Source organism: Bradyrhizobium genosp. SA-3 (assembly GCF_004212635.1).
Taxonomy (GTDB): domain Bacteria; phylum Pseudomonadota; class Alphaproteobacteria; order Rhizobiales; family Xanthobacteraceae; genus Bradyrhizobium.
This window is the reverse complement of record NZ_PSRT01000069.1, coordinates 1-46,592: the sequence shown is the minus strand read 5'-3', so window position 1 is coordinate 46,592 and position 46,592 is coordinate 1. Positions and strand designations below refer to the sequence as shown.

Here is a 46,592-nt window from a genome sequence, read left to right as displayed (position 1 = left end):
AAGCGGGAGAGGCTACAGCGAGCGAGCGGATACACCGCGAGCCTCAAGCCGCCTGCCGCAACGGGGTCCAGGCGAACTCCGGATAATACGTGTCCATCATGCGGTCGACATAGGCGGTGAGGTTCGGAAATCCCTCGGCGCGCTGGCGCAAGGCCGATTCGAAGAACGGCGTCAGGATTCCCGCGAGTGCGCCGAAAGCGGTGGCATCGACGCCGCAGGGCTTGTTGCCCATGAGATACGACTGGTCGCCGAGCTGCACCGAGAGCGCGAACAGCGAGCGCACGGCGAGATCGACATCGTCGTCGGGCGCGTGGCGGCCGAGACCGGAGAGGAGATAATTCTCGGCGACGCGGAATTGCGCGTCCTCACGCAGCTTCTCGCGGTTGTGCTCGGGTGCGCCGTCGAAGAAATGCGACGGCCCCTTGGCGAAATTGACCGGATCGACCCAGCGCGCCCCGACCAGCGCCCAATAGACGTGATGCTCGATCATGCGCTCGAACGCCCACGCCTGCGCACGTTCCTGCAACGAGAGTCCGGCGTCGAAATCGAAGCCGTAGCGCCGCTCGATATGGGCGCGGATGAAGGTGGAATCGGCCACCGCCTCACCGCCGTCGTCGATGAAGGGCAGCTGCCCCTTTGGCGAAGCTGGCGGCATCGCGCGCTCCTTACGATAGGGCAGCCCCGCCATCTTGAGCTGCACCTCCGTCTTGGTGACGAAGGGGCTGATTTCCGGCAGGCCGAAGCCGGTGCCAAAGCCGTAAAGCGTGATCATGAAACCTCTCCTAACCTACCGAACGTGAACGGAACCTACCTGCCGGCTGCTGCCACCATGGTGGCAGCAGCCGTGATATCTTCTGCGAAACGGGCCCCCTGCCAGGCGCGGCTCATCATGTGGCGGACGAGCGCGTCCGCAGCCCGGACCAGCGAGCGGGCCACCACGCTTGCGAACGCAAATCGGAGATCGACGGCCATGAGATCGAGCGAAACGAGGCGGCTAAACGCCCGGGCTTGCCACATCTGGGCGCGCCACAGCGGGCCGGCGGGGCCGAAATGGGTTGGAACGATCATGGACAAATCCTCTTCAGTCGACGTGTTGTCCCGGTATAGAACTCCCCTGCTGCCAACATCCTGTCAGCAGCCGCGCGCCGCCTTTTGAAAAGACCACGAACAAGAGACCCGCCATGAGACGCGCCGACAGACTGTTTCAGATCATCCAGGTGCTGAGGCGCACGCGTAAACCGCTGACGGCGGACGCGATCGCGGCTGAGCTTGAGACATCGAAGCGCACCATCTATCGCGACATCGCAACGCTGATCGGCCAGCGCGTGCCGATCCGCGGCGAAGCCGGCATGGGCTACATCCTGGAGAAGGGTTTCGACCTGCCGCCGCTGATGCTGACGCCCGACGAGATCGAGGCGGCGGTGCTGGGCGCGCAATGGGTCGCGGGCCACGCCGACTCCGCGCTGGCGCGCGCCGCCGAGGATTTGATGGCCAAGATCGCCGACACCGTCCCCGAGCGCCTGCGTCCCTTCGTGCTGGAGCCGGCGAGCCGCGCGCGGCCAAGCTGGAACAGGGAGCCGGACCGCCTGGACATGGCGCGCACGCGCACCCAGATTCACGAAGGCAAGAAGATCATGCTCCGCTATCGCGATGAGCAGGGCCGGGCCAGCGAGCGCATGATCTGGCCGATTTCGGTCGGCTATCTCGAAGCCGTGCGCCTGCTCGCGGCCTGGTGCGAGCTGCGCAGCGACTTCCGCAGCTTCCGCACCGACCGCGTGGTTGAGGCAACCTATCTCGACGAGAAATACCCGGAGCGGCGCGACGTGCTGCGCGCAAGATGGCGGCAGAGCCTGGTCTGGGGTCCGCCAAAGGACACGTGACGCGATGGAACAGACCTCGCCCCTTGATCTGTCGAGCTGTTGCCAGAGCTGCGGTGCCTGCTGCGGCTATTCGGCGAACTGGCCGCGCTTCTCGATCGAGAGCGACGAAGAGCTTGCAGCGATCCCGGAGGCGCTGGTCAACGCGCGTCAATCCGGCATGCGCTGCGAGGGCGATCGCTGCTCGGCGTTAAAGGGAGAGATCGGGAGGGCGACGGCGTGCGGCGTCTATGCCGTGCGGCCCGAGGTGTGCCGCACCTGCATGCCGGGCGACGCCGAATGCGCGATGGCGCGGCGGAAGTTCGGGCTCCCGGTGATAGAGGGCGCTTAAGCCGGAACGGCTTCGCTGATCTCGTCGTCGAGCTCGTCCTCGAGCGGTGCCAGCACCGACAGCGGCTTGGTCGACAGCGTGATCGGCTTTCGCCCGCCCGACAGCGACGGTGAGGATTTCGCCGCGCTTTCGCGCGACAGCGCGTAGAGCGTCGAACCGACGCGGCCGCCGTTCTCGATCAGGTCGCGCTCGCTGCAGCTTGCGGCGATCGCGACCGCCAGCGAGTGCAGATGGCTGCGACGATAGCAGAACAGCGCCAGCCTGGCGCGTACGTCAGGGGAAACACTCTCAACCAGCCTCGGCAGGCCACTCGCGCTGGCGCGATACATCTCGCCAAGGAGCTCGTCGCGAACCGGGCAGAAATCGCTTTCAAAGGAATCGCGGCTTGAAAACATTGCAGTTCTCCCTCGTGTGGGGAAGATGCAGTGCAATTCTCTAACGAAAGGTTAACCACGCTGCCCGGTAGTGACCCGGGGTGCTTGCGCCCTGGCCGCGAATCGGAGGGCAGAGGAAAGAAGGTTTCCCGATGGCCCTCCTTCGAGACGCCCGCCTTTGGCGCGCCCCCAGGATGAGGTCTTGGTCCGCGGCGAGATCCCAGACATGGTGAGGCGCGCCGCCGCACGGCGCGTCTCGAACCATGCAAGGCAGAGCGGCCGGCCAAACGTGGCTAGCCTCAGTTCGCCGCCATGAAGATGGAGAGGCCGAAGCCGGTAAGGTGATGCAGCGCCTGATCGACGCCGATCAGGGTCCAGAACCAGGGATGCGCCAGGTCGACACCGAAATTGGCCGAGACAAACCCCTTGGCGCGGTCGATCGTGATGTGGATCGCGAAGTCGATGAACGCCACGAACCAGAATTTCGGCGCCACGATCAGGATCAGCGGCAGCGCAACCGCAAGGTGAACGAGGCAGTGCACCAGAAGCGGCAGGGCCCAGCCGTGCTTCTGATCCTTGCCATGCGCCATCCAGGCGGTTTGGAGGACGAAATCGGCGATGATGTGCTTGAAGGTGAGCAGCAGCATCCAGCCAATGAGCGCTTCAACCGGAACCGCCGATGACATGGGTGGAAACGACAAGCCGACGCCCTCATTGAGGTGACAAGAAAAATTGGAGCGTTCAGCGCAACTTCTTCTTGGACCGGTCAAATCGCCGGGACCTCTGATTTATGACATTTCCCGCGGCGGAATGCAGCCGGGGGAACCGGAAAATCGCCAACTGTGGCTAACTGGTGATAGGATGACCAACCGCCGCGGCGGGCGTCGAGTAAGGTTACCTTCGGCTCGAAATTTGCATTCCGGGACCTTCGCGCTATCATTGGTCGTAGAGAATATCGTTCTTTTTTCAGGCGTTTACGAATTACAGGGCGACCGCTGCGCTTCCCATGCCACGCGCCGCCGCCAGCCAAAGAATAAGGCCAGAGTGCTGCCATGAGTACTGTAGGCCCCACCGCATCACTGACCGAGCCGCCGCCGCGGCGCCCCAAGGTGATCAAGACCAACCAGCAGCAGGTCTTTCTCTACGTCGTGCTGACGCTTCTGCTGTCGCTCGCCACCGTCTGGGCCGGGCGCACGCTGGTGCACAATTCGGAAACGCTGACCTTTGCCGTCGGCGGCCCCAACAGCGACGAGGCGCTGTTCGCGGCCAAGCTCGCCGCTCTCCTGAAGAACAACGCCTCGCGCTTCCGGATCAAGATCGTCAACAACGCGGACAACGCCAAGGCGATCGCACAGTTCGATCGCAGGCAGGCCGACCTCGCCGTGCTGCGCACGGATGCCAAAGTGCCGCTGCGGGCGCGCACGCTTGCGATCCTCGAGCACGATCTCGTGCTCCTGCTCGGTCCCGGCAACAAGAAGATCAAGTCGCTCGCCGAGCTGAAGAAGAAGAAGGTCGCGGTCGTCGCCGTGAACGAATCCTCGCTCGCCTTCGTCCGCAGTATTCTCGACGTCCCCGACGGTCCCGATGCCGCGAAGATCCAGATGGCACCGCAGGGCGCAACACTCGACAAGCTGTTTGCGCCGGCGAGCGGCTTCAGCGCGGTGATCGCCATCGTCCACGCCTCCAGGGCAGTGCGGGACAAATCCTATGAACAGATCGCCAAGCGCGGCGGCTTCACGCTCAACGCGATCGACGACGCCAAGACGCTGGCGCGCAAACTCCCGGGCATTTCCGACGAGACGCTGACAGCTGGCACGTTATCGACGTACCCGCAAATTCCCGACGACGATCTCGACACGATCGGGCTCGAATGGCTCCTGGTCGCACAATCCAGGATGTCCCCGACCACCGCAGGCGAGCTCGCGCGTATCGTCTACGAGAACAAATCCGCGCTCGGGCTCGACAACGGCTTTGCCACCAGGATAGAGCCGGCCTCGGTCGAGAAAGACGCCTTCGTGATGGCGCATCGGGGTGCCGCCGATTACATCAACGACGACACCAAGTCGTTCATGGATAAGTACAGCGACGTGATGTATCTGGGCGCCGCCGCGCTCAGCGTCATCGGCTCGATCTTCGCTGCGATCTACGCCAAGATCACGAGGATCGCGCCGGAGAAGGCCAGCGAGCTCTCCACCGCCATCCTCGACATCGGCGAGCGGATCGAGCATGCCCACTCGCTGGATCAGCTCGAATGTCTCCAGGACGAGCTGGAAGGTATCTTGCGCGGGGCCGTCATTGGACTCAGAGACGGTACGATCAGTACCGACGGGCTCGATACCTTCAAGCTCGGCTACGAGTTCGTCCGCGACGAGATCAGCATGCGCCGCGACTACCTGAAACGTCATGCCAGCGAGGGTGAAAAAACCGCCCGCGATGCCGGCCCGGCCCAGCAGGACGACAGCAACGTCGTGGTGGTCAAGACCGCCCAGAGCGCCTGATCCGACGGTTTGATGCCCTCAGGTCAGGCTTGGCGGACGTCTTGGCGGTGGATCGATGGTCGGAACCCAGGAACCGTCCCCATCCACAATCGTTGGCTCCCGGATTGCAACCGGAGAACGCGCCATGCGTACACTCCTCGTCATCTTCCTGCTGGGAATGCTGGCGGCAGTTGGCTATTTCGTCTATTCCGCCATGGCGGTCGAAGGCGATCCGATCCCGACGGAAGGCTATTGGGCCCTCGCGCTGGGGGCTGGATTTTCCCTCGTCGTCGGCATTGGCCTGATGGTGCTGCTGTTTTTCAGCAGCCGCCGCGGCTACGACGAGCCACCGCATTTCAGGTAGCCTCAGCCGGGCGCTCCGCCGGCCACCTCACCCGCCCTCCCCTGTTCGACGGCGCTGCGGCCCGCGCCCGTCGTTGACGGCTTCGGCCCGGGCGGGCACTTTGGCCCTGAAGTCCCAACCGGGACCACACGAGCCAGAACCGAGCCGCCTTCCCGCATGTCCAAGCCGCTGATTTCCGCTCTGGCCCAGTTCGCGGCCGCCACGGCCGGCCGCAACATGACCAAGACGGCCTATGTGGCCGTCGGCGTCGGCGTGCTCAGCATGGTGCTGCTGACAGACAACCGGGCCAATGAGGCGCGCGGCTGGGTTAATGGCCTGCTATGGGTCTGCCTCGTCTATTTCGTGTTCGAATGGCTGATCCGGCTGCGCCACATGGCGCGCCAAGGGCGGCTTTCGCTCTATATGTCCTCCTCTGCCGGCATCGTTGACGCGATCGGGGCATTGGCCGTGCCGTTCGCGCTGGTCCTCGGCGTCGAGCCGAAGACGGCATGGCTGCTCAGCGTGCTCTGGGTACTGAAGGTGGTGCCGGGCATTCCGGGCTTGCGGCAGCTGCGGCGGGTGCTGGTGCTGGAATCGGGACCGCTGGTGAGCGTGCTCGTGATCTTCCTGATGGTGGTCTTCCTCGCTTCCGTCGCCGAATATTTCCTGGAGCGAGACGTCCAGCCGCAGACGTTTGGCAGCGTCCCTGCCGCGCTGTGGTGGGCGGTGGTGACCTTGACGACGACGGGCTACGGCGACGTCGTGCCGGTCACGCCGCTCGGACGCATGGTGGCGGCGCTGGTGATGATCTCCGGCCTCGGCGTGTTCGGGCTATGGACCGGTATTCTGGCGACCGGCTTTGCCGCGGAGACCCGTCGCGACAATTTCCTCAAGACCTGGGAATCCGTCAGCAAGGTGCCGTTCTTCGCGGCGCTGGGGCCTGCGGCCATCGCCGACGTCACCCATATGCTGCGGACAATGGAGCTGCCGGCGCGCACCTTGGTCATCCGCAAGGGGACGCAGGGCGACTGCATGTATTTCATCGCCGCCGGCGAGGTCGAGGTCGACCTGCCCGGCAAGAAGGTGCAGCTCGGTGAAGGCGCCTTTTTCGGCGAGATGGCGCTGCTCGGCAACAACAAGCGCGGTGCCAACGTCTCGACCACGAAAGTATCGCGGCTTCTGGTGCTCGACCTCGTCGATTTCCGCGTGCTGATGGCGCGGCATCCAGATCTTGCCGAGACCATCGACGCCGAAGCAAAACGGCGCGCGCTCGAGAACAAGTAAATGGAGACAAGAATGTCGGACACAGCCGACGCGACCAGCCCCGTGCTCGAAATCACCGACGCACGCGCCACCATCCGCCTCAACAGGCCAAAACATCTCAACCGGCTCCAGGCGGAGGATCTCAGCGACCTGGTCAAGTTGTTCGACCGGGTCGAGAGCGATCCGGCCATTCGCGTGCTGGTGCTGACTGGCACCGGGCGTGCCTTCTCCGCGGGCTACGATCTCAATTCGGTGGCGGAGCGCGCGGTGAGCGCGAGCGAGCAGCAGAGCGCGGGCTCAGCGTTCGAGGTGGTCGTCAACCGTCTCGAGGATTTGGGCGTGCCGACGATCTGCCGGCTCAATGGCGGCGTCTTTGGCGGCTCGACCGATCTCGCGCTGGCCTGCGATTTCCGCATCGGTGTCGATACCGCCGAGATGTTCATGCCGGCGGCACGGCTCGGGCTGCACTATTACCCGAGCGGCATCAAACGCTACGTGACCCGGCTCGGCCTCGACAATGCGAAAAAACTGTTCCTCACCGCCTCAAGGATCAGCGCGCCGGAGATGCTGCGCATCGGCTATCTCACGGCCATGGTACCGGTAGAATTCCTGGACGAGGAAGTCGACAAGCTCGCTGGCGTCCTCGCCGGCAACGCGCCGCAGGCGATGCGCGGCATGAAGCGCGCCATCAACGAGTTCGCCCGCGGCGAACTCGACGAAGCCGCCGCCGACCAGCGCCACCGCGACAGCATGCGCGGCGACGAGATCAAGGAAGGCATCAATGCGTTCGCGGAGAAGCGGGCACCAAGGTTTTGAGCTGGAGAGCGAGTGCAACACCCTCGGTGTCGTCCCGGCGAAGGCCGGGACCCATAACCCCAGGGAGTAGTTTTAGGGTGGACTGGTAACCCCGAGTCGTCGCAAAACTCAATTCGGTGGGTATGGGTCCCGGCCTTCGCCGGGACGACACCGTATATGACGCGCCCACTTTACCCGCCCGCAGCCTTGGCATGCTGCGCCGCCATCTCGGCGTCCGCTGCAGTGATGCGCTCGTACGCAGGCCGTGAGGTCATGCGCTCGGCATAACGGACGAACACGTCCTTCTTCGGCACGATGCCGAACATCATGGTCCAGCTGAACGCGACGCCCCACAACACATCCGCCGCCGTCATGCGCTCGCCGAGCAGATACGGCCCCTTCGACAGCTGCGCCTCGAGCGTGCCCAGCATGGTGTCGTAATCGGCGTAGGGCGATTGCGTGATCGGCGCCGGCTCGCGCTGCATGAACTTGTCGATCATGGCCGGCTCGAACGAGGCACCATAATAGGCGATCCAGCGCAGATAAGGACCGCGCAAGGAATCGTTCAGCGCGGGCGTCAGCCCCGCCTGTGGAAACAGGTCGGCGAGATAGATGGTGATCGCGACCTGCTCGGTCACCAGCGCCCCGCCGTGGCGGACCGCCGGCACCTTGCCGAGCGGGTTGATGGCGAGATAGGCGTCCTTGCGCTGCTCGCCCGCCTTCATGTTGAGGACATGGAGATCGTAGGGCGCGCCCAACTCCTCCAGCAGCACCCGCGTGCCGGTGGCGCGGCTCTGCGGCGAATAATACAGCGTGATGCGGTTCGGATCGGTCATGGCGGGTCTCCCATCTGCCCAGTTGGCGATGGCGCAGCTTGTAACGAACCATACCTGACATCTTGTGTCAGGTATGGTTTAAGGGATCATGCGCGCGAGCCGGATGCTGTCGATCCTCACCACCCTCCAGGCCAGAGGGCAGGTCACCGCGCCCGAGCTCGCCGAAGCCTCCGAGGTGTCGGTGCGCACGATCTATCGCGACATCGATGCGCTCGCCGCTTCCGGCGTGCCTGTCTACGCCGACCGCGGCGCCGAGGGCGGCTACCGCCTGCTCGACGGCTATCGCGTGCGGCTGAACGGACTGTCGCAGAGCGAGGCGGGCGCGCTGTTCCTGGCGGGATTGCCGGGCCCGGCCGCGGCGCTGGGGCTGGACGCCGCGATGATCGCCGCGCAGAACAAGCTGATGGCGGCGCTGCCCGCGAATCTGCGCGAGGACGCCGGGCGGATGCAGGAGCGTTTTCACCTGGACGCGCCCGCCTGGTTCGGCGAGGCCGAAGACCCAAAGCATCTGCGCACCATCGCCGGCGCGGCTTTGCGCGGGACGCTGATCAAGATCCGCTACCAGAGCTGGCGCGCGGAGAAACAGCGCCGCGTCGCCCCGCTCGGCCTCGTGCTGAAGGGCGGTAGCTGGTATCTCGCAGGGCAAGTCGACGGCAACGTGCGCACCTATCGCGTTGCGCGGGTGCTCGACTGCACGGCGCTCGACGATCGCTTCGATCGTCCCGCCGATTTCGATCTCGCCGCTTATTGGCAGGCCGCGACACTTCGTCTCGAGGCCGAGATGCATCCCAACGTCGCGGTCGTCCGGCTGTCGCCATTCGGCGTCAAGTTGCTCGACGCGTTGAGCCAGCCTTACGTCAAGGCACGCACGCAACTTGAGCAGACCGTCGACGCAGATGGCTGGCGTATCGCCAGGGTCCCGGTCGGCAGGACGTCATGGCATGCCGCGGCCGAACTGTTGCGGCTGGGCCCCGAGGCCGAAGTGCTGGAGCCCGCCGATCTCCGCGACAAGATGATCGAGCTGACGCAGGCGATGGCCGCGCGCTATCGCGTGGCGCGAAAAGCCTGAAGGCGGCACATTTTGTCGCGGCCCACGAAACAATCCTGAAACACGATTCTCAGCCAACGCGGTGAACGCATTCGCGTCTCGGTCCGACCGAGATGCAGGGACACAACAATGGCCCTGCGCCACATGGAGAATGAAGATGTTTCGTAAGCTTGCACTTGGTCTGATCGCTGCCGGCTCGCTCGGCATTGCCGCGCTCGCCCCCACCGCCGCCTCGGCCGGCGGCTTCCATCATCACCACTGGGGTCATGGCTGGGGCCCGGGTTGGGGCTTTGGCGGCGTCTATGTCAACACCGGCGTCAGCAACTGCTACCAGGAGCGCCTCGTCCAGACCCGTCACGGCCTGCGCGTCCGCGTCGTGAATGTCTGCGCCTACGGGATCTACTGATACCTTGCCTTCACGACAAAGCTCCGGTCGCAGCGCGACCGGAGCTTTGCGTTGAGTTAGCCCTCTTGCCGCTGCCGGCGAAACCAGGCCCAGGTCTCGCGCGCCGTTCTGATGTAGCCGCGGCCGCGATGGACGATCTCGCCATCGACGAGCTCGTTCAGCTTCGGCAGCGCGTAAAAGGGGATCGAGGGATAGGCGTGATGCTCGACATGATAGGGCATGTTCCACGCAAACCATTTGACGATCGCGCCGGTATAGGTCGTGCGGGTATTCTGGAAGGCGCTGCGGGTGCGGTCGCAGCCGGTATGCTCGGCGTAGAGATAGGGCCGCAGAAAGAACTGCCCGATAACGAGCGGGACGATCCAGACCCAGAGCAGCAGCGCTGAGGAGAGCCACAGCGACAGCGCAAGCAACAGCGCGTAGAGCGCAATATAGGCGCGCGCCTCGGTCACGATGATGGCGCGCTTGCTCTCGGGGATCCAGGGCACGGTGACCTTGCCGCTGACGGCGTGGCCGAGCATCAGCCGCAGACGCCCGGCGACCTGGAGCAGGCCGCTATAGGCGATCGCGAGCTGCGTGTCGGATGTCGGCTTCACGCCGACGATGAGCTCCGGGTCCTTGTCCGGATCCTGAGTGTAGCGGTGATGATCCCAGTGAAACAGGCAGTAATATTCGTAAGGCAATCCGATGATGAAGGCCGAGAGATAGCCCACAGTGAGATTGAGGCCGCGGCTTTTGAACGCGGTCTTGTGCGCGGTCTCGTGCACGGCCATGAACAGGAAGGCGACGAAATAGCCCTGCACCGCCATCAACGGCAGCGCCCAGAGCACACCATGGCGCGAGATGGTCATCCAGATCAGCGTGCCCATCAGCACGATCGCGCCATAATGGCCGAGGCTCTGCGCCGCGCCCCTGAGGTCGGAGCGGACCGACAATTGGCGCAGCATCGCCGGTGTCAGCGGTTTCAGGCGATGGCCTGGCTCTGAAACGGTTGTGTCAGTCATGACCGGGTGCCTGCCTATCTGCCGAGAAGCGCTGCGATCTCGGCCTTGATGAAAGCCTGATCGCGCGGATTGTTCACGGGGTTGCCGGCGCGATGGCCGTGCAGCGACGGGATTGGATGCAACACCGCGGATTTTGCGCGGGTCAACCGGCCGAGCTCGTCCTCGTTGTCGCGGACGTCGAAATAGCGATCGGTCGCGCCCGGCATCAGCAGCATGTGGGCCTTGATCGCGGCGAGCGCGCGGTCGAAATCGCCACCGAATGCGGCGCAGCGGCTGACGTCACCATTCTGCCAGATCTCGATTTGCGCCAGGAGATCGTTGGCGTCGCGCCGCGCAAAGGCCGCATCCCAACCACGGACGAGATAATCCTCCAGCGAGGTGAAGCCGACTTCGCGCCAAATCTCGTCGCGATAAAAGCCGTGCGACATCGCCCAGCCGGCATAGACGCGTCCCATCGCCCGGTAGCCGGCAGCGGGCTTTTCGACGAAGCGGCCGTCGCGGAAGGCGGGATCGGCGGTCAGGGCGGCCTTCACGCTTTCGAGAAAGACATGATTGTAAGGCGCGCAGCGCGCGCTGCCGCAGACGATCGCTGCGCGCTCGACCATATCAGGATGCAGCGCCGCCCAATGATAGGCCTGCATGCCGCCCATCGACCAGCCATAGACCAGCGCGAGCTTGGAGATGCCGAAACGTTCGGTAAGCAGCCGGTGCTGGACCGCGATCGCGTCGTGATAGGTCACCTTCGGGAACGGCGCGGCGGTATTTGACGGCGATGACGACAGGCCGTTGCCGAACAGGTTCGGGATGATGATGAAGTAGCGGGTGGGATCGAGCACGCCGTCGGGCCCGATCAGCCATTCCGTGTCGACGTGCTGCGCGCTGAACGAGGTCGGATAGAGGATGACGTTGTCCCTGGCCGGGCTCAGCGTTCCATAGGTCTTGTAGGCGAGCTTCAGCGCGGGAAAGACGGTGCCGGACTGGAGCGTGACGTCGCCGGCCTCGAATATCTCGTAGTCGCGTTGCGCCGTCATGGATCCCGCTCCCGCTTACTGACCGCAATGCGCGCGGCGTTTGGCCATCGATCATGCCGAAACCGCCAGCGCACCGTCACGCCCCGCACTCAATAATTGTACTTATAGTACAGTTATTCGAGTGCGGCAAGCGCGCTCAAACCGGCATGTGACTCAGGCGATGGCCGCCAGATAACGCGCGACCGACGCCTCAAACGCGGCCTTGGCACCTGCGGCAATGTTGCGGCCCCACCAGGCCCCATAGATGCGATCGAAGGCAAGCGGCTCGACCGCCGCCGCGATCCGCCGCACCGCCGCGGCGTTGAGCGGCATGTAGTTGGGGTAGGAATACATGAAGCTGACGAAGCGGCGATCCATCGTCACCTGCGCGATATCGCCGGTGAGCAGCGCGCCCCTGCCGTCCGCACCGTGCCGCCAGTGCAACACGGTGGCGCCGGCGAAATGACCGCCAGTACGCAGCAACAGCGCGTCGTCAGAGATGCGATGGTGATCGCCAGCCCAGTGCACGATCGATGCATGTGGCCGCGTCACCCATTGGCGATCATCTGCGTGCAGATAGACCGGCACGCCGCCGAACGCCTCGCTCCAGTCGGCGAGCGCACCATAATAATGCGGATGCGAGATCGCGATCGCCTTCAGTCCGCCGAGCGAACGCACATGCGCAATCGCCTCTGGTGTTGCCATCGGTACGCAGTCAAACATCAGGCAGCCCTCGCTGAGCGGCACCAGCAGCGCGCGCTGGCCGATGGCGAAGCTCGGCTCGAGCGAGAGCCCGGTCAGGCCGAGATCGTCGCGCCAGACGACGCGGTGGCGCTCTGCCAGCGTCTCGCGCGTCAGGAAAATTTGCCCTTCCCAGCCCACATACTGCCGTTCGTCCTCGCAGATCGGACAGGATGCGGGCGGATGTCCGCTGTTCGGAAATTGCGCGCCGCAGGTTTCGCAGGTCCAGAGTGCCATGGCCGTTATCCTGATTGAGACCGTCGCAAGTATGACATGACGTCGCGGGCCCTGCGATCACAAGGGCGATCGGAACCAACGCGATGCGTGCAGGTTGGGTTCTGGTCCGCCCCGGGCACCTATGGGCCCGCAGTCTCCGCCTCATGCGAGATCTCAGTCGATCGGCAGCATTGCGTTCAGCGTCTCGATGACATCGCGCCCTTCACCGTCTCGTATCTGGCCCCTGTTCGCGCTCAACTTCTTCATGGCCGACATGCAGTCGGGCATCGGGCCGTTCGTCGGCGTCTTCCTGCAGGAGCGCGGCTGGGCGAGCGGATTGATCGGCACCGCGATGACGGTCGGCAATGTCGCGGGCATGCTGGTCACGACGCCGATCGGCGGCTTCATCGATTCCAGCCGCAACAAGCGCATGTGGGTCGTCATCCCCGGCATCTGCGTGGTACTGGCATCCGCAATCATCCTGATCTCGCAAAATTTCTGGGCCGTCACCTTTTCCCAGGTCGCGCAATCGCTGGCGAGTGCCGCGATCGTGCCGGCGGTGACCGGCATCACGCTCGGCATCGCCAAGCAGAAGGGCTTCAACGCACTCAATGGCCGCAACCAGGCGTACAATCACGCCGGCAACATGGTCGGCGCCGCGCTGTCGGGCTATCTCGGCTACAGGTTCGGCTATGTCGCCGTGTTCGTGCTGGCGGCCATATTCGGCGCCATCGCGATCGCCTGCGTGCTGATGATCCCCGCCAAGGCAATCGACGATCGCGCCGCGCGCGGCAGCAAGGAGGATGACTCCAAAGCTCCGCCGGATGCGATGACGATGTTGCTTAAGCACAAGCCGCTGCTCGTGCTGGCACTCGCGCTCGCCCTTTTCCATCTCGGCAATGCCGCGATCGTGCCGCTCTATGGACTTGCGGCGGTGGCCGACGGCCAGGCCAATGGCCCGAGCTTCGTCGCGACCACCGTCGTGATAGCGCAGGGCGTGATGATCGTGACCTCGCTGATCGCGATGAAGGCCGCGAGCAAGCGCAATTACTGGCCAGTGATCCTGATCTCCTTCATGTTCCTGCCCATCCGCGGCGTGCTCGCCTTCTTCGTCACGGGATGGTGGGGCGTCGTACCGATGCAGGTGCTCGACGGCATCGGCACCGGGCTCCAGACGGTTGCCGTCCCCGGCATGGTCGCGCGCTCGCTCAACGGCACCGGCCGCATCAATCTCGGCCAGGGCGCGGTGATCACGGTGCAGGGCGTCGGCGCGAGCCTCAGTCCCGCGCTCGGCGGCTGGATCGCGCAATGGATCGGCTACGGCCCGACCTTCCTGCTGCTCGGCGGCTTCGGGCTGGTCTCGATGGCGCTGTGGCTGGCCTTCGGGGCGGCGGTGAAGAAGTATTGAGTTCTTCCCCCTCTCCCCGCCCTTCGCGGGGAGAGGGCCGGGGTGAGGGGCTGCGTCCGCGGAAATGGTGCTAGAGGGACTCGCGCAGTTTCCTCCTCCGGTCATTGCGAGCGCAGCGAAGCAATCCAGACTGCCACCGCGGGAAGACTCTGGATTGCTTCGCTGCGCTCGCAATGACGATGTGGATGCCGACTTATTTCAAACCTACGGGAGGGACTCGCGGAGACCTCGCCCGCATCCGCCTTCGCTAAAGCTTCGGCGGGACAGGCGCGGGGAGAGGCGAAAAGCACCGTTACCGCAGAACAAATGCCTCACGTCCCAAAATTCTTCTGGATCGCCTTGTCGAGCGTCTCGCCGCCGACGAAGCGCTGACGCAATTCGCGCTTGAGCAGCTTGCCGCTCGGATTCTTCGGCAGGCTATCAACAAAGATGACGCGTTTGGGCACCTTGAAATGCGCCATCTGGCCGGCGCAATGCTCGATGACGGTCTCTTCGTCCAGCGTCTCGCCGCTCTTGACCACGATGATCGCGGTCACCGCCTCGATCCAGCGCGGATCTGGCAGGCCGACGACGGCGACCTCGGAGACAGCGGGGATGCGGTAGACCATCTCCTCGACCTCGCGGCTTGCGACGTTCTCGCCGCCGGTCTTGATCATGTCCTTGACGCGATCGACCACGGTGATGTGGCCCTCGTCGTCGACGGTGGCGAGGTCGCCCGAGTGAAACCAGCCGCCCGAAAACGCCGCCGCGGTCTTCACGGGATCGTTGTAATAGCCGGACAACAGATGCGGCGAGCGGTGCACGATCTCGCCGACCTCACCAACCTTGACGTCCTCCATCGCGGTGTTGACCACGCGCGTCTCGACGTTGAGCACCGGCTTGCCGGCCGAGCCGGCCTTGCGCAGCTGGTCCTCGGGGCGCAGCACGGTCGCAAGCGGAGCGATCTCGGTCTGGCCGTAGAAATTCCAGAATTTGACGTTGGGCAGACGGCGTTGCAGCTCGAGCAGCACCTCTACAGGCATGATCGAAGCGCCATAATAGCCTTTCTGCAAGGTCGACAGATCGGTCTTGTCAAAATTCGGCGAGCGCAGCATCGCGATCCAGATCGTCGGCGGTGCGAAGAACGAGGTGATCCTGTGCGCCTGGATCAGCGCCAGGATGTTGTCGGCGGTCGGCTTGCCCGTGATCACGCCGGAAGCGCCGAGATAGATTTGCGGCCCGAGAAAGACGTCGAGCTGGGCGCAGTGATACAGCGGCAATGCGTGCAGGAACTTGTCGTCCACGCTCATGCCGCCGTCGATGATGCAGCTGACATACTGCCACATCACCGCTTCATGGGTCAGCATCGCGCCCTTGGGCAGCGATTCAGTGCCGCTGGTGTAGACGATCTGTGCGAGATCGCGGCTGTCGACGGACGCCTCCAGGAACGAGCCGTCGGCATGCAAGAGATCATCGAAAGTGGTGAGGCCCGAAGATGCGGTGGCGGGATCCTCGCCCGGCAACCAGATCAGCTTCTCGACGGCGCTGTCCTTGGCGCTGGCCGCGCGCGCCGGCTCGACGAAATCAGGACCGGTCGCAAGCAGCTTTGCCCCAGAGCTCTTCAGGATGAAATTGATCTCATCCGGATTGAGCATGAAGTTGATCGGCACCAGCACGGCGCCGATCCGTGCCGCTGCAAAGCGCAGCGCCGCGAAGGCGTGCGAGTTGCGCGAGAGCACCGCAAGACGGTCGCCTTTCTTGACACCGAGGCCGAGCAGGCCGCGGCCGAGCCGGTTGCAGATCGTGTCCATCTCCGCGAATGTCCAGCTCACATCGCCGCAGCTTATCGCGAGCTTGTTCGGCTCGCGGCTGCCTGCGCGGCGCAGGAGATCGCCGATGGAATGCTCGCGTGCCTTCGTGATGGTAGCTGCGGTATCGCCGGTCATTTCCGTCCCCTGATTTGCGAACTGCGCGGATGCCGGCCGGAGCACTCGTCAGGCCGTTGCATGCGCACGCTTCCCATGTTTGCGCAAACCGTAGTCGTCGCAATCGGCCGCGTCAATTCAGCCGGTCAGCGCGGCGCCGTTACGCAAGAATTGACACTTCAGAGAGGCAATCTGGGCTGGTGCACCAACTATAGAATATTAGAGGAAATGCCATGTGCCGGATAATGCGTGCCGCTTTCGCGGCCGGACTCGCCGTGCTTGCGACCAGCCCGTCTTCTGCCCAGCAGGCACCGCTCAAGATCGGCGTGCTCTCCGACTTCTCCTCCGTCTATTCCGACATCGGCGGCATGGGGAATGTCGAGGCGACCAAGATGGCGATCGAGGATTTTGGCGGCCAGATGTTCGGCAAGCCGATCGACATGGTCTCGGCGGACGTGCTCAACAAGCCCGACGTTGCCTCCACCATCGCCCGCAAATGGTGGGAGACCGAGGGCGTCGACATGATCATCGACCTGCCGACCTCGGCCACCGCGCTCGCGGTGATGGAGCTGTCGAAGCAGTACGAGAAGATCATGATCGTGACGGACGCTGCCAGCTCCGACATCACCGGAAAATCCTGCTCGCCCTACACCGCGCACTGGACCTACGACACCTACGCCAACGCGCACACCGTCGGCAGCGCCATCGTCAAGAACGGCGGCGATACCTGGTTCTTCCTCACCGCCGACTACCTGTTCGGCCATTCGGTCGAGCGCGACACCGGCGACGTCGTCAAGTCGGCGGGCGGCAAGGTGCTCGGCAGCGTCAAGCACCCGCTCAACACGGCGGACTTCTCGTCATTCCTGCTCCAGGCCCAGGCCTCCAAGGCCAAGATCATCGGACTCGCCAATGGCGGCGGCGACACCATCAACGCGATCAAGCAGGCGGGCGAGTTCGGCATCGTCGCCGGCGGCCAGAACCTCGCTGCGATCGTGATGTTCATCTCCGACGTGCACAGCCTTGGCCTCAAGCTCGCGCAGGGCTTGATCGTCACCGAGGCCTATTACTGGGACCTCAACGACAAGACCCGCGCCTTCGGCAAGCGCTTCCTGGAGCGCGTCAAGCGCATGCCGACGATGAACCAGGCCGCGACCTACAGTGCCACGCTGCATTACCTCAAGGCCGTGCAGGCCGCGGGCACGAAGGACACCAAGACGGTGATGGCCAAGATGCGCGAGCTGCCGGTGCGCGACGCCTTCACCGACAACGGCGTGCTGCGTGAGGACGGCCGCATGGTGCACAGCATGTACCTCTTCCAGGTGAAGAAGCCCGAGGAATCGAAGGGGCCGTGGGACTACTACAAGCTGCTCGCCGAGGTATCCGCCGACCAGGCGTTCCGGCCGTTGAAGGATGGTGGCTGTCCGCTGGTGAAGTGAGGCGGCACGGCTCACTTGTGGGCCGACGACATCTGTTCAGCTAGTCCTGCCTGTCCGCCTGATCAGCCAAGGCGGGCGGGCCGCGGCGACGAGTTGCCCAAAATAGCGACAGGCACACCTCGTTGCCGTCTGATCTGCATCAAGCTGCGATGCAAAAATCGCTGCATATTGAGCCGGCCCTTCTGCGTGATCAGCGGTGGGGCGTTCGTGTCTCAACATGTGGGCGCCGCTGCGCGGCGTGGTGGACTGATGAACTTCACTTCCGGTCGCGTCATTGCCGCGATCACCATCATCCTTGCGGGCGGCGGCTATTTCTACTGGCAGCACCGCGATACCAATGCACTTCCCGCGGGTTTCGCCCGAGGCAACGGCCGTATCGAGGCGGTGGAGATCGACATCGCCACCAAGACGCCGGGACGGATCCGCGAGATCCTGGTCAACGAAGGCGACTTCGTGACTGCGGGCCAAGTTCTGGCGCGCATGGACACCGAGCAATTGCAGGCCCAGCGCCGCCAGGCCGAAGCGCAGCTCCAGCGCGCGTCAATCAATGTCGAGACCGCGAAGAGCCTCGTCAACCAGCGCGAGGCCGAACGCAGGGCTGCGGAGGCCGTTGTCGACCAGCGCGTCGCGCAGCTCGACACCACGAGCCGCAAGCTCGATCGCTCCGAGCAGCTGATCAGGACAAGTGCAGTGTCGCAGCAGGTGCTGGACGACGACCGCTCTGCCAACGCCACGGCGAAGGCGGCGCTTGCCGCTTCAAAGGCCCAGGTCGCAGCATCCGAGGCCGCGATCAGCTCCGCCCGCGCCATGGTGATCGATGCGGGAGCCGCGGTCGACGCGGCAAAGGCCGCGATCGAGAGCATCAACGCCGATATCAATGATAGCGTGCTGAAGGCACCGCGCGACGGCCGCGTGCAGTATCGCGTGTCGCAGCCCGGCGAGGTGCTCGCTGCCGGCGGCCGCGTCCTCAACATGGTCGATCTCGGCGACATCTACATGACATTCTTCCTGCCTACGGCGCAGGCCGGCCGCGTCGCGATCGGCGCCGACGTTCGTCTCGTGCTCGATGCCATCCCGCAATATGTGATCCCCGCAAGAGCCAGCTTCGTCGCTGACGTCGCGCAATTCACGCCCAAGACGGTCGAGACCGAAGAGGAGCGGCAGAAGCTGATGTTCCGGATCAAGGCGCATATCGCGCCCGAGCTGCTGCGCCAGCACATCGAGCATGTGAAGACCGGCCTGCCTGGGATGGCCTATGTGCAGTTCGATCCGGCCGCGCAATGGCCCGACAATCTCAAGATCAAGCTGACCCGATGAGCGCGACTGCCACAGCCGATGCATTGGCTGCCGTCGGCAGCGTGGTGCATCTGGACGGCGTGGGCCTGAACTACGGCAAGACCCGGGCGCTCGATGCCATTACGCTCGACCTGCCGTCCGGCTGCATGGTCGGACTGATCGGTCCCGACGGCGTCGGCAAATCGAGCCTGCTCGCCCTGATCGCGGGCGCGCGTGCGATCCAGGAAGGGCGCATCCATGTGCTCGGCGGCGACATGGCAAGCTCACGGCATCGCCGCACCGTCTGCCCCGATATCGCTTATATGCCGCAGGGCCTCGGCAAGAATCTTTATTCGACGCTGTCGGTGTTCGAGAACATCGACTTCTTCGGCCGCCTGTTCGGACACGACAAGGCAGAACGAAGCAGACGGATCGCGGACCTGCTGCGCGATACCGGGCTCACCGCCTTCGCCGACCGCCCCGCCGCAAAACTCTCCGGCGGCATGAAGCAGAAGGTGGGGCTGTGCTGCGCTCTGATTCACGATCCCGAGCTTCTGATCCTGGACGAGCCGACCACGGGCGTCGATCCCTTGTCTCGACGTCAATTCTGGGAACTGATCGCCTCGATCCGCGACAGCCGGCCTGGCATGAGCGTGATCGTCTCGACCGCCTATATGGAAGAAGCGGCGCAATTCGACGTCCTGGTCGCGATGAACGCCGGCCGCGTGCTGGCGACGGGAACCCCGGTCGCGCTGAAGCGGCGGACCGGCGCCGACACGCTCGACGACGCGTTCATCCGTCTGTTGCCGGAGGCAGATCGCGACCATCACACCAGTGTCGTCATCCCTCCACGCAACGAGGGCCATGACGAGATCGCGATCGAGGCCGATCACCTGACCCAGCGGTTTAACGACTTCGTCGCCGTGGACGACGTCAGCTTCCGCATCAGGAAGGGCGAGATCTTCGGCTTTCTCGGCTCGAACGGGTGCGGCAAGACCACGACCATGAAGATGCTCACCGGCCTCTTGCCCGTCAGCGAAGGCACCGCGCGGCTGTTCGGCAAGGCGATCGATGCCCGCGACATGTCGGTGCGACGGCGCATCGGCTACATGTCGCAGGGCTTTTCGCTTTATTCGGAGCTGACGGTCACGCAAAACCTCGACCTGCATGCGCGGCTGTTCGAACTACCGGCGGACACTATTGCCGCGCGCATCGACGAGATGATCGTCCGGTTCGATCTCGCCGACGTCGCCGATACTCTGCCCGATGCGCTGCCGCTCGGCTTGCGGCAGCGGCTGTCGCTGGCGGTCGCCATGATCCATGCGCCCGACATCCTCATCCTCGACGAGCCGACCTCCGGCGTCGATCCGGTTGCCCGCGACCGCTTCTGGAAGATCCTCGCCGAGCTCTCCCGCGAAGATAACGTCACGATTTTCGTCTCGACCCACTTCATGAACGAGGCCGAGCGCTGCGATCGAATCTCGCTGATGCATGCGGGCAAGGTGCTGACGTCGGACACGCCCGCTGCCATCATGGCCGCGCGCGGCACCGACACGCTGGAGCAGGCTTTCATCGCCTGTCTGGAGGACGCGATCGCCGAATCCCGGGACTCGGTCGGCCAGCCGGCAGTCACGTCGCCCGTGCCGACGACGACGACCACGGCGCTCCCGCGCCAGCGCAGTGCGATATTCAATCCGACCCGCATGCTCGCCTATTCCCGGCGCGAATCGCTCGAGCTGCGGCGCGATCCGATCCGCGCCACGCTCGCGATCCTCGGCAGCGTGCTCTTGCTGTTCGTGCTCGGCTACGGCATCAGCTTGGACGTCGAGAACCTGGCCTTCGCCGTGCTCGACCGCGACGACAGCGCCATCAGCCGCGACTACAGCCTTCAGATCGCGGGGTCGCGCTACTTCACCGAAAAGCCACCGATCAGCGACTATACCGACCTCGACCGCCGCATGCGCGCCGGCGAGATTGGCCTCGCCATCGAATTGCCGCCCGGCTTCGGCCGCGACGTCAGCCGCGGCTACCGTGTCGAGATCGGCGCCTGGGTCGACGGCGCCAATCCGACACGCGCCGAGACGCTGCGCTCCTACGCCCAAGCGATTCACGCCACCTGGCTGGCGCAGAAGGGCCGCGAACTCTATGGCGAGGCGGCGATCGCCGGCTCCTACCAGCTCCAGCTGCGCTATCGCTACAATCCAGACGTCAGAAGCGTCGTCGCCATGGCACCCGGGATCATCCCGCTGCTGCTGGTCATGATCCCGGCGGTGCTGGCGGCGCTCGCGGTCGTGCGCGAGAAGGAGCTCGGCTCGATCGTCAATTTCTATGTGACGCCGGTGACGCGGCTGGAATTCCTGCTCGGCACGCAGCTGCCTTACGTGCTGCTGGCATTCGGCAACTTCCTCCTGCTCGTCGGCTTTGCGCTCGCCGTTTTCGGCGTGCCCTTCACCGGCAGCTTTGCGACCTATGCGCTCGCCGCCCTGCTCTACGTCACGGCCACAACAGGCCTGGGGCTCGTGATCTCGGCCTTCATGAAAAGCCAGATCGCGGCCCTGTTCGGCACGGTCCTGATCACGCTGATCCCGGCCATCCAATATTCCGGGCTGATCGATCCCGTTTCATCGCTCCAGGGCTTGGGCGCTCTGGTCGGGCGACTCTATCCTACCGCTTATTTCGTCACGATCTCGCGGGGCACCTTCTCCAAGGGCCTGGGGTTCGACACCCTTCACAACGATCTCCTGGCGCTCGCCGTCACGGTTCCGGTGCTGGTGGCGGCCGGGGCTATGCTGCTGAAGAAACAGGCCCGCTGACCATGCGCTTTGGCAACGTGCTCCAGCTCGGCATCAAGGAATTGCGCGGCCTGGTGCGTGACCCCATGCTGCTGGTACTCATCGTCTATTCCTTCACGCTGGCGGTCTATGCCGGAGCAAGAGCGCTGCCGGAGACCCTGAACTGCGCCGCGATCGCCATCGTCGACGAGGATCATTCGCCAGTCTCGACGCGCATCGAGATGGCGTTCACCGCGCCCTATTTCTCCAAGCCGCGCCTGATCTCGCAATACGAGATGGACCGGAGGATGGATGCCGGCCTCGACACCTTCGCGCTGGACATCCCGCCGGACTTCCAGCGCGATCTGCTGGCGCGCAAGTCGCCAGCCATCCAGCTCAACGTCGACGCCACGCGAATCTCGCAAGCGTTCAACGGCGGCGGCTATGTCGAGCAGATCGTCAGCGCGGAGGTCGCGGAGTTTCTGGCACACACCCGCGATGCGCAGACGCCGCCGATCGAGCTGGCGCTGCGGGCGCGCTTCAACCCCGAGCTGAAGAAGTCATGGTTCGGCGCCATCGACCAGGTGATCACCTCGATCACCATGCTCTCGATCATCCTGACCGGCGCAGCGCTGATCCGCGAGCGCGAGCACGGCACGATCGAGCACCTCCTGGTGATGCCGGTTGCCCCCTTGGAGATCATGGTGAGCAAGGTCTGGTCGATGGGAGCGGTGGTGCTGGTTGCCTCCGCCCTGTCGATCGGCTTCGTGGTGAAGGGATGGCTGGCGGTCACGATCGACGGCTCGCTGGCGCTGTTCCTACTCGGCGCGGCGCTGCAGCTGTTCGCCACCACCAGCATGGGCATCTTCCTGGCCACGGTCGCCGGATCGATGCCGCAGTTCGGGCTGCTGCTGATCATGATCCTGCTGCCGCTACAGACGCTTTCAGGCAGCATGACGCCACGGGAAAGCATGCCCCAATTCGTCCAGGACATCATGCTGGCGGCGCCCAACACGCATTTCGTGATGCTCGCGCAGGCGATCCTGTTCCGCGGCGCTGGCCTCGAGGCGGTGTGGCCGCAGCTCGTCGCGCTCACGCTGATCGGCGGCATCTTCTTCGTGATCGCGCTGCGGCGCTTCCGCGCGTTTCTGGCCTAGCCCGCAGTCGCGCGGTTCAGAGCTTGTGTCCCTTCTGGCGCAGCGCCTCGATCAGGCGCTGCTTCAATTCGTCGGCGGCCTTCAGGCTGACGTCCTGGCCGATCTGGGCGCCCGCCTGCGCCAGCGCGTCCGACTTCGCCAGGAATTTCTGCCCTGCCGGCTGGGCATAGAACGCCTCGATCTGGCGCAGCTCATCCACCGTGAAGCTCGCAGCATAGAGCGCGGCGACCTGGTCGATGATCGATGCCAGGAACGGGGCGTAGATCTCGGAGCCAGGGGCCGTCATCGCGTCATAGTCGCGCTCGATCTCCGGCCTGTCCTGGGCGACCACGGGCCTCAGCTTGAGCAGGAGCTGCGGCAGCAGCGTGCGATACTGATCCGCGATCTTCAAGGTGACCACGAGCTTGCGCGCTGCGGTCATCGCCTCGGGTGACGGCGCCTGGGCCGACGCCCCGCAGACGAGGAGCAGGAAGATGCCGGCGATTGTCGACAAACGTCTGGACATGGACCCTCCGTGAGAATGCAGGCGGCGCGGTGCGTTCAGCGGCTCGCAGGCGCGGCGGCAGCGCTCACGGCCGGCGCGTTGTCCAATGCGGTGTCGGCCTCCTCGACCTCCGTCACCTTCACGAACAGGTTCGGCACGCGCTCGGCCCGGCCGAGCAGCCAGGCCGCGCCGACCATGATGACGATGCCGACGATGGAGACGGCGAGCTGCTCCCAGACGCCCTTGGTGTATTGCGTCAGGATCCAGTGCGCCGAGAACGACAGGAACACCCCGAGGCAGAAGATCGGCAGCGAATGCTGGCCGCAGAGGATCACGGGCCGCAGCCATTTTGAATGCAGCGCCCGCCATTTGCGCGAGAGGAAATGAGTCACCCAGATCGCCAGCGCCAGGAAATGCGTGAAGCGCAGCATGTCGAGATCGGTCTTGTCGATCGGGTAGATCGCCTTGATCATCGATTTCGGGATCAGCGCCTCGAGCGCAGGGACGTGCCAGGTCATCACGATCAGCAGCGCGAAGACCAGCCAGACTGCGGCCAGCCCCATCACCGCCTTCGACCATACCCATGTCGCGACCTTGTCGATCTGGCCGATGCCGCACCAGGCCGCGAACACGAACATCAGCTGCCAGCAGAACGGATTGAAGTACCAGGTCGCACCGGGCGGATAGGACGCGATGTTCCAGTCGAACCAGCGCGACAGCACGTAGAGCACGACGGAGCCGGCGAGCGTCAGGTTCGGTCGGCGCTCCAGGCACCACACGATGAAGGGCGAGGCGAACACCAGCGTGATGTAGAGCGGCAGCACGTCGAGATTGACCGGCTTGTATTTCAGGAGGATCGCCTGCCCGATCAGCTCGTCCGGATGCGCCAGGAAATTAAACACGTTGAACTCGTGCTCGTACATCGGATTGTCGAAGCGACGTACGGTGCGCGCGATCTGCGCCGTGAACAGCAGGAACAGCATGATGTGGGCGACATACAGCTCGGCCGCGCGCCGCCACAGCCGCTTGGCCGCGGCGAGAAACCAGCCTCCCGCGACGATCGGTCCATAGATCCAGCCGACCAGATAGCCGGAGATGAAGACGAAGAACTCGGCGGCGTCGCTGAAGCCGTAGTTGCGCAGCGTCAGCCAGGCCACGACGTCGTGCGGGATGTGGTCTAGGAAGATCATCCACAGGCCGATGCCGCGGAAGAGATCGAGCCGCAGGTCGCGCTCGACCGGCGCCAAAAGTGCCGACTGGTCCCGTGTAATCATGGCCCGCCTCGTTCGGTGGGCGTCGCGCCATCGCGGCGCCGGAGAATCGGATGCTAGAAATTGAAAACCAAAAGTCACCTGGCCCTGCGGCTAGTGCCAACGGTAGCCGACCTTGCTGCGCGCGCAAGGGACTTTGTCATCGGCGGAGATACGGGCATGCCGTCCTCTGCGCTGGACGATGACGGAGCCTGCAAAAATGTGAAAAAACAACCCCATGCACAGTAGAAGTGTCACGCTAAGCCTTTGTATCAGCTGCAATATTTAATTGACCCGTCGGGCAGAAAAACCGACACGACGGTACCATCGCACGCCCAACAGATGAAGTGCGCAGGGTTCAGGTGAGCTCGTCGCCTTGGGCGAGCATCTCGCCTAGCATCGCCTCGGCCTTGTGCTGAAGCGGCAGCGCGCCGCTCTCGGAGGCGATCGCGATAGCGGCGCGCAAGGAAGCGAGCATGGCCGCCCTGTTTTCGGCGCTGGACGCCGGCGTCACCACGGCTTCGCCAAACAGGGCCTCGGCCTCGAGGCCCGAAAACCCCTGCTGGCGCGCCGTGTTGCGCGCCTCGCGCAGCATGTTCTGCGCACCCCTGACATCGCCGAGGCGGTAGGTGGCCAACGCCAGGTAGATCGAGCTGCGCAGCACCGCCGAGGTATAGCCGACCGCCTTCGCCTCCTCGCGCGCGTCGGTCAGCATGCCCCGCGCCCGATCGAGCAGGCCCTGCTCCAGATAGGCCATGCCGAGATGGCAGGCGAGCACCGGCACGAACAGCCGGATGCCGTGCTTCTGCGCGAGGACGAAGCCGTCCTCGAGGATGGAAGCTGCCGCCGCCGGATCGTTCTGCCCCAGCTTCAGCCATCCGCCGCTATAGGCCGCGGCGACGCGGTCGTAGGGACGGTTGGTCTCGTCCGCGATCGCGGAAGCTTGTTGTTGGAGCTGTTCGGCGACGTCGAGCTCGCCCATGACGGTGTGGGTGAAGCTCTTCATCATGCAGCAGAGGAGAAGGGTATATTTCGGGGGCGTGCCGACGGGTGGGCTGGCATCCGGCCCCAGCAATTGGGTGCGGACACGCGCATTTGACGATGGTCTGTCCGTACAGATCGTGATCTTCCACAAGCATTGTTGGTTCAAGAACCCATTGCCGCCCCCGCGCGACAGGCGCGCGGGGGTTTGTTGCGACTGATCGCCGTTCGCCCAAGGCCTGCCGTCCGTCGCTTAGCCCCTTCGAGCTCATCCACTGCGAGAACGCCGCTGTCAGCTTCGTGTAAGTCGCAAGCTGTCGCCGCAGCCGCATCGCGCCTGTCCCACCTGCCGTCATGGGCCTGTCGCAGGAAGATGATCCGTTGCTCCTCACTGCGCGCGAGTCGTCTCCGCGGAAAGCAACCGTTGCGTTCGTTTGACAGGAGCGGCCGATGCCCGTGGGACTGCTGGAGGTCGAAGGCACCATCGAGGTCGAGCAGTTCTGGCCGGAGGGGCGGTCGGACGCCGACACCACCAAGGTGGTGGTGGCCATCGCGCCGGACGCGATCCGCTTCCGTAAGAACGACACCTCGCCGTCCCAGCCGACCCATGTCTTCGCGGGCGCCAAGGTCAAGGGCCGCACCGCGACGGCGCCAATCAAGAACGGCAAGCTCACCGTCCGCCTCCAGGGCATCGACGCACCGGAGCTACACTATCAGCCGTCGCCGCTCACGACCGCCGAGAAGAAGGGACTGACGGAGGCCAAGAAGCAGGCCTATCACGAGGTCACGCATTCCTACCGGCAATTCCTCGGCGCCACCGCGAGCAAGGCGCTGCATGACTTCCTCGGCAGTGCCGGCGGAGCCACGCTTCCCTGCCGGGTGTTCACCCATGTCGATGCGCCGAACGAGGTGTTCGACACCTATGGACGACTGGTCGGCGACATCGAGGTGACGGTCGGCGGCGAGACAATCGACATCAACCACTGGCTGGTCGAGCGGGGCTTTGCCTATCCGACGTTCTACTCCTCGATGAACGAGGACGAGATCAAGGCTTTCCTTGCCCTCGCCAAGCCCGCGCGTGCGAAGAAGCTGCCGGTCTGGAAGCATCTCGCCAAAACGATTGGCGCCTTCGACTTCGACCTGCGCGAGCCCAGGGCTGGCGAGACCGATGTGCTCACGACCGACAAGGGCCCGGTGATCCCGCCAAAACTCTACCGCCGCTACACCAACTGGTCGGCACGCAAGAAGGCGAAGATCACGAGCCAGACCTTCCAGAAGTTTTTGAGCGAAGGCTCCGGCGGCAAGCCCGACACCTGCTACGAGATCGACGACTTCCTGGCCAACGGCGTGCACTCGGCAACGCCGCGGAATTTCGCGGAGTTCGTCGAGGGCGGGACAACGATCAAGTTTCAGCCGGAGGGGCTGGTGTTTGGGGAGGCGCCGTCGAGGCTAGTGGGAGCGGATGGGAAGGTGATTACGGCGTTTTGAGAAGGCGCGCTCTCCAGAACGAGGTTGCGCCCTGCTCTGGCACTAAAGCTTTCTCGGCTCCGATAAGGCATCGAGAACGATCACCCCTGGCCCAATGCGTCTGATCTGCTAGCTAGTGCTACTGAAAAATCGATGCAGCTCGTCTGCAGTCTGCTGCGGAAGCTCTTCCGGGAAGAAGTGCCCTCCATCAAGCGCCTTTCCTTGCACGTCGTCGGCCCAGGTGCGCCATAGCCCCAAGGGCCCACCCTCGCTTGCGTACCACGAATTCAAGGGGCCGCGGCCGCTCCAGAGAACGAGGACGGGACAGTCGATCCGGCGGCCGGAACGACGATCCGCCAAATCGTGCTCGTGATCGATTGTCGCTGCCGCGCGATATTCCTCGCAGACGGCGTGCACATGCGCCTCATCGCTCAGCGCTTCGACATAGGCGGCTCGGACAGCTGGACTGAAGCTGCTTGCTGCAGAGCCCCAGCCATCGAGTGCATTGTCGATGACGGCATCGGGAGCTGCCGACACTAGCCGCTCCGGAAGAGGTTCCGGCTGAGCAAGCAATGACCACGGCCAATACCCGACTGCCAGTTTTTTGTCGGCGCGCTCCCAGGCATCGGCAATCGGGACGACGTCAAGGACGGCAAGCCGCTCCACGCGCTGGCCTTGGTCGAGCGCGAGCCGATAAGCAACACGGCCACCGCGATCATGGCCTGCAACCGAAAAACGATCGAAGCCAAGTTTTGTCATGACAGAAACCATGTCCTTCGCCATCGCCCGTTTTGCATAAGGCGCATGATCCGCCCCGGAGGGAGGGCAGCTGCTGCGGCCGTATCCGCGAAGGTCGGCGCAGACCACGGTAAAGTGCTCGGCGAGCAGCGGCGCAACGCTTCGCCACATCAGATGCGTCTGCGGGAATCCGTGCAACAGGAGAACGGCCGGCCCCGAACCGGCGTGGCGTATGCAGATTCCTGCTTCGTCCGCCTGGACATTAGCGGTCTCGAAATCCTCGAACTTCATTGGACCAGTCCTTCGGAACGACGGCAAACCAACAAGTGAGTACCGGATCGCGCCCCCATAGTCCCCGTGTTGACGCCCGGACTCACCCCGGGTTCCTTGCAGAATGCATTCTCATTCAGTGGACTGATCGCCCTTGGGTCCGACACCTTCGCCTATGATGAGGTGGCGTGTCGTCGGCTTCGCCGAGGTGGGACATGCACGATCGATGCCCCCAAAACAAAAATGGCCCGCGTCATGCGGGCCATTTTCATATCGGATCCGGTCAATCCGAATTTGGTTGCGGGGATAGGATTTGAACCTATGACCTTCAGGTTATGAGCCTGACGAGCTACCGGGCTGCTCCACCCCGCGTTAAACACTTGCTTTGCCTTCGCCAAAATGCCGGGACGGTCGGTTGAGGCCCGCGCTGTTCGCGTGGCTTGCCTCACTCGTCCCAAAGGCTTCCTTGGAAGGCAACCCGGGGCGATGCCCGTCGGGTGCGAGGCGTATGTATCAAGGCGGGCTGCCTTTGGAAAGGGCTGCGGGAACGTTTTTTTCGACTTTATGACAACGGATGGAGCGATTTTGGGTCCGTTTGGCATGCACTTGCCAGGAGTTCCGCAAAGGGCCAGCTTGGCCGCAACAAAATCAGGGCCAGACGCCCATTTTAGGGAGGAACACCATGGACCGTGCCTCGGACCGTGCCTTGGACCCTGCCTTTGACCCAGCCTTGGACCAGCCCCTGACAAGCACCCCGCTGCGGGCGCTGGAGGATGCCTTCCATGCCATGGTCGCGCGGTCGCGGGCTGAGCCGGCGCCTGACCTCGCCGAGCGGCTCGACCGGCTGGCGCGGCTGCGCAGCGTTGTCGCGGACAACGAGGAGCGCTTCCGGCAGGCGATCTCGGCCGATTTCGGCCACCGCTCGGCGGTCGAGACCACGATTGCCGAGACCATGCTGGTGTTCTCCGAGATCCGGCATGCCACCAAACATTTGAAGAGCTGGATGAACCCCAGCGCGTCGCCACCGCGCTGCAATTCCTGCCCGCGCGCAACCGGCTGATGCCGCAGCCGCTCGGCGTGGTCGGCATCATCGCGCCCTGGAATTATCCGCTGCAGCTCACGCTCGCGCCCGCGATCGGCGCCATCGCCGCCGGCAACCGTGTCATCATCAAGCCGAGCGAGCTCGTGCCGCACTTCTCGGCGCTGCTGAAGGAGACGGTCGGGCAGAGGTTCGATGCCACCGAAGTGCTCGTCACCGGCATCGAGGACGAGATCGCAAAGGGCTTTGCGCGCCTGCCATTCGATCATCTCGTCTTCACCGGCTCGACGCGGGTCGGGCGGCTGGTCGCGGAGGCTGCGGGACGCAATCTGACGCCTGTTACGCTCGAGCTCGGCGGCAAGTCGCCGGCGATCATCGACGCCTCGGCGGATCTCGACGAAGCAGCCGAGCGCATCGCCTATGGAAAGCTGCTCAATGCGGGACAGACCTGCATCGCGCCGGATTATGTGCTGGTGCCGGAGAATTCGGTACAGTCCTTTGCCGAAAAGGTGCGCGCACAGATGCGGCGCATGTTCGGCACCGATCCCGCCAACAAGGACTACACCTCCGTCATTTCCGACCGGCACTATGCGCGGCTCGAAGGCCTCGTCGCGGATGCGGCCCAGAGCGGCGCCAAGATCCTGCAACCGGCAAGGCCCGACGATCCCAACTGGAAGGCGCACCGCAAATTCCCGCCGACGCTGATCCTCAGTGCGACCGAAGCGATGGCCGTGATGCAGGAGGAGATCTTTGGGCCGGTGCTGCCGGTGCTGGGCTATCGCGATCCGGCCGACGCCATCGCCTTCGTCAACGCCCGCGACCGGCCGCTGGCGCTGTACTGGTTCGGCAAGGACAGCAACGCACGCGACGAGGTGCTGGCACGCACCATCTCCGGCGGCGTCACCGTCAACGATTGCCTGTTCCACTTCACGCAAATCAACCAGCCGATGGGCGGCGTCGGCGCATCCGGCACCGGCGCCTATCACGGCGAATGGGGCTTTCGCACCTTCAGCAAGCTGAAGCCGGTGTTCTATCGCTCCAAGTTCAACCGACTCGCAGACCTCTATCCGCCCTATGGCGGCAAGATCGCGCGGTTGGAGAAGTTGATGCGGTTCATGTCGTAGGGGTGGCAAACACCGTCATTGCGCGTCGTTGACGCCTCGATCATGCCGACGCTGATCGGCGGCAACACCAACGCGCCGACGATCATGATCGGGGAAGGCGGCGGATATGATCAGGGGGGAGATGCGGGCGAGTTAGCGCGACGCTGTCTCCTCATCGTCGTCCCGGCGAAGGCCGGGACCCATAACCACAGGGAGAGGTTTGGCGAAGACTCGGAGTTACCGATCTCGCACCACACTTCTCCCTGTGGTTATGGGTCCCGGATCTGCGCGCGCTTGAGGCGCGCTTGTCCGGGACGACGGAGAAAATCAATTCAGCAAGAACCCGCCGTCCACGGTGACCACACTGCCGGTCATATAGCGCGACGCATTCGACGCCAGCAGCAGGATCGCGCCGTCGAGATCGGACTCGGCGCCGACGCGGCGCTGCGGGATGCGTTTGGCCAGGCGCTCGCCCGCCGGCGTCGACCAGAAGGCGTGGTTCATCTCGGTGTCGACATAGCCGGGCGCGAGCGCGTTGATGCGGATGTTCTGGCCCGCGAGCTCCAGCGCCATCGCCCTCGTCGCCTGGATGATGCCGGCCTTGGAGATCGCGTAGGGCGACACCGCCTTGAGCACGCCGGTGCCGAGCACGGAAGCGATGTTGACGATGTTGCCCGACTGCTTGCGCGCGATCATGCGCCGCGCCACTTCCGTCGCGAGGAAATAGGCGCCCTTCAGGTTGGCGCCGATCACGGCATCCCAATCGGCCTCGGTCTGCTCGGTCGCGAGCTTCTCGATGGCGATGCCGGCATTATTGATCAGCACGGTGACGGGCCCGAGCACGGCTTCCACCGCATCGACCGCCCTGGCGATCGATGCGGTGTCGGTGACGTCGAGCGCGACGGCGGCGGCGCGGCCGCCCTTGCCGCGGATTTCTTCTTCCAGGCTTTTCAGCTTGTCGGTCTGCCGCGCCGCGAGTGCGACGGATGCACCATGGGCCGCCAGCACCCGGGCAAATTGCCGCCCCAACCCCTGGCTCGCGCCGGTCACGAGGATGGTTTCTTTACTGACGTCGAATAGGTCTGACATGACGATTTCCTTGACGACTTCCTTGGGCGTAATCCCTGAGCTTTTGCAGCCATCAATACAGACGATTTTAGCGATCTGAAACCGGAATGATCGGTGCGGCGTTCATTCGTTCCAGCGCAGCAACGTTCCCCGAGGTGAGCTCGCACGCATGAACGGTTTCGATCTCGCGGTCTATGCGGCACTCGCCATCGCGGTCGGCCTCGGGTTCAGGACCGGGCTGCTGCGCAGCGCCATGACCATCCTCGCCTATCTCCTCGCCGCGCCGATGGCGGTGGCGCTGATGCCGCTGATCGCGCCGCAGATCGCAGCCAACCCGAATTCGCCGCTGCTCCAGAACTGGATCTGGTTCTTCGCCATCTTCGTGGTGGTCGGCATGCTGCTCGGGCATATCGGCCGCATCGCGCTGAACGACACCATCGGCGAGGCCGGCATCGGCGACCGGCTCGGCGGCGCCGCGCTCGGCGCCATCAGGGTCGGCCTCGTCGCCATCACGCTGGTAGCGGTGTTCGACCAGATCGTGCCGGCCAACCGCGAGCCGACGTTCCTCGCCGGCTCGCATCTGCGGCCGTTGTTCTCGACGGTGGGGCGGATGGGATTCAAGTCGCTGCCGCCGGAGGCGGCTGCCGCGATCGACCGCCTCAAGCAGGAGCGGCGCATCTAGGGCGCATTTGCATCGCCGCGCGGACTCGCCATGCATTTTGACGTGGGCCCGTCCCTTATCAGCGGCACTGATGTTGGCTAAAGTGGCCGCATCCAAAACCTGCCTGACATTACGGGAGTGAAACAGTGGATCTTGGGATCAAAGGTCGCCGCGCCATCGTCTGCGCATCCAGCAAGGGTCTCGGGCGCGCCTGCGCCATCGCACTGGCGGAGGCCGGCGTTCACGTCACGCTGACCGCGCGCGGCGCCGAAGCCCTGAAGAAGACGGCCGACGATATCCGCAAAGCCTATCCTGACGTGACCGTCACCGAGATCGTCGGCGACATCACGACGCCGGCGGGCCGCGAGGCCGTGCTGAAGGCCTGCCCCGAGCCTGATATCCTGATCAACAATGCCGGCGGCCCGCCGCCCGGCGATTTCCGCAACTGGACCCGCGACGACTGGATCAAGGCGATCGACGCCAACATGCTCACCCCGATCGAGCTGATCAAGGCGACGGTGGACGGCATGATGGCGCGCAAGTTCGGGCGCATCGTCAACATCACCTCGGCCGCGGTGAAGGCGCCGATCGACATCCTCGGCCTCTCCAACGGTGCACGCGCCGGCCTCACCGGCTTCATCGCCGGCCTGTCGCGCAAGACCGTGATCAACAACGTCACGATCAACGGCCTGTTGCCCGGCCCGTTCGAGACCGACCGCCTGACCGGCACCGCCAAGGCCGAGGCCGACAAGCGCGGTGTCACGCCGGAGCAGATCCTGGCCGAGCGCGCCAAGCTCAACCCCGCCGGGCGCTTCGGCCAGCCCGACGAGTTCGGCTATGCCTGCGCCTTCCTCTGCGGCGCCAAGGCCGGCTTCATCACCGGGCAGAACATCTTGCTCGATGGCGGCGCGTTCCCGGGAACGCTGTAAAGCTCTCCACTCTCTCCCCGCGACTGCGGGGAGAGAGTGGTCTAACGAAGTTACCGCTGCTTCGTCGCTTCGTCCTCGTCGCGCTCGCTGGGATCGGAGGAATCGGCGGTGAGACGCTCACTGGCCCAGTCGATACCGAATTCGTCGAGTCCAGCAGCGAGCAGATCGCCCAGCATGGGCTCACCGAGCAGATAGTGCACCGTTTCGCGGCGCGGGCTGCCATACTCACCCCGCGCCTCCACCGCACGAGCGCGCAAATCGTCCCAATCATCGATGGTGCCGTCGCCGCGACCGAGCCAGGTCAGCGCGACGAGATCGATCTGCTCGTCCTCGTTCAAGACGATCATGAAGCTGCCGAGCTCGTGGCCGACCGGATCGGAGCCGTCGTCCTCGAGGACGTCGATCGCGTCGTCATCGCTCGGGTTCGAGCCGGAATCCGGATCGGAAGCCGCCTCCTTGACGTCGAATTCGCGCGCCTTCTCGATGATGAAGGCGACCTTGTCCGCGGAAATCGCAAGCTCTGGCATGGCTCCCTCTCCAGCTTCTTTCCGGTTCCCCGCGATAACGCCACATCACCTCAGATGATCCATTGCGCTTGATGGCGGAAAATGCGCATGTTCCAACGCAAGAGCAAGAACACGGGGATGCGCCGGATGCAGTGGAAGGTCGGCAACGTCAAGATCACGAAATTCGTCGAAATGGAGACGGTGGGCTCGACCCGCTTCATCCTGCCGGCAGCGACCAACGACGAGATCCGGAAGCTGTCCTGGCTGATCCCGCAGTTCGCCACCGAAGAAGGCCGGCTGAAGATGTCGATCCACTCGCTGGTGGTGGAGACGTCTTCGCGCCGGATCGTGGTCGACACCGGCCTTGGCAACGACAAGCAAGGCCGTAGCGTCCCGACCTGGAACAACCGCAGCACGCCGTTTCTGGAGACCATGACGGCGGCGGGTTTTCCCCCCGAGAGCATCGACACCGTGCTGTGCACGCATCTTCACGTCGACCATGTCGGCTGGAACACGAGGCTGGTCGACGGCCGATGGGTGCCGACCTTCCCGAAGGCGCGCTACCTCTTCGGCAGGACCGAATATGAGTACTGGCGCGATTACACGGTCGAGCCGGACAAGGTTGCGGTGTTCAACGATTCCGTGAAGCCGGTCGTCGATGCTGACCGGGCCGAGCTGATCCCGAGCAACCACCGGCTCTGCGAGGAAATCAAGATGATCCCGACCCCGGGCCACAGCCCCGGGCACATGAGCGTCCTGATCGAGTCCGGTGGCGAGCAGGGGCTTCTGACTGGCGACGTTGCCCATCATCCCTGCCAGATGGCGCATCTCGACTGGTGCTCGGTCGTCGATTCCGATCCCGCTCAATCGGCGGCGACCCGGCACGAGATGTTCTCGCGGTTTGCCGACACGCCGACACTGGTGATCGGCGGGCACTATTCGGCCGGGCATATCAAGCGGGCGGGAGACGCGTTCAGGTTTGAGGCGTTGCAATCGTAGCGTGGGCAAAGCGACGCGTGCCCACCGTCCCGGCCATTAAAAAGAATTGGTGGGCACGGCGCTCGGCGCCTTTGCCCACCTTCCAAAGATTGGCAGCAATGCGCTCCTCTCTAGGCGGTTGAATTTCCCGCCGCCCTGTTCCATGAAGCAGTTCAACCGATCGGTCCATTCCCAGGGAGAAACGAGAATGAAGCTTGTTCGTTACGGCGAGAAGGGTGCGGAAAAGCCCGGCCTGATCGATAGATCCGGCCAGTTGCGCGACCTGTCGGCGCATGTGAAGGACCTGACCGGTGAAGCCTATTCGCCGGATACCCTGAAGAAGCTGGCAGGCCTTGATCCCGCCTCGCTGCCCGCCGTGTCAGGCAAGCCGCGGTTCGGCGCGCCGGTCACCGGCATCTCGAAATTCGTCGCCATCGGCCTCAACTACAGCGACCACGCCAAGGAGACCGGCGCTGCGATCCCGAGCGAGCCGATCATCTTCATGAAGGCGAACACCTCGCTGTCCGGCCCGAACGACGCGGTCGAGAAGCCGCGCGGCTCGACCAAGCTCGACTGGGAGGTCGAGATCGCCGCGATCATCGGCACCCGTGCCAAATATGTCTCGGAAGCCGACGCGCTGAACTACGTCGCCGGCTATTGCGTCTGCAACGACGTCTCCGAGCGCAACTTCCAGACCGAGCGCCTGGGCCAGTGGACCAAGGGCAAGTCGCACGACACGTTCGGCCCGCTCGGGCCGTGGCTCGCCACCAAGGACGAGATCAAGGACGTGCAGGACCTGCCGATGTGGCTCGACGTCAACGGCCAGCGCCGCCAGACCGGCTCGACCAAGACGATGATCTTCTCGATGGCGAAGTGCGTCTCCTACGTCTCGCAGTTCATGACGCTCCTGCCCGGCGACATCATCACCACGGGCACCCCGCCCGGCGTCGGCCTCGGCATGAAGCCGCCGACCTTCCTCAATGTCGGCGACGTCGTCACGCTCGGCATCGAAGGTCTCGGCGAGCAGCGCCAGGAGATCATCGCGGCGTAGGCTGCGACGACAGCTGTTGCCACACCGTCATTGCGAGGAGCGAAGCGACGAAGCAATCCAGACTATTTCCCCGGAGACAGCCTGGATTGCTTCGCTTCGCTCGCAGTGACGAAAACAACTGCCGGATATTCGTCAAGGTACTCGCCATGAAACTCACCTTCTCCCCCGCCTCGCCCTTCGCCCGCAAGGTGCGCATCGCCGCGATCGAGCTCGGGTTGATCGACAAGATCGAGCTCGTGCCCGCAACCGTCGCGCCGGGCACGGCCAACGAGGACTATTCGCGCATCACGCCGCTGAAGAAGCTGCCGGTGCTGATCACCAATGACGGCGACGTGATTTTGGACTCCTACGTCATCGTCGAATATCTCAATGAGATGGCCGGCGGCAGCCTGATCCCCGGCTACGGTCCGCGGCGGTGGAAGGCCAAGACCAACCACTCGCTGATCAACGGCATGCTCGATTCCATGCTGCTGTGCCGCTACGAGAAGATGGTGCGGCCGCAGGGCCTGCAATGGCAGGCCTGGTCGGACGACCATTGGAACAGGGCTTGGACCGGCATGGCGCGCTTCGAGAACATGCCAGAGGTGCTGAACGGCCCGTTCGACATCTCGCAGATCGGCCTCGTTTGCGTGCTCGGCTATGCCGACTTCCGTTTCGCCGATTGCGGCTGGCGCAAGGCCTATCCGAAGCTCGACGCCTTCAATCAGAAGATGCTGGAGCGGCCCTCCGTGAAAATCTCGGTGCCGCCTCCAGCGTAAATCGCAGGAGCTCTCATGAGCCTCAAATACTCGATCGGCGATCTCACGATCCATCGCGTCATCGAGCAGGAAGTCCCCTTCTTCTCGGCGCTGGAGTTCATTCCGGGGCTGACGGCGGAGGTGCTGGCCGAGAACCGGGACTGGATGCGACAGGCCAAGGCACTGGACGAGCAGGACACGCTGATCCTGTGCTTCCAGTCCTACGTGGTGAAGACGCCGCATCACACCATCCTGATCGACAGCTGCATCGGCAATGACAAGCCGCGGCCGCAGCGACCGAAATGGCACTTGAAGACCGACGACACCTATTTGCGCGGCCTCCACGCCGCCGGGGTGTCGGCGGGCGACATCGACTTCGTGATGTGCACGCATCTGCATGCCGATCACGTCGGCTGGAACACCCGGCTCGAGAACGGCCGCTGGGTGCCGACCTTCCCCAAGGCGCGCTATGTCTTCGCCAAGCGGGAGTTCGACTACTGGACCGAGAACAATGCGAAGGCGGAGGTCCCGCCCTTTGCCGACAGCGTGCTGCCGGTGGTGGAGGCGGGGCGCCACGAACTCGTCGGCGGCGACCATCAGATCGGCGATCACATCCGCATCCTGCCGACGCCCGGCCACACGCCGGGCCATGTCGCCTTCGCCATCGGACGCGGCAAGGACGATGCGGTGTTCTCCGGCGATCTCATCCACTCGCCGCTACAGGCGCTCTATCCGGAGCTGTCGATGAAGTTCGACGTCGATCAGGCCACGGCGGCGAAAACGCGCCGCAGCTTCCTGGAGCGCTATTGCGACAGCGACACGCTGTGCTGCACCGCGCATTTCCCCTCGCCGTCGATCGGGAAGATCAAGCGCAAGGGCAGCGGATTCGTCTGCGCGGCGGTGTAGCGAGATCTCGTAGGGACGTCGTAGGGTGGGTTAGCTCTGCGGCTGCGCGAAGCGGAGACGCTGAGCGTAACCCACCTATTTGGTTTCCGCAGACGCAGAAGCGGTGGGTTACGCTGCGCTAACCCACCCTTGTATTTCGTGCCCTCACGGAGGAAACGATGCCAACGCTCTCCGACATCCCCCTTCCCGCCGGCATCCGCTCGCGTTACGTTGACGGCATCAACGGCTTGCGCATGCAGGTGCTGGAAGCCGGCTTCGAGACCAAGGGCCGGCCCTGCATCCTCCTGCTGCACGGCTTTCCCGAGCTGGCCTTCTCCTGGCGCAAGGTGATGCCGGCGCTCGCCGCCGCCGGCTATCACGTGATCGCGCCGGACCAGCGCGGCTATGGGCGCACGACGGGATGGATCGCCGAGTACGACGGCGATCTCGCGCCCTTCTCGCTCTTCAACCTGGTGCGTGACGCGCTCGCGCTGGTGTCGGCTTTCGGCTACCGGCAGGTTGATGTGGTCGGACATGATTTCGGCAGCCCGGTGGCGGCCTGGTGCGCGCTGATCCGGCCCGACGTGTTTCGCTCAGTGACGATGATGAGCGCGCCGTTCGGCGGACCGCCGCCGCTGCCCTTCAACACAGTCGACACGCCGGCAAAGCCTGCGGCCGAAGACGCAGTGCATCGCGAGCTTGCCGCGCTGCCGCGCCCGCGAAAACACTATCAATGGTACTATTCGACACGCGCGGCCAACGCCGACATGCACCGCGCGCCGCAGGGCGTGCACGATTTCCTGCGCGCCTACTATCATCACAAGAGCGCGGACTGGACCGGCAACAAGCCGCACCCGCTGGAATCGTGGTCGGCGAACGAACTGGCGAAGCTGCCGACCTATTACGTGATGGACCTGAATGAGACCATGCCGGAGACGGTCGCGAAAGAGATGCCGTCGCCGGCCGCCATCGTCGCCAATCAATGGCTGCCCGATCGCGAGCTCGCCTATTACGCCGCCGAATATGGCCGCACCGGATTCCAGGGTGGGCTGCAATGGTATCGCTGCGGCACATCGGGGGCTTTCAATCATGAACTGCAACTGTTCTCTGGCCGCAGTATCGACGTGCCCTCCTGCTTTATCTCGGGCAAGCAGGATTGGGGCACCTATCAGCGCCCCGGCGTGTTCGAGGCGATGCAGGCGCGCGCGTGCACAAAGATGCTGGGCTGCCATCTGGTCGATGGCGCCGGCCATTGGGTGCAGCAGGAGCAGCCGGCCGAAGTCGCCCGGTTGCTGCTGGACTTCCTCGCAAAGGCCCGCACCGGCTGATTTGACCGGGGAACCGCGGCGTCCTATATAGTTTAGAATAATTCTAAATTCGTGACAGGGCCGTCGTGAAGAATTTTGCCGATCTGACCGAGCGCGAGGTGCTTGCGGTCGCGATCTCCTCCGAGGAGGAGGACAGTCGCATTTACATGACCTTCGCGGAGGACCTGAAGGAGCGCTATCCGGATTCGGCAAAGCTGTTCGAGCAGATGGCTGAGGAGGAGCGCGGCCATCGGCACATGCTACTGGAAATGTACGAGCAGCGTTTCGGCCAGCACCTGCCGCCGATCCGCCGCGAGGACGTCAAGGGCTTTTTGCGCCGCCGCCCGATCTGGCTGACCAAGAACCTGCCGCTCGACACGATCCGGAAAGAAGTCGAGACCATGGAGCTCGAGGCCGAGCGCTTCTATGCGAAGGCCGCCGAGCGGGCCGAGGACGTCAACGTCCGCCGGCTGCTCGGCGACCTCGCCGAGGCCGAGAAGAGCCACGAGAACACTGCCGCCAGACTGACGGGCGAGATCCTCAAGCCCGACGTGCGCGCCGAGGAAGACCGGACGCGGCGACGGATGTTCGTGCTGCAATATGTGCAGCCGGGCCTCGCCGGGTTGATGGACGGATCGGTCTCGACGCTGGCGCCGCTGTTTGCGGCGGCCTTTGCCACGCACCAGAACTGGCAGACATTTCTGGTGGGCCTTGCCGCATCGATCGGCGCCGGCATCAGCATGGGCTTTGCGGAAGCGCTGTCCGATGACGGTTCGCTGACCGGGCGCGGCTCGCCCTGGCTGCGCGGCCTCACCTGCGGCGCAATGACGACGCTCGGCGGACTCGGCCACACCGCGCCCTATCTCGTGCCGGACAGCTGGGCCAACGCATTCTGGATTGCAACCGCAATCGCCTGCGTCGTCGTGTTCTTCGAATTGTGGGCGATCGCCTTCATCCGCGCGCGCTACATGGACACACCATTCCTCCAGGCCGTATTCCAGATCGTGCTCGGCGGCGCCATCGTGCTGGCGGTGGGGATCGTGATCGGGGCGGCGTAGTAGCCTCACCCTCCGTTGTCATCGCCCGTCGCCACCAATCCTCTGCTGTCGTCCCGGCCTAGTGCGCAATTGCGCACGGGGGGCCGGGACCCATAACCACAGGCAGTCATTTGGCGAAGATTCCCAGTTATTAGGTGCGGCGGCAACGTACACCGTGCGCCCTCGATAGATCGCGCGGTATGGGTCCCGGCCCCCGTGCGCAATTGCGCACTAGGCCGGGACGACGGCGGAATTTGTGGCGACGCTATCCCGCCCACATATCAATCGCGATCAAACAGCCGTTGCGGCATTCGGCCAAACTGCGCATCATCGTCCGACAATAAGAACAGGAGAGGTGCCGTGGCCAAATCGCAATGGAGTTTCAAGAGCGCGGTCGAGCTGTCGACCGCATTGACCGCGAAGAAAGTCTCCGCGGTCGAGCTCACCCAGGACGCGATCGACCGCATCGAACGTCACGACGGCAAGATCAACGCGATCTGCGTTCGGGATTTCGATCGCGCGCTCGGCGCCGCGCGTGAGGCGGACGCGGCGCTGGCGCGCGGCGAAAGCAAACCGCTGCTCGGCCTACCGGTCACCGTGAAGGAATCCTTCAACGTCGCCGGCCTGCCCACGACCTGGGGCTGGACGCCGCAGAAGGATTTCAAGCCGGCGGAGGACGCACTGTCGATCACCCGGGTGAAGAACGCCGGCGGCATCATCCTCGGCAAGACCAACGTTCCCGTCGGCTTGGGCGATTGGCAGAGCTACAACGAGATCTACGGCACCACGAACAATCCGTTCGATCTCGGCCGCACGCCCGGCGGCTCATCGGGCGGCTCGTCTGCGGCGCTCGCAGCCGGCTACGGACCGCTCTCGCTCGGCTCCGACATCGGCGGCTCGCTGCGGGTGCCCGCCTTCCACTGCGGTGTCTATGCGCACAAGCCGACCTACAATCTCTGCCCGACGCGCGGCCATACACCGCCGCCATTTCCGGCCATCCCGATGGAGCGCGACATGGCGGTGATCGGTCCGATGGCGCGGAGTGCAGCCGATCTGCCCTTGCTCCTGGAGGTGATGGCAGGCCCCGATCCGCTGGACCTCGGCATCGGATACAAGCTCGCGCTGCCGGAGGCGCGACACCACGCACTGAAGGATTTCCGTGTGCTGGTGATCGACAGTCACCCGTTGCTGCCCGCGAATGCCGACATTCGCGGCGCGATCGAGAAGCTGGCGGGCCAATTGGCGAGCATGGGCGCGCGCGTCGCACGCGAGAGCCCGCTGTTTCCGGATTTCACGGAAGCCTCGCGCCTCTACATGCGCATGCTGATGAGCTTTCTCGGCGCGTTCTTTCCGCCCGACATTCTCGCCGGCGCGCGTGCGGGGGCGGCGCAACTCTCACCTGAGGACAAGAGCCTTGCGGCCGAGCGGCTGCGCGGCATGACCTGCTCGCATCAGACCTGGGTGTTCGACGAGGGCGCCCGCGCCGGGCTGCGCGCGCAATGGCGGCAATTGTTCAGGACATTCGATGCGGTGATCTGCCCGATCATGCCGACACCGGCCTATCCGCATGATCATTCGCCGCAGCAGGAGACGCGCCGGATCAACATCGACGGCAAGGACTATGTCTATCCGGACCAGCTTGCCTGGCCCGGCATCGCCACGCTGACGGGCCTGCCGGCAACAGCCATTCCGCTCGGTCTGTCGAAGGATGGCCTGCCGGTCGGCGTGCAGATGATCGGGCCGTTCCTCGAGGACCGGACACCGCTGAAGCTCGCCGAGCTGATCGAGCGCGAGTTCGGCGGGTTCGTGCCGCCGAAGATGTTTGACGACTAGTCCTCCCCGTCATTGCGAGCGAAGCGAAGCAATCCAGGCTGTCACTGCGGAACGATTCTGGATTGCTTCGTCGCAAGGGCTCCTCGCAATGACGGGGTAAAAACAACCTCGAGATTTTGTGCTACGCACATCCCCGGGAGGGAGAAAATAGAATGAGCAACGACCTCGAACAGCTCACCGCGCTCAACCGCGACTATGTCGCCTCCGTGCAGAACTGCGACGTCAGGCGCTTCGATGAGATCCTGGCGCCGGAGTTCTACTGCTCCAATCCCGACAAGACGCTGGTCGATCGCACAGCCTTCCTGGAGCAGACGGCGCGGCCGATCGCGATCCGCAATTTGCATGCGCACCCACGCCGCGACCAGCTACACCACGGCGGATGGCCAGCAGGCGAGTGGGCGATATACCGATTGCTGGGCGAAGACGAACGGGAAGTGGCTCGCTGTGTCCGCGCACGTGTCGCGGTGAGCTGAGGTAAGCTATCCCTACACTCCGCTGTCATGCCCCGGCTTGACCGGGGCCCAGTACTCCGCGGCGGCAGTTCGTTCACACAATTGCCGCCGCGGCGTACTGGGCCCCGGTCAAGCCGGGCGATGACACCTGAATTGGGGCGACAACGCCTGAGCAGCCGGCAAACGCCGATCATTAACTATCAAACACGATCACGCTGCGTAGCGTCTTGCCGGCTTTCATGTTGGCAAAGCCCTCGTTGATCTCGTTTAGCTTCAGCTTGGCCGAGATCCAGTCCTCCAGGTGCAGCCGGCCGCGCAGATAGAAATCGACCAGGCGCGGCATGTCGACGCGAAAATGGTTCGAGCCCATCGACGAGCCCTGGATCTTGCGCTCGCGCAGGAAGTCGAAGCCGTGCAGCTCGATCTTCTGGCCGAACGGAATCATGCCGACGATGGTGGCCGTGCCGCCCGAGGCGAGCATGCCAAAGGCTTGCTCCGCGGTCTCCTTGCGACCGAGCACCTCGAAGGAATGATGCACGCCGCCATTGGTGAGATCGCGTACCTGTTTCACGACATCACCATCGGCGGGATTGATGATGTCGGTCGCCCCCAGCTTGGTCGCGAGCTGGAGTTTGGCCGGATTGGTGTCGATGGCGATGATGCGGCCGGCGCCGGCGATCTGCGCGCCGTTGATCGCGGCCATACCGACGCCGCCGCAGCCGATCACCGCCACGGTCTCGCCGGCCGTCACCTTGGCCGTGTTCACGACCGCGCCGTAGCCGGTGATGACGCCGCAGCCGATCAGCGCGGCGAGATCGAGCGGCATCTCCTTCCGGATTTTGACGATCGCGTTCTCGTGCACCAGCATCTGCTCGGCGAAGGACGAGAGGTTGAGAAACTGGTGCAGCTTCTCGGGCTTCGCCCACTGCATCCGGTCCGAGACGCCCGGCAGCATCTTCACCGTCGTGTCGGTGCAGAGCACGGTGCGCCCCGTGGTGCAGTTATCGCAGGTGCCGCAGAACACGGATAGGCAAGTGACGACGTGATCGCCGGGCTTGACGTAAGTGACGTCGGATCCGACCTGTTCGACCACGCCGGCCGACTCGTGCCCAAGCACCGCGGGCAGCGGATGCGGATAAAGCCCCTCCATGAAGTGCAGATCGGAGTGACAGAGGCCGGCGACCGCCGTGCGGATCAGGACCTCGCGCGGGCCCGGTTTCGGCAGGCTGATGTCCTCGATGACGAGCGGCTGGTTGACTTCATAGAGGACGGCGGCCTTCATCGGTGTTTCCTCCTTGTTATAATTTCGTTGAGTGCGGGGACTCCAACCTCTCCCATAGGGAGAGGTGGAGAAGCCTACGCCGCCAGAACCAGTTCGCCAACCTCGCTCATGCTGCCTGCGCGATCGCCGAGCACCAGCGCGGCGATCTTCTGCTGCACTGGATTTTCCGTCAGCCGGAACGGATCGCTCGGCAACACGCGGTGGTCGATCACGAGACGCGACAGCAACAGCCGGCGCGCATCGCCGCGCATGTCGTGGATGCGATGCCCTTCCCAGGCCAGCGCGACGGCGCTGGCGACATGATAGAGCAGGCTGGTGGCGCGACGCGCGTCCGCCTCGTTGTCGGCCTTGCCCGCGACCTCGCGTGCGAAGCCGACCGCACGATCGACAAGACCGCGCAGATGATCACGCCAGGCCTGCGGCACCGACGCGCTGTCGTCGAGCCGGGCATGAAGATCGGCCGCGAGCGCGGATTCCGCGCCATGGCGGCCGACTGCGCGCCTCAGCGCATCGATCGCGACGATGTTTCCAGTGCCTTCCCAGACCGAGCCGAGATGAGCATCGCGCAGCAGGCGGGCGGTGGCGAATTCCTCGATATAGCCGATGCCGCCGCGCATCTCGAGCGCATCGCCGCAAACCTTTCGCGCATCGCGCGTGGCGCGGAACTTCAGCGTCGGTGTGAGGATGCGCAAGAGGGCCGCCGCATCCTGGCTGCCGGCCTCGGCGCGATCGAGCGCGTCGGCGGTGAGGAAGCTCATCGACAGCGCCTGCTCGACCGGCAGCATGATCTTCAGCATCTGCCGCCGTCCCAGCGGCAGGTCGATGATGCGGTTGCCGAACACCACGCGGTTCTTCGCGACCGTCATGGCGTCGTGATAGGCCCGCCGCATCAGCGCGGCGGATTTGACGCCGTTGGAGAGCCGCGACGAGTTCACCATCTCGGCCATCTGCACGAAGCCGCGGTCGAGCTTGCCGACGGCATAGGCGATCGCGCCTTCGAGCTTGATCTCGCCCGAGGCCATCGAGCGCGTGCCGAGCTTGTCCTTGAGGCGCACGATCCGGTAGTTGTTCTGCGCGCCGTCGTCGAGGAAGCGCGGCATCAGGAACAGGCCGACGCCGCGCGTGCCGGGGCCGGCGCCTTCGGGCCGCGCCAGCAGCATCACGACCTTGGCGTCGGCGTTCGAGCAGAACCATTTCTCGCCATAGAGGCGCCAATGGTCGCCCTCCTGCACCGCGCGCGTGGTCAGCGTGCCGACGTCGGAGCCGCCTTCCTTCTCGGTCATGAACTGGCCGCCCTGCGTCAGCTTGCTCATATCCGTCTGCGTGAGACCATCGAGATATTTGGCCTTCAGCGCCTCGCTGCCGAAATTCGCCAGCAGCTTGGCGCAGCCGTCGGTGACGTTGATCGGACAGCCCATGCCGAATTCAGTCTGGTTGAACAGAAAAGTGAAGGCGTGCTTGGCGACCACGGGATATTTGTCCGGCCAGCCCATGATGCCCTTGCGGATCGAGAGCGCGTGGATGCCGAACTCACCGAACGCGGCTTTCTCCAGCTCGCGATAGGCCGGATGATATTCGATCCATTGTATGTCGCGGCCGAACTTGTCGCGCTGATGCAGGATGGGCGTGTGCCGGTCGGCAAGCCGCGCGCATTCGTCGAGCGGGCCGCCGGCGAGTTCACCGAGGCGGTCGAGATGCGGCTCGATATGGCGGAACAACGTGTCCGGCAGATGGATGCGCAAGAGGTCCGTCAGCGCGGGATCGGCGCGATAGAAATTCATGCCTGACGTGTCGGGCGCCAGCAGGCCGGACGTCTCGGCCGCGACATGTTCTGGCTGCGCTGGGACCGGCTTGTGCATGATCGTCCTCTTCGTTTCCGCCCGACGGCAATTCTTTGCGCTTGTTTTGGCGCTTGCCGCTTGGGATGATGTCGATCATGCTCCAGAGGCGGATGCGGATAAAGCCGCAAATCGTCAGGGCGGCATGATCGCCGCGGGGGGAGCAATTCGCCCTGCGGAATTGTGACCGCCCCGGTTGGTTGTCCGCGCGGACCATGCATAGATCAACGGCTTCCTGTCTCCGAGAGATCACGCCATGGAACACCCAAAATATAAGATCGCGCTCATCGTCGGCGCCGGCGAAGGATTGAGCGCGTCGCTGGCGCGGCTGTTTGCGGCCCAGAACATCCGCGTCGCCCTTGCCGCGCGCAAGATCGAGAAGCTGGGCGCGCTCTGCACCGAGACCGGGGCCAAGGCCTATGCCTGCAACGCGACGGAGCCTGAGGAGGTCGAGCGGCTGTTCGGCCTGGTCGAGCGCGAGATCGGCACGCCCGACCTCGTCGTCTACAACGCCAGCGGCCGCACGCGCGGACCGTTCTTGGATCTCGTCCCGGCCGATGTGGCGCAGGCGATCGCGGTCAGCGCCTATGGCGGCTTCCTGGTGGCGCAGCAGGCGGCCAAACGCATGCTGCCGAACAAGCACGGCGCGATCCTGTTCACCGGCGCCTCGGCCAGCGTCAAGGGCTATGCGCAGTCGACGCCCTTTGCGATGGGCAAGTTCGCGCTGCGCGGCCTCGCGCAGAGCATGGCGCGCGAATTGTCGCCGCAGGGCATCCATGTCGCGCATTTCGTCATCGACGGCGCGATCCGCAGCGCGGCCCGTGCGGAATCGGCAGACAGACCGGATTCGATGCTCGATCCCGATGCGATCGCGCAGAGCTATTGGAACGTGTTGCAGCAGCCGCGCAGCGCCTGGAGCTGGGAGCTGGAGCTGCGGCCGTGGGTGGAGAATTTTTGAGGCGGTGTTTTGAGGCAATAGCGTCACAACAATCGTCATTGCGAGCGAAGCGAAGCAATCCAGAGATATCTCCGCGGATACAGACTGGATTGCTTCGTCGCCAGCGCAAAATTGCTTCGCAATTTTGTCGCGGGCTCCTCGCAATGACGGGCGAATAAGGAATCGACATGACCACGGAAACCACCATCCGCGACCGCGTCGCTGTCATCACGCTGAACCGGCCGGAAGCGCGCAATTCACTATCGGACACGCTGACGCCAGCGCTGCGCACGATGATCCGGAGCTGCGGCGAGAATCCTGATGTCGGCGCGCTGCTGCTCACCGGCGCGGGTGAAGCCTTTTGTGCCGGCGGCAACGTCAAGGGCATGGGCGCGCATCGTGATCCGAAGAAGCTGGAGATGTCGCTCGAGGATCGCATCGCCGATCTCCAGGAGCGGCAGCGGCTGCTCACCGGCGCGCTAGTGTCGGTGCGCAAGCCGACCATCGCCGCCCTGCCCGGCCCCGCGGTCGGCGCCGGGCTTGCCATCGCCATGGCCTGCGACATCCGCATCGCCGCGCAATCGGCGTTCGTCGCCACCGGCTACGCCCGCATCGCGCTCAGTGGTGATTACGGCATCGCCTGGCTGCTCACCAGGCTGGTCGGCACCGCGCGGGCGCGCGAATTGATGTTCACCGGCGACCGGGTCGACGCCGTCAGGTGCGAGACCATCGGCCTCGTCAATCGCGTGGTGCCTGATGACAAGCTGCAAACTGAAGCCTTCGCGCTGGCCAAATCGCTCGCCGAAGGTCCGCGCCTCGCACTGCGCTACATGAAGGACAATCTCGACGAGGCCCTGCTGTTCGACTTCGAGACCGCGCGCGACCACGAGGCCGAGCGGCTGATCCGCCTGACCACGACCGCCGATCACAAGGAGGCGGTGCAGGCTTTTATCGAGAAGCGCAAGGCGGTGTTTTCGGGGAAGTAGGCGCTGCCGTTGAATTGTAGCCCGGATGGAGCGAAGCAAAATCCGGGAAAGTCTGCGCCCGTGGAAAGACTCCCGGATTTCGCTTCGCTCCATCCGGGCTA

41 protein-coding genes, 1 tRNA gene and 5 pseudogenes are annotated in these 46,592 nt (G+C 64.4%); 29 read left to right on the top strand and 18 right to left on the bottom strand.

The window, feature by feature from the left end; genetic code table 11:
* Positions 1-43: 43 nt before the first annotated feature.
* Both CWO91_RS23770 and CWO91_RS23765 read right to left on the bottom strand, forming a co-directional pair.
* Positions 44-772 carry a glutathione S-transferase family protein gene (locus CWO91_RS23770; RefSeq protein WP_130216780.1) on the bottom strand — a complete coding sequence of 243 codons (729 nt, stop codon included), beginning with the start codon at positions 770-772 and terminating at the stop codon, positions 44-46.
* A 35-nt stretch (positions 773-807) separates the two neighbouring features.
* Positions 808-1,068, bottom strand: coding sequence for a hypothetical protein (locus CWO91_RS23765; RefSeq protein ID WP_130216778.1), 261 nt, complete (start codon positions 1,066-1,068; stop codon positions 808-810).
* Positions 1,069-1,181: 113 nt separating this feature from the next.
* Here CWO91_RS23765 and CWO91_RS23760 point away from each other — a divergent pair, with 113 nt between their 5' ends.
* Complete coding sequence (locus tag CWO91_RS23760) at positions 1,182-1,880, top strand: helix-turn-helix transcriptional regulator (RefSeq protein WP_091890491.1); 699 nt, start codon at positions 1,182-1,184, stop codon at positions 1,878-1,880.
* 4 nt (positions 1,881-1,884) lie between these two features.
* The gene (locus tag CWO91_RS23755; RefSeq protein ID WP_130216776.1) at positions 1,885-2,208 is read left to right on the top strand and encodes a YkgJ family cysteine cluster protein; all 324 of its coding nucleotides are present in this window, start codon (positions 1,885-1,887) and stop codon (positions 2,206-2,208) included.
* Here CWO91_RS23755 and CWO91_RS43175 read toward each other — a convergent pair.
* A complete protein-coding gene (locus tag CWO91_RS43175) occupies positions 2,205-2,603 on the bottom strand; it encodes a hypothetical protein (RefSeq protein ID WP_165405659.1) in 399 nt (132 codons plus the stop codon). The two genes, CWO91_RS23755 and CWO91_RS43175, sit on opposite strands and share 4 nt — an antisense overlap.
* Before the next feature lie 278 nt (positions 2,604-2,881).
* Positions 2,882-3,229, bottom strand: coding sequence for a DUF3307 domain-containing protein (locus CWO91_RS23745; RefSeq protein WP_208753065.1), 348 nt, complete (start codon positions 3,227-3,229; stop codon positions 2,882-2,884).
* A 405-nt stretch (positions 3,230-3,634) separates the two neighbouring features.
* On the opposite strand from CWO91_RS23745, the gene CWO91_RS23740 reads away from it, so the two are divergent.
* The 4 genes from CWO91_RS23740 (at position 3,635) to CWO91_RS23725 (ending at position 7,481) form a co-directional block, all read left to right on the top strand.
* Positions 3,635-5,080 (top strand): TAXI family TRAP transporter solute-binding subunit, encoded by a 1,446-nt coding sequence (locus tag CWO91_RS23740; protein ID WP_130216774.1) that lies wholly within the window; start codon positions 3,635-3,637, stop codon positions 5,078-5,080.
* Positions 5,081-5,204: 124 nt separating this feature from the next.
* Positions 5,205-5,423: a hypothetical protein gene (locus tag CWO91_RS23735; RefSeq protein WP_130216772.1), complete on the top strand. Its 219-nt coding sequence runs from the start codon at positions 5,205-5,207 to the stop codon at positions 5,421-5,423.
* Between the two features lie 156 nt (positions 5,424-5,579).
* Positions 5,580-6,686, top strand: coding sequence for a cyclic nucleotide-gated ion channel (locus CWO91_RS23730; protein ID WP_130216770.1), 1,107 nt, complete (start codon positions 5,580-5,582; stop codon positions 6,684-6,686).
* Positions 6,687-6,698: 12 nt separating this feature from the next.
* Entirely contained in the window at positions 6,699-7,481 is a 783-nt protein-coding gene (locus CWO91_RS23725) for an enoyl-CoA hydratase/isomerase family protein (RefSeq protein ID WP_130216768.1), read from the top strand.
* Between the two features lie 170 nt (positions 7,482-7,651).
* Here the strand turns inward: CWO91_RS23725 and CWO91_RS23720 are convergent, their stop codons facing one another.
* Positions 7,652-8,296 (bottom strand): glutathione S-transferase family protein, encoded by a 645-nt coding sequence (locus tag CWO91_RS23720; RefSeq protein ID WP_130216766.1) that lies wholly within the window; start codon positions 8,294-8,296, stop codon positions 7,652-7,654.
* An 88-nt stretch (positions 8,297-8,384) separates the two neighbouring features.
* On the opposite strand from CWO91_RS23720, the gene CWO91_RS23715 reads away from it, so the two are divergent.
* Both CWO91_RS23715 and CWO91_RS23710 read left to right on the top strand, forming a co-directional pair.
* Positions 8,385-9,365 carry a helix-turn-helix transcriptional regulator gene (locus CWO91_RS23715; protein ID WP_130216764.1) on the top strand — a complete coding sequence of 327 codons (981 nt, stop codon included), beginning with the start codon at positions 8,385-8,387 and terminating at the stop codon, positions 9,363-9,365.
* Positions 9,366-9,501: 136 nt separating this feature from the next.
* Positions 9,502-9,750, top strand: a complete 249-nt coding sequence (locus tag CWO91_RS23710) for a hypothetical protein (protein WP_130216762.1) — start codon at positions 9,502-9,504, stop codon at positions 9,748-9,750.
* A gap of 56 nt (positions 9,751-9,806) precedes the next feature.
* Here the strand turns inward: CWO91_RS23710 and CWO91_RS23705 are convergent, their stop codons facing one another.
* The 3 genes from CWO91_RS23705 to CWO91_RS23695 form a co-directional block, all read right to left on the bottom strand.
* Positions 9,807-10,754: a fatty acid desaturase gene (locus tag CWO91_RS23705; RefSeq protein WP_130216760.1), complete on the bottom strand. Its 948-nt coding sequence runs from the start codon at positions 10,752-10,754 to the stop codon at positions 9,807-9,809.
* Positions 10,755-10,768: 14 nt separating this feature from the next.
* Positions 10,769-11,785 carry an alpha/beta fold hydrolase gene (locus CWO91_RS23700; RefSeq protein WP_130216758.1) on the bottom strand — a complete coding sequence of 339 codons (1,017 nt, stop codon included), beginning with the start codon at positions 11,783-11,785 and terminating at the stop codon, positions 10,769-10,771.
* Between the two features lie 153 nt (positions 11,786-11,938).
* The gene (locus CWO91_RS23695) at positions 11,939-12,742 is read right to left on the bottom strand and encodes an MBL fold metallo-hydrolase (RefSeq protein ID WP_130216756.1); all 804 of its coding nucleotides are present in this window, start codon (positions 12,740-12,742) and stop codon (positions 11,939-11,941) included.
* Between the two features lie 187 nt (positions 12,743-12,929).
* Between CWO91_RS23695 and CWO91_RS23690 the strand changes: the two genes are divergently transcribed.
* On the top strand, positions 12,930-14,129 hold the full coding sequence (locus CWO91_RS23690; protein WP_130216754.1) for an MFS transporter: 1,200 nt from the start codon (positions 12,930-12,932) through the stop codon (positions 14,127-14,129).
* A 311-nt stretch (positions 14,130-14,440) separates the two neighbouring features.
* On the opposite strand, the gene CWO91_RS23680 is transcribed toward CWO91_RS23690, so the two are convergent.
* Positions 14,441-16,054, bottom strand: coding sequence for an acyl-CoA synthetase (locus tag CWO91_RS23680; protein ID WP_130216750.1), 1,614 nt, complete (start codon positions 16,052-16,054; stop codon positions 14,441-14,443).
* A gap of 224 nt (positions 16,055-16,278) precedes the next feature.
* Between CWO91_RS23680 and CWO91_RS23675 the strand changes: the two genes are divergently transcribed.
* The 4 genes from CWO91_RS23675 (at position 16,279) to CWO91_RS23660 (ending at position 22,672) form a co-directional block, all read left to right on the top strand.
* Entirely contained in the window at positions 16,279-17,469 is a 1,191-nt protein-coding gene (locus tag CWO91_RS23675; RefSeq protein ID WP_245471344.1) for an ABC transporter substrate-binding protein, read from the top strand.
* A gap of 249 nt (positions 17,470-17,718) precedes the next feature.
* The gene (locus tag CWO91_RS23670) at positions 17,719-18,786 is read left to right on the top strand and encodes an HlyD family secretion protein (RefSeq protein ID WP_165405657.1); all 1,068 of its coding nucleotides are present in this window, start codon (positions 17,719-17,721) and stop codon (positions 18,784-18,786) included.
* Positions 18,783-21,557 carry a ribosome-associated ATPase/putative transporter RbbA gene (rbbA, locus tag CWO91_RS23665; protein WP_165405656.1) on the top strand — a complete coding sequence of 925 codons (2,775 nt, stop codon included), beginning with the start codon at positions 18,783-18,785 and terminating at the stop codon, positions 21,555-21,557. The genes CWO91_RS23670 and rbbA overlap by 4 nt, the downstream gene beginning before the upstream one ends.
* 2 nt (positions 21,558-21,559) lie before the next feature.
* Entirely contained in the window at positions 21,560-22,672 is a 1,113-nt protein-coding gene (locus CWO91_RS23660; protein ID WP_130216744.1) for an ABC transporter permease, read from the top strand.
* A gap of 16 nt (positions 22,673-22,688) precedes the next feature.
* Here CWO91_RS23660 and CWO91_RS23655 read toward each other — a convergent pair whose 3' ends face one another.
* The 3 genes and pseudogenes from CWO91_RS23655 to CWO91_RS23645 form a co-directional block, all read right to left on the bottom strand.
* Positions 22,689-23,177, bottom strand: coding sequence for a DUF2059 domain-containing protein (locus tag CWO91_RS23655; protein WP_128942391.1), 489 nt, complete (start codon positions 23,175-23,177; stop codon positions 22,689-22,691).
* A gap of 35 nt (positions 23,178-23,212) precedes the next feature.
* Positions 23,213-24,430, bottom strand: coding sequence for an OpgC domain-containing protein (locus tag CWO91_RS23650; protein ID WP_130216742.1), 1,218 nt, complete (start codon positions 24,428-24,430; stop codon positions 23,213-23,215).
* A 334-nt stretch (positions 24,431-24,764) separates the two neighbouring features.
* A pseudogene (locus CWO91_RS23645) lies at positions 24,765-25,481 on the bottom strand (ATPase); the annotation flags it as partial.
* 356 nt (positions 25,482-25,837) lie between these two features.
* Between CWO91_RS23645 and CWO91_RS45470 the strand changes: the two are divergent.
* Positions 25,838-26,479: pseudogene (locus CWO91_RS45470) on the top strand (thermonuclease family protein); the annotation flags it as partial.
* Positions 26,480-26,983: 504 nt separating this feature from the next.
* Here CWO91_RS45470 and CWO91_RS23635 read toward each other — a convergent pair.
* Together CWO91_RS23635 and CWO91_RS23630 are read right to left on the bottom strand one after the other, a co-directional pair.
* On the bottom strand, positions 26,984-27,883 hold the full coding sequence (locus tag CWO91_RS23635) for an alpha/beta fold hydrolase (RefSeq protein WP_130216738.1): 900 nt from the start codon (positions 27,881-27,883) through the stop codon (positions 26,984-26,986).
* Between the two features lie 274 nt (positions 27,884-28,157).
* Positions 28,158-28,234, bottom strand: a tRNA-Met gene (locus CWO91_RS23630).
* A 310-nt stretch (positions 28,235-28,544) separates the two neighbouring features.
* Between CWO91_RS23630 and CWO91_RS23625 the strand changes: the two are divergent.
* Positions 28,545-30,025 (top strand): annotated as a pseudogene (locus CWO91_RS23625) (coniferyl aldehyde dehydrogenase).
* An 18-nt stretch (positions 30,026-30,043) separates the two neighbouring features.
* A pseudogene (locus tag CWO91_RS23620) lies at positions 30,044-30,161 on the top strand (GMC oxidoreductase); the annotation flags it as partial.
* 170 nt (positions 30,162-30,331) lie between these two features.
* Here the strand turns inward: CWO91_RS23620 and CWO91_RS23615 are convergent.
* Positions 30,332-31,093, bottom strand: coding sequence for an SDR family oxidoreductase (locus CWO91_RS23615; RefSeq protein WP_130216736.1), 762 nt, complete (start codon positions 31,091-31,093; stop codon positions 30,332-30,334).
* A 148-nt stretch (positions 31,094-31,241) separates the two neighbouring features.
* On the opposite strand from CWO91_RS23615, the gene CWO91_RS23610 reads away from it, so the two are divergent.
* Positions 31,242-31,754, top strand: a complete 513-nt coding sequence (locus tag CWO91_RS23610) for a CvpA family protein (RefSeq protein ID WP_130216734.1) — start codon at positions 31,242-31,244, stop codon at positions 31,752-31,754.
* A 125-nt stretch (positions 31,755-31,879) separates the two neighbouring features.
* Entirely contained in the window at positions 31,880-32,662 is a 783-nt protein-coding gene (locus CWO91_RS23605) for an SDR family oxidoreductase (protein ID WP_130216732.1), read from the top strand.
* A gap of 50 nt (positions 32,663-32,712) precedes the next feature.
* Here CWO91_RS23605 and CWO91_RS23600 read toward each other — a convergent pair whose 3' ends face one another.
* A complete protein-coding gene (locus CWO91_RS23600; protein WP_130216730.1) occupies positions 32,713-33,189 on the bottom strand; it encodes a DUF3775 domain-containing protein in 477 nt (158 codons plus the stop codon).
* 126 nt (positions 33,190-33,315) lie between these two features.
* On the opposite strand from CWO91_RS23600, the gene CWO91_RS23595 reads away from it, so the two are divergent.
* The 8 genes and pseudogenes from CWO91_RS23595 to CWO91_RS23560 all read left to right on the top strand — a co-directional run bounded on the left by CWO91_RS23595 (position 33,316) and on the right by CWO91_RS23560 (position 41,464).
* Entirely contained in the window at positions 33,316-34,167 is an 852-nt protein-coding gene (locus CWO91_RS23595) for an MBL fold metallo-hydrolase (RefSeq protein ID WP_165405660.1), read from the top strand.
* Between the two features lie 187 nt (positions 34,168-34,354).
* Positions 34,355-35,197: a fumarylacetoacetate hydrolase family protein gene (locus tag CWO91_RS23590; protein ID WP_130216726.1), complete on the top strand. Its 843-nt coding sequence runs from the start codon at positions 34,355-34,357 to the stop codon at positions 35,195-35,197.
* Positions 35,198-35,343: 146 nt separating this feature from the next.
* Positions 35,344-35,955 (top strand): glutathione S-transferase family protein, encoded by a 612-nt coding sequence (locus CWO91_RS23585; RefSeq protein ID WP_130216724.1) that lies wholly within the window; start codon positions 35,344-35,346, stop codon positions 35,953-35,955.
* Between the two features lie 15 nt (positions 35,956-35,970).
* Complete coding sequence (locus CWO91_RS23580) at positions 35,971-36,840, top strand: MBL fold metallo-hydrolase (RefSeq protein WP_130216722.1); 870 nt, start codon at positions 35,971-35,973, stop codon at positions 36,838-36,840.
* A 158-nt stretch (positions 36,841-36,998) separates the two neighbouring features.
* Positions 36,999-38,147, top strand: a complete 1,149-nt coding sequence (locus CWO91_RS23575) for an alpha/beta hydrolase (RefSeq protein ID WP_130216720.1) — start codon at positions 36,999-37,001, stop codon at positions 38,145-38,147.
* A 65-nt stretch (positions 38,148-38,212) separates the two neighbouring features.
* Positions 38,213-39,184: an iron exporter MbfA gene (gene mbfA, locus CWO91_RS23570; protein ID WP_130216718.1), complete on the top strand. Its 972-nt coding sequence runs from the start codon at positions 38,213-38,215 to the stop codon at positions 39,182-39,184.
* Between the two features lie 339 nt (positions 39,185-39,523).
* Positions 39,524-40,996: an amidase gene (locus CWO91_RS23565; RefSeq protein WP_130216716.1), complete on the top strand. Its 1,473-nt coding sequence runs from the start codon at positions 39,524-39,526 to the stop codon at positions 40,994-40,996.
* A 152-nt stretch (positions 40,997-41,148) separates the two neighbouring features.
* A pseudogene (locus CWO91_RS23560) lies at positions 41,149-41,464 on the top strand (nuclear transport factor 2 family protein).
* A 177-nt stretch (positions 41,465-41,641) separates the two neighbouring features.
* Here CWO91_RS23560 and CWO91_RS23555 read toward each other — a convergent pair.
* Entirely contained in the window at positions 41,642-42,730 is a 1,089-nt protein-coding gene (locus CWO91_RS23555; protein WP_130216714.1) for a Zn-dependent alcohol dehydrogenase, read from the bottom strand.
* A gap of 74 nt (positions 42,731-42,804) precedes the next feature.
* Positions 42,805-44,589, bottom strand: coding sequence for an acyl-CoA dehydrogenase family protein (locus CWO91_RS23550; protein ID WP_130216712.1), 1,785 nt, complete (start codon positions 44,587-44,589; stop codon positions 42,805-42,807).
* On the opposite strand from CWO91_RS23550, the gene CWO91_RS43170 reads away from it, so the two are divergent.
* The 3 genes from CWO91_RS43170 to CWO91_RS23540 all read left to right on the top strand — a co-directional run bounded on the left by CWO91_RS43170 (position 44,588) and on the right by CWO91_RS23540 (position 46,491).
* A complete protein-coding gene (locus tag CWO91_RS43170) occupies positions 44,588-44,755 on the top strand; it encodes a hypothetical protein (protein ID WP_165405655.1) in 168 nt (55 codons plus the stop codon). The genes CWO91_RS23550 and CWO91_RS43170 overlap by 2 nt on opposite strands.
* A gap of 69 nt (positions 44,756-44,824) precedes the next feature.
* Positions 44,825-45,526 carry an SDR family NAD(P)-dependent oxidoreductase gene (locus tag CWO91_RS23545; protein ID WP_130216710.1) on the top strand — a complete coding sequence of 234 codons (702 nt, stop codon included), beginning with the start codon at positions 44,825-44,827 and terminating at the stop codon, positions 45,524-45,526.
* Positions 45,527-45,693: 167 nt separating this feature from the next.
* Entirely contained in the window at positions 45,694-46,491 is a 798-nt protein-coding gene (locus CWO91_RS23540; RefSeq protein WP_130216708.1) for an enoyl-CoA hydratase, read from the top strand.
* The last annotated feature ends 101 nt before the right edge of the window (positions 46,492-46,592 follow it).

Excerpts from the sequence above, each read along its gene's own strand:
- CWO91_RS23745 (WP_208753065.1), bottom strand. The coding sequence starts at position 3,229 with ATGCTGCTGCTCACCTTCAAGCACATCATCGCCGATTTCGTCCTCCAA.
- CWO91_RS23650 (WP_130216742.1), bottom strand. The coding sequence starts at position 24,430 with ATGATTACACGGGACCAGTCGGCACTTTTGGCGCCGGTCGAGCGCGAC.
- CWO91_RS23695 (WP_130216756.1), bottom strand. The coding sequence starts at position 12,742 with ATGGCACTCTGGACCTGCGAAACCTGCGGCGCGCAATTTCCGAACAGC.
- CWO91_RS23555 (WP_130216714.1), bottom strand. The coding sequence starts at position 42,730 with ATGAAGGCCGCCGTCCTCTATGAAGTCAACCAGCCGCTCGTCATCGAG.
- CWO91_RS23550 (WP_130216712.1), bottom strand. The coding sequence starts at position 44,589 with ATGCACAAGCCGGTCCCAGCGCAGCCAGAACATGTCGCGGCCGAGACG.
- CWO91_RS23765 (WP_130216778.1), bottom strand. The coding sequence starts at position 1,068 with ATGATCGTTCCAACCCATTTCGGCCCCGCCGGCCCGCTGTGGCGCGCC.
- CWO91_RS23585 (WP_130216724.1), top strand. The coding sequence starts at position 35,344 with ATGAAACTCACCTTCTCCCCCGCCTCGCCCTTCGCCCGCAAGGTGCGC.
- rbbA (WP_165405656.1), top strand. The coding sequence starts at position 18,783 with ATGAGCGCGACTGCCACAGCCGATGCATTGGCTGCCGTCGGCAGCGTG.
- CWO91_RS23705 (WP_130216760.1), bottom strand. The coding sequence starts at position 10,754 with ATGACTGACACAACCGTTTCAGAGCCAGGCCATCGCCTGAAACCGCTG.
- CWO91_RS23595 (WP_165405660.1), top strand. The coding sequence starts at position 33,316 with ATGCAGTGGAAGGTCGGCAACGTCAAGATCACGAAATTCGTCGAAATG.
- CWO91_RS23600 (WP_130216730.1), bottom strand. The coding sequence starts at position 33,189 with ATGCCAGAGCTTGCGATTTCCGCGGACAAGGTCGCCTTCATCATCGAG.
- CWO91_RS23660 (WP_130216744.1), top strand. The coding sequence starts at position 21,560 with ATGCGCTTTGGCAACGTGCTCCAGCTCGGCATCAAGGAATTGCGCGGC.
- CWO91_RS23575 (WP_130216720.1), top strand. The coding sequence starts at position 36,999 with ATGCCAACGCTCTCCGACATCCCCCTTCCCGCCGGCATCCGCTCGCGT.
- CWO91_RS23615 (WP_130216736.1), bottom strand. The coding sequence starts at position 31,093 with ATGTCAGACCTATTCGACGTCAGTAAAGAAACCATCCTCGTGACCGGC.
- CWO91_RS23730 (WP_130216770.1), top strand. The coding sequence starts at position 5,580 with ATGTCCAAGCCGCTGATTTCCGCTCTGGCCCAGTTCGCGGCCGCCACG.
- CWO91_RS23755 (WP_130216776.1), top strand. The coding sequence starts at position 1,885 with ATGGAACAGACCTCGCCCCTTGATCTGTCGAGCTGTTGCCAGAGCTGC.
- CWO91_RS23545 (WP_130216710.1), top strand. The coding sequence starts at position 44,825 with ATGGAACACCCAAAATATAAGATCGCGCTCATCGTCGGCGCCGGCGAA.
- CWO91_RS23690 (WP_130216754.1), top strand. The coding sequence starts at position 12,930 with ATGACATCGCGCCCTTCACCGTCTCGTATCTGGCCCCTGTTCGCGCTC.
- CWO91_RS23635 (WP_130216738.1), bottom strand. The coding sequence starts at position 27,883 with ATGAAGTTCGAGGATTTCGAGACCGCTAATGTCCAGGCGGACGAAGCA.
- CWO91_RS23740 (WP_130216774.1), top strand. The coding sequence starts at position 3,635 with ATGAGTACTGTAGGCCCCACCGCATCACTGACCGAGCCGCCGCCGCGG.
- CWO91_RS23720 (WP_130216766.1), bottom strand. The coding sequence starts at position 8,296 with ATGACCGATCCGAACCGCATCACGCTGTATTATTCGCCGCAGAGCCGC.
- CWO91_RS43170 (WP_165405655.1), top strand. The coding sequence starts at position 44,588 with ATGATCGTCCTCTTCGTTTCCGCCCGACGGCAATTCTTTGCGCTTGTT.
- CWO91_RS23670 (WP_165405657.1), top strand. The coding sequence starts at position 17,719 with ATGAACTTCACTTCCGGTCGCGTCATTGCCGCGATCACCATCATCCTT.
- CWO91_RS23540 (WP_130216708.1), top strand. The coding sequence starts at position 45,694 with ATGACCACGGAAACCACCATCCGCGACCGCGTCGCTGTCATCACGCTG.
- CWO91_RS23590 (WP_130216726.1), top strand. The coding sequence starts at position 34,355 with ATGAAGCTTGTTCGTTACGGCGAGAAGGGTGCGGAAAAGCCCGGCCTG.
- CWO91_RS23675 (WP_245471344.1), top strand. The coding sequence starts at position 16,279 with ATGCGTGCCGCTTTCGCGGCCGGACTCGCCGTGCTTGCGACCAGCCCG.
- CWO91_RS23700 (WP_130216758.1), bottom strand. The coding sequence starts at position 11,785 with ATGACGGCGCAACGCGACTACGAGATATTCGAGGCCGGCGACGTCACG.
- CWO91_RS23770 (WP_130216780.1), bottom strand. The coding sequence starts at position 772 with ATGATCACGCTTTACGGCTTTGGCACCGGCTTCGGCCTGCCGGAAATC.
- CWO91_RS43175 (WP_165405659.1), bottom strand. The coding sequence starts at position 2,603 with ATGTTTTCAAGCCGCGATTCCTTTGAAAGCGATTTCTGCCCGGTTCGC.
- CWO91_RS23725 (WP_130216768.1), top strand. The coding sequence starts at position 6,699 with ATGTCGGACACAGCCGACGCGACCAGCCCCGTGCTCGAAATCACCGAC.
- CWO91_RS23710 (WP_130216762.1), top strand. The coding sequence starts at position 9,502 with ATGTTTCGTAAGCTTGCACTTGGTCTGATCGCTGCCGGCTCGCTCGGC.
- CWO91_RS23715 (WP_130216764.1), top strand. The coding sequence starts at position 8,385 with ATGCGCGCGAGCCGGATGCTGTCGATCCTCACCACCCTCCAGGCCAGA.
- CWO91_RS23760 (WP_091890491.1), top strand. The coding sequence starts at position 1,182 with ATGAGACGCGCCGACAGACTGTTTCAGATCATCCAGGTGCTGAGGCGC.
- CWO91_RS23610 (WP_130216734.1), top strand. The coding sequence starts at position 31,242 with ATGAACGGTTTCGATCTCGCGGTCTATGCGGCACTCGCCATCGCGGTC.
- CWO91_RS23580 (WP_130216722.1), top strand. The coding sequence starts at position 35,971 with ATGAGCCTCAAATACTCGATCGGCGATCTCACGATCCATCGCGTCATC.
- CWO91_RS23735 (WP_130216772.1), top strand. The coding sequence starts at position 5,205 with ATGCGTACACTCCTCGTCATCTTCCTGCTGGGAATGCTGGCGGCAGTT.
- CWO91_RS23655 (WP_128942391.1), bottom strand. The coding sequence starts at position 23,177 with ATGTCCAGACGTTTGTCGACAATCGCCGGCATCTTCCTGCTCCTCGTC.
- CWO91_RS23680 (WP_130216750.1), bottom strand. The coding sequence starts at position 16,054 with ATGACCGGCGATACCGCAGCTACCATCACGAAGGCACGCGAGCATTCC.